The sequence below is a fragment of the Haloterrigena sp. KLK7 genome, assembly GCF_037914945.1.
GTDB classification, from domain to species: domain Archaea; phylum Halobacteriota; class Halobacteria; order Halobacteriales; family Natrialbaceae; genus Haloterrigena; species Haloterrigena salinisoli.
Window position 1 is genome coordinate 57,672 of sequence record NZ_CP149789.1, and the last position, 57,671, is coordinate 115,342.

General features: G+C 54.9%; 44 protein-coding genes and 9 pseudogenes (1 of these 53 only partly in view). 27 read left to right on the forward strand and 26 right to left on the reverse strand.

All coding sequences use genetic code 11. The features are described 5' to 3' along the window. Nucleotides 1–149: 149 nt before the first annotated feature. A complete protein-coding gene (locus WD430_RS20975; protein ID WP_339106301.1) occupies nt 150–1,007 on the reverse strand; it encodes an MBL fold metallo-hydrolase in 858 nt (285 codons plus the stop codon). Between the two features lie 1,347 nt (nt 1,008–2,354). On the opposite strand from WD430_RS20975, the gene WD430_RS20980 reads away from it, so the two are divergent. Continuing rightward, nucleotides 2,355–3,602, forward strand: coding sequence for an ATP-binding protein (locus tag WD430_RS20980; protein WP_339106302.1), 1,248 nt, complete (start codon nt 2,355–2,357; stop codon nt 3,600–3,602). Between the two features lie 398 nt (nt 3,603–4,000). Here WD430_RS20980 and WD430_RS20985 read toward each other — a convergent pair whose 3' ends face one another. Beyond that, a complete protein-coding gene (locus WD430_RS20985) occupies nt 4,001–4,357 on the reverse strand; it encodes a hypothetical protein (protein ID WP_339106303.1) in 357 nt (118 codons plus the stop codon). Between the two features lie 154 nt (nt 4,358–4,511). Between WD430_RS20985 and WD430_RS20990 the strand changes: the two genes are divergently transcribed. Both WD430_RS20990 and WD430_RS20995 read left to right on the forward strand, forming a co-directional pair. After that, complete coding sequence (locus tag WD430_RS20990) at nt 4,512–5,798, forward strand: hypothetical protein (protein ID WP_339106304.1); 1,287 nt, start codon at nt 4,512–4,514, stop codon at nt 5,796–5,798. A gap of 188 nt (nt 5,799–5,986) precedes the next feature. Then, entirely contained in the window at nt 5,987–6,643 is a 657-nt protein-coding gene (locus WD430_RS20995) for an RNA polymerase subunit sigma-70 (RefSeq protein ID WP_339106305.1), read from the forward strand. A 68-nt stretch (nt 6,644–6,711) separates the two neighbouring features. On the opposite strand, the pseudogene WD430_RS21000 reads toward WD430_RS20995, so the two are convergent. Next, a pseudogene (locus tag WD430_RS21000) lies at nt 6,712–7,029 on the reverse strand (bifunctional metallophosphatase/5'-nucleotidase); the annotation flags it as partial. A gap of 82 nt (nt 7,030–7,111) precedes the next feature. Here WD430_RS21000 and WD430_RS21005 point away from each other — a divergent pair. Then, a complete protein-coding gene (locus tag WD430_RS21005; protein WP_339106306.1) occupies nt 7,112–8,923 on the forward strand; it encodes a multicopper oxidase in 1,812 nt (603 codons plus the stop codon). A 14-nt stretch (nt 8,924–8,937) separates the two neighbouring features. On the opposite strand, the gene WD430_RS21010 is transcribed toward WD430_RS21005, so the two are convergent. The 5 genes and pseudogenes from WD430_RS21010 to WD430_RS21030 form a co-directional block, all read right to left on the reverse strand. Continuing rightward, a complete protein-coding gene (locus tag WD430_RS21010; protein WP_339106307.1) occupies nt 8,938–9,300 on the reverse strand; it encodes a CGCGG family rSAM-modified RiPP protein in 363 nt (120 codons plus the stop codon). A gap of 477 nt (nt 9,301–9,777) precedes the next feature. Then, complete coding sequence (locus WD430_RS21015; RefSeq protein ID WP_339106308.1) at nt 9,778–10,749, reverse strand: deoxyhypusine synthase; 972 nt, start codon at nt 10,747–10,749, stop codon at nt 9,778–9,780. Between the two features lie 91 nt (nt 10,750–10,840). After that, entirely contained in the window at nt 10,841–11,173 is a 333-nt protein-coding gene (locus tag WD430_RS21020; RefSeq protein ID WP_339106327.1) for a multidrug efflux SMR transporter, read from the reverse strand. 180 nt (nt 11,174–11,353) lie between these two features. Next, a pseudogene (locus WD430_RS21025) lies at nt 11,354–11,842 on the reverse strand (transposase); the annotation flags it as partial. Nucleotides 11,843–12,744: 902 nt separating this feature from the next. Continuing rightward, a complete protein-coding gene (locus WD430_RS21030; RefSeq protein WP_339106309.1) occupies nt 12,745–12,882 on the reverse strand; it encodes a hypothetical protein in 138 nt (45 codons plus the stop codon). 332 nt (nt 12,883–13,214) lie between these two features. On the opposite strand from WD430_RS21030, the gene WD430_RS21035 reads away from it, so the two are divergent. Beyond that, nucleotides 13,215–13,442 (forward strand): DNA cytosine methyltransferase, encoded by a 228-nt coding sequence (locus tag WD430_RS21035; RefSeq protein WP_339106310.1) that lies wholly within the window; start codon nt 13,215–13,217, stop codon nt 13,440–13,442. On the opposite strand, the gene WD430_RS21040 is transcribed toward WD430_RS21035, so the two are convergent. From WD430_RS21040 to WD430_RS21050, 4 genes and pseudogenes are all read right to left on the reverse strand, one after another. After that, entirely contained in the window at nt 13,418–14,377 is a 960-nt protein-coding gene (locus tag WD430_RS21040; RefSeq protein ID WP_339106311.1) for a formate/nitrite transporter family protein, read from the reverse strand. The two genes, WD430_RS21035 and WD430_RS21040, sit on opposite strands and share 25 nt — an antisense overlap. A gap of 102 nt (nt 14,378–14,479) precedes the next feature. Beyond that, nucleotides 14,480–14,590: a HalOD1 output domain-containing protein gene (locus tag WD430_RS22655; protein WP_407067161.1), complete on the reverse strand. Its 111-nt coding sequence runs from the start codon at nt 14,588–14,590 to the stop codon at nt 14,480–14,482. Nucleotides 14,591–14,742: 152 nt separating this feature from the next. Beyond that, a pseudogene (locus tag WD430_RS21045) lies at nt 14,743–14,919 on the reverse strand (MATE family efflux transporter); the annotation flags it as partial. After that, nucleotides 14,919–15,518: a TetR/AcrR family transcriptional regulator gene (locus tag WD430_RS21050; RefSeq protein ID WP_339106312.1), complete on the reverse strand. Its 600-nt coding sequence runs from the start codon at nt 15,516–15,518 to the stop codon at nt 14,919–14,921. The pseudogene WD430_RS21045 and the gene WD430_RS21050, both read right to left, overlap by 1 nt. Before the next feature lie 181 nt (nt 15,519–15,699). On the opposite strand from WD430_RS21050, the pseudogene WD430_RS21055 reads away from it, so the two are divergent. Beyond that, nucleotides 15,700–15,972, forward strand: a pseudogene (locus WD430_RS21055) (TetR/AcrR family transcriptional regulator); the annotation flags it as partial. A gap of 105 nt (nt 15,973–16,077) precedes the next feature. After that, nucleotides 16,078–16,398: pseudogene (locus tag WD430_RS21060) on the forward strand (hypothetical protein). A gap of 83 nt (nt 16,399–16,481) precedes the next feature. Here the strand turns inward: WD430_RS21060 and WD430_RS21065 are convergent. Continuing rightward, on the reverse strand, nt 16,482–16,745 hold the full coding sequence (locus WD430_RS21065; RefSeq protein ID WP_339106313.1) for a helix-turn-helix domain-containing protein: 264 nt from the start codon (nt 16,743–16,745) through the stop codon (nt 16,482–16,484). A gap of 554 nt (nt 16,746–17,299) precedes the next feature. On the opposite strand from WD430_RS21065, the gene WD430_RS21070 reads away from it, so the two are divergent. Beyond that, nucleotides 17,300–17,599 carry a hypothetical protein gene (locus WD430_RS21070; RefSeq protein ID WP_339106314.1) on the forward strand — a complete coding sequence of 100 codons (300 nt, stop codon included), beginning with the start codon at nt 17,300–17,302 and terminating at the stop codon, nt 17,597–17,599. A 227-nt stretch (nt 17,600–17,826) separates the two neighbouring features. On the opposite strand, the gene WD430_RS21075 is transcribed toward WD430_RS21070, so the two are convergent. After that, on the reverse strand, nt 17,827–18,495 hold the full coding sequence (locus WD430_RS21075; protein ID WP_339106315.1) for a helix-turn-helix domain-containing protein: 669 nt from the start codon (nt 18,493–18,495) through the stop codon (nt 17,827–17,829). Nucleotides 18,496–18,588: 93 nt separating this feature from the next. Beyond that, nucleotides 18,589–18,891 (reverse strand): hypothetical protein, encoded by a 303-nt coding sequence (locus WD430_RS21080; protein WP_339106316.1) that lies wholly within the window; start codon nt 18,889–18,891, stop codon nt 18,589–18,591. Between the two features lie 103 nt (nt 18,892–18,994). Here WD430_RS21080 and WD430_RS21085 point away from each other — a divergent pair. Beyond that, nucleotides 18,995–19,594 (forward strand): annotated as a pseudogene (locus WD430_RS21085) (IS6 family transposase). A gap of 37 nt (nt 19,595–19,631) precedes the next feature. Here WD430_RS21085 and WD430_RS21090 read toward each other — a convergent pair. Beyond that, nucleotides 19,632–19,833 (reverse strand): annotated as a pseudogene (locus WD430_RS21090) (IS4 family transposase); the annotation flags it as partial. Nucleotides 19,834–20,120: 287 nt separating this feature from the next. Between WD430_RS21090 and WD430_RS21095 the strand changes: the two are divergent. Beyond that, nucleotides 20,121–20,557 (forward strand): annotated as a pseudogene (locus tag WD430_RS21095) (IS6 family transposase); the annotation flags it as partial. A gap of 55 nt (nt 20,558–20,612) precedes the next feature. On the opposite strand, the gene WD430_RS21100 reads toward WD430_RS21095, so the two are convergent. The 4 genes from WD430_RS21100 to uxaC all read right to left on the reverse strand — a co-directional run bounded on the left by WD430_RS21100 (nt 20,613) and on the right by uxaC (nt 26,218). Continuing rightward, nucleotides 20,613–21,569: a mannonate dehydratase gene (locus WD430_RS21100; protein WP_339106317.1), complete on the reverse strand. Its 957-nt coding sequence runs from the start codon at nt 21,567–21,569 to the stop codon at nt 20,613–20,615. 294 nt (nt 21,570–21,863) lie between these two features. Beyond that, on the reverse strand, nt 21,864–23,627 hold the full coding sequence (locus WD430_RS21105) for a glycoside hydrolase family 2 TIM barrel-domain containing protein (protein WP_339106318.1): 1,764 nt from the start codon (nt 23,625–23,627) through the stop codon (nt 21,864–21,866). A 268-nt stretch (nt 23,628–23,895) separates the two neighbouring features. After that, a complete protein-coding gene (locus WD430_RS21110; protein WP_339106319.1) occupies nt 23,896–24,720 on the reverse strand; it encodes an SDR family oxidoreductase in 825 nt (274 codons plus the stop codon). 139 nt (nt 24,721–24,859) lie between these two features. After that, nucleotides 24,860–26,218: a glucuronate isomerase gene (gene uxaC / locus WD430_RS21115; protein WP_339106320.1), complete on the reverse strand. Its 1,359-nt coding sequence runs from the start codon at nt 26,216–26,218 to the stop codon at nt 24,860–24,862. 854 nt (nt 26,219–27,072) lie between these two features. On the opposite strand from uxaC, the gene WD430_RS21120 reads away from it, so the two are divergent. The 8 genes from WD430_RS21120 (at nt 27,073) to WD430_RS21155 (ending at nt 37,252) form a co-directional block, all read left to right on the forward strand. Beyond that, the gene (locus WD430_RS21120; RefSeq protein ID WP_339106321.1) at nt 27,073–27,837 is read left to right on the forward strand and encodes an IclR family transcriptional regulator; all 765 of its coding nucleotides are present in this window, start codon (nt 27,073–27,075) and stop codon (nt 27,835–27,837) included. A 1,233-nt stretch (nt 27,838–29,070) separates the two neighbouring features. Beyond that, nucleotides 29,071–30,522: an aldehyde dehydrogenase family protein gene (locus WD430_RS21125; RefSeq protein WP_339106322.1), complete on the forward strand. Its 1,452-nt coding sequence runs from the start codon at nt 29,071–29,073 to the stop codon at nt 30,520–30,522. 162 nt (nt 30,523–30,684) lie between these two features. After that, a complete protein-coding gene (locus tag WD430_RS21130; protein WP_339106323.1) occupies nt 30,685–31,644 on the forward strand; it encodes a dihydrodipicolinate synthase family protein in 960 nt (319 codons plus the stop codon). A gap of 27 nt (nt 31,645–31,671) precedes the next feature. Next, nucleotides 31,672–32,754, forward strand: coding sequence for a mannonate dehydratase (locus tag WD430_RS21135; protein WP_339106324.1), 1,083 nt, complete (start codon nt 31,672–31,674; stop codon nt 32,752–32,754). Between the two features lie 180 nt (nt 32,755–32,934). Next, a complete protein-coding gene (locus tag WD430_RS21140; RefSeq protein WP_339106328.1) occupies nt 32,935–33,786 on the forward strand; it encodes an NAD(P)-dependent oxidoreductase in 852 nt (283 codons plus the stop codon). A gap of 66 nt (nt 33,787–33,852) precedes the next feature. Further along, nucleotides 33,853–34,899 (forward strand): lactonase family protein, encoded by a 1,047-nt coding sequence (locus WD430_RS21145; protein WP_339106325.1) that lies wholly within the window; start codon nt 33,853–33,855, stop codon nt 34,897–34,899. Nucleotides 34,900–35,360: 461 nt separating this feature from the next. Next, complete coding sequence (locus tag WD430_RS21150) at nt 35,361–36,605, forward strand: MFS transporter (RefSeq protein ID WP_339106326.1); 1,245 nt, start codon at nt 35,361–35,363, stop codon at nt 36,603–36,605. Between the two features lie 98 nt (nt 36,606–36,703). Further along, nucleotides 36,704–37,252 (forward strand): universal stress protein, encoded by a 549-nt coding sequence (locus WD430_RS21155; RefSeq protein ID WP_339106177.1) that lies wholly within the window; start codon nt 36,704–36,706, stop codon nt 37,250–37,252. A gap of 264 nt (nt 37,253–37,516) precedes the next feature. Here WD430_RS21155 and WD430_RS21160 read toward each other — a convergent pair whose 3' ends face one another. Next, on the reverse strand, nt 37,517–38,356 hold the full coding sequence (locus tag WD430_RS21160; protein ID WP_339106178.1) for a VOC family protein: 840 nt from the start codon (nt 38,354–38,356) through the stop codon (nt 37,517–37,519). A 1,682-nt stretch (nt 38,357–40,038) separates the two neighbouring features. Here WD430_RS21160 and WD430_RS21165 point away from each other — a divergent pair. The 6 genes from WD430_RS21165 to WD430_RS21190 all read left to right on the forward strand — a co-directional run bounded on the left by WD430_RS21165 (nt 40,039) and on the right by WD430_RS21190 (nt 49,577). Next, nucleotides 40,039–40,803 carry an IclR family transcriptional regulator gene (locus tag WD430_RS21165; RefSeq protein ID WP_339106179.1) on the forward strand — a complete coding sequence of 255 codons (765 nt, stop codon included), beginning with the start codon at nt 40,039–40,041 and terminating at the stop codon, nt 40,801–40,803. Between the two features lie 541 nt (nt 40,804–41,344). Continuing rightward, a complete protein-coding gene (locus WD430_RS21170; RefSeq protein ID WP_339106180.1) occupies nt 41,345–41,998 on the forward strand; it encodes a helix-turn-helix domain-containing protein in 654 nt (217 codons plus the stop codon). A 1,135-nt stretch (nt 41,999–43,133) separates the two neighbouring features. Beyond that, nucleotides 43,134–44,351, forward strand: coding sequence for an orc1/cdc6 family replication initiation protein (locus tag WD430_RS21175; RefSeq protein ID WP_339106181.1), 1,218 nt, complete (start codon nt 43,134–43,136; stop codon nt 44,349–44,351). 616 nt (nt 44,352–44,967) lie between these two features. Then, nucleotides 44,968–45,801 (forward strand): bile acid:sodium symporter, encoded by an 834-nt coding sequence (locus WD430_RS21180; RefSeq protein WP_339106182.1) that lies wholly within the window; start codon nt 44,968–44,970, stop codon nt 45,799–45,801. Between the two features lie 251 nt (nt 45,802–46,052). Further along, nucleotides 46,053–47,162 (forward strand): Gfo/Idh/MocA family oxidoreductase, encoded by a 1,110-nt coding sequence (locus WD430_RS21185; protein WP_339106183.1) that lies wholly within the window; start codon nt 46,053–46,055, stop codon nt 47,160–47,162. A gap of 1,764 nt (nt 47,163–48,926) precedes the next feature. Further along, nucleotides 48,927–49,577: a ParA family protein gene (locus WD430_RS21190; protein ID WP_339106184.1), complete on the forward strand. Its 651-nt coding sequence runs from the start codon at nt 48,927–48,929 to the stop codon at nt 49,575–49,577. Between the two features lie 221 nt (nt 49,578–49,798). Here WD430_RS21190 and WD430_RS21195 read toward each other — a convergent pair whose 3' ends face one another. From WD430_RS21195 to WD430_RS21205, 3 genes are all read right to left on the reverse strand, one after another. Beyond that, entirely contained in the window at nt 49,799–50,332 is a 534-nt protein-coding gene (locus WD430_RS21195) for a pantetheine-phosphate adenylyltransferase (protein ID WP_339106185.1), read from the reverse strand. A gap of 229 nt (nt 50,333–50,561) precedes the next feature. Continuing rightward, nucleotides 50,562–51,575, reverse strand: a complete 1,014-nt coding sequence (gene trpD, locus WD430_RS21200) for an anthranilate phosphoribosyltransferase (protein WP_339106186.1) — start codon at nt 51,573–51,575, stop codon at nt 50,562–50,564. 283 nt (nt 51,576–51,858) lie between these two features. Next, complete coding sequence (locus WD430_RS21205; RefSeq protein ID WP_339106187.1) at nt 51,859–52,215, reverse strand: helix-turn-helix domain-containing protein; 357 nt, start codon at nt 52,213–52,215, stop codon at nt 51,859–51,861. 269 nt (nt 52,216–52,484) lie between these two features. On the opposite strand from WD430_RS21205, the gene WD430_RS21210 reads away from it, so the two are divergent. From WD430_RS21210 to WD430_RS21220, 3 genes and pseudogenes are all read left to right on the forward strand, one after another. Then, the gene (locus tag WD430_RS21210; RefSeq protein ID WP_339106188.1) at nt 52,485–53,252 is read left to right on the forward strand and encodes an IclR family transcriptional regulator; all 768 of its coding nucleotides are present in this window, start codon (nt 52,485–52,487) and stop codon (nt 53,250–53,252) included. 703 nt (nt 53,253–53,955) lie between these two features. Then, nucleotides 53,956–54,350 (forward strand): annotated as a pseudogene (rdfA, locus tag WD430_RS21215) (rod-determining factor RdfA). Nucleotides 54,351–54,417: 67 nt separating this feature from the next. Beyond that, nucleotides 54,418–56,379: an archaea-specific SMC-related protein gene (locus WD430_RS21220; RefSeq protein WP_339106189.1), complete on the forward strand. Its 1,962-nt coding sequence runs from the start codon at nt 54,418–54,420 to the stop codon at nt 56,377–56,379. 244 nt (nt 56,380–56,623) lie between these two features. Here WD430_RS21220 and WD430_RS21225 read toward each other — a convergent pair whose 3' ends face one another. Together WD430_RS21225 and WD430_RS21230 are read right to left on the reverse strand one after the other, a co-directional pair. Further along, nucleotides 56,624–57,505, reverse strand: a complete 882-nt coding sequence (locus WD430_RS21225) for an amidohydrolase family protein (RefSeq protein ID WP_339106190.1) — start codon at nt 57,503–57,505, stop codon at nt 56,624–56,626. Nucleotides 57,506–57,653: 148 nt separating this feature from the next. After that, nucleotides 57,654–57,671 carry the final stretch of an acyl-CoA dehydrogenase family protein gene (locus tag WD430_RS21230; protein ID WP_339106191.1) on the reverse strand. The gene runs 1,137 nt beyond the window's last position, so only the last 18 of its 1,155 coding nucleotides appear in the window; the start codon falls outside the window, past its right edge — the gene reads right to left on this strand; it ends in the stop codon at nt 57,654–57,656.

The window sequence follows — 57,671 nt, forward strand, 5'->3', positions numbered from 1 at the left end:
GCCATCATTTGGTTGATAACCGAGCGCCTGGGTCCGTATCAGTGAGAAATATCGATCGTCGTTGCGTGAACTCGCGTGGATGGTCACTGCCAACTTCAGGGAGATACCCGATCCAGATAGAATTATTATCCAACTGGGGACTGACTGAACTATGGAGAAAGGGTGAGTCCATCTTCGGAGACGACTACCTCTCCGTCGAAGACTGATTCAGCGTCTTGTCGGATTGCCTCAAGGTCGCGGTACGGCATGATGTGGGTGAGAACAAGCGTCTGGACACCGGCGTCCTGCGCGATTTTACCAGCATCTGTCGCATCACAGTGGTTTGCAGTCAACGTAGACTTGTCTAGGCCTTTTTCCCCCTCTGCATGCTGTGACCAGACGAACTTGTCGTCCTCGTCTGGCACGCGGTCTTCATCAACTGGTGCAGTGTTACACTCCTGCACGAGGACGTCCGCGTCCGCGGCGAACTCGGAGAGCGATGGGATCTTCCGAGTATCGCCAGAGAAGACGAACGATGAATCCGTCTCATGCTCATCGAACCGATACGCGTACGTCTCGATCGAATGTTCAACCGGGAGTGCATCAACCTCCCAGCCGTCCATCTGGCGACTGAAGCCGTCCGTAACCAGCTTGGTCTCGATATTCGAGATGCCGTCGGTCGGGTAGATGTCTTGGCGGTACTCAATGTCTTCCGCGTAGATGTCGTACAGCGCGCCGACGAGTCGGTCGGTACCGTCGGGTCCGTATATGGTGAGTGATTCACGCCCGCCCTCCGTCCAGCTTGTGAACGCGAAGTGGAAGAACGATGCGTTGTGGTCCATGTGGTGGTGGGTAAAGAATAGCGTCTCGATCTCCCCGAAGCGAATTCCCGCGTCCATAAGGCCGTAGACGGTCTTCGGCCCGCAGTCGATCAACACGCGTTCGTCGGCGACGTCGACAACGATACTCGTGCCACCGCGCTCGGGAATCGGAACTGGGCTTCCAGTCCCGACGAGAGTAACCTCCATAGGAAGTCGTAGGGGACAAAACCGCTTGTACATTTGCACAGATCACCGATTCTAAACTCACATATCTCACGGTACTGTTGGAGCGCATCTCGATCGGACATTAGCCTCTTGTGGTTTTCTGTTGCATCAAGCAAGCTAATATCCAATTCAGACCATAATGGAAAGGTAACAGTGCTCTCCCCTACTTCAGTAAAGGTCACTCGATACAAGTGCCGTGTCTGCGATTCAGCGAGTTGGATAAAATTCGCTACTGTGGGGTCAGTACTGAGGCCGTCCTCGAAAGCTGCGAAATTGCCCCCTTCTGGCCAAAACAGGAATTTGATACCATCGGTGGATCGGTACTGTTGCTTATGAATCACAGTCATTTCAGGAGTGGCAGTGAGGGTTTCCCGAAGAAAGGGTGTATCAATTTGGAACTCAACGACGAACATACGAACGCTATGGCAGGGAGAGATAAAGACCCATCACCCGCCCTAATTGGTAGGATGTATCTTTGTCCTGCATGATAATCCGTCGATGGGAACTACAGGCCTGCCTGCAGACTAGTGAACTGGACGGCAGTCGTCTGCCCGATACCCGACCCGGTACCGGACGCGTTGGGTAATGTTTTGGCCCGAATACGGGACCACTGGCAGCTCGGCGGTGGTCCGACCACAGCGTCAGTGAAGCGCTGTACCTCACTGACCCGGAGGAGAATGGAATCGAGAGCTACCGAGATTTCCCGCGTGAGGAGTGGCCCGCCGCCGCCGATGGGTGCGTTCGTATGGGCACGTATCCCTTGACTTCGAACCACTGGAAGCTGCTGCCGCAGGCAATTCGGGGCCCCTGCTGAAACAGATGTGGGGCATGTGCATCTCGAAGTGTCCTCGCTGGGAGCCTTCAGAGACTTTCACGTGGACGTTATCGGGTTCGAGGTACAAATAGAAGTGCCAGTCACAGCGTTCATATCTGCTGGCAGACACCATCACCACCTCGGGGCGAACACGTGGAACCACCGCTCGGAGCCAGTCAGCGGTAGAGGACTGTCCTGATTCGAGGTAATCCTTCCAGGACCAGAGGCACTCGACGTGATTCAAGACCAGGTTGCAGACAGCCAGTATACAGTCACTGAGGCGGACGATAGCATCGCTGTCATAGGGCCAGATGAGATTGAGGTTCGCCTCCGAGTTGGACCATGATAGAGTCTGGCCCGAATTCCTTTCACACTCGGTAGTTACAGCGGGGGAACGATATTGGAAAATTCCTCTCCCAATGTTTATGACATCAATCTATTCTACCAGACTTCGGTGTTATGTTAGTATATTCTAGAATACACTTTATATACCGGCGATACCGTACCGGGAAACGATGAGGCACTGGAATCGACTTCTTACAGCGCTGGGGCTGTTTCTCCTCACCATTGGCGGCGTGAGAACGGGTAACACGTTGTTGAGCGAGGGAATACCACTGGATGACGCACTGAGGGGGGTGATGATCGAGGCAGTTCTCGTCGGTCTTCCTGGTCTTACGCTAACGTTCGTTGGCTTAATGCTACCCAAGTTGTCAATACTACCTGCATTCTATTCACGGATCATCATGTACACCGGCGGCGGCGTCGTCATAGCGAGTACCGTCGTTGGATTGAGGCAATTACACCCCGCCGTCGAGATAGTCGATTTAACCGGTGGTACGCAGCTCATCCTGTTGTCGGTCGGTTCGGTTGCAGGACTCTTGTTTGGCATTGAAAACGCGCGGACACTGACGAAAGCGGAAACCCTCAAGGAGAAAAACGCCGAACTTGAAGAGAAGTATCGTATAGAGAAACAGAATGAGGAATTGAAGAAAACGGAGCAACGTCTCGAAGAAGCAGTATCGGAACTGGAATCATCGAACGAACGGCTAGAAGAGTTCGCATACGCCGTTTCCCACGACTTACAGGAACCGCTCCGAATGATCACGAGCTACCTGCAACTGCTTGAGCAACGATACGAGGACGACCTTGACGACGAGGGCGAGGAGTTCATCGAGTTCGCAGTCGATGGAGCCGAACGAATGCGCTCGATGATCGACGGGTTGCTCGATTATTCGCGGGTACAAACACAGGGGGATCCGTTCGATGCCGTCGATCTCGATGATGTTCTCGACGACGTTCTCACCGATCTACAGTTCAGGATCGAAGAAAGCAATGCCGAAATCGAGCGTGAGTCATTACCAATGGTCGAAGGCGACAGGAGTCAATTACGGCAGGTATTCCAGAATCTGCTCACAAACGCGATCGACTATAGTGGCGATGGAGCTCCACGAATAGACATCTCGGCGGAACGCGATGGATCGACGTGGATAATATCCGTCAGCGACAACGGTATTGGGATTGATCCGTCCGACGCTGAGCGCATCTTCGGTATCTTCGAGCGATTGCACTCGATCGATGAACAGACTGGTTCAGGTATTGGGCTGGCCGTTTGTAAACGGATCATCGAACGTCACGACGGAACCATCTGGGTCGATTCCAAACCTGGTTCAGGATCGACGTTTTCCTTTACGCTCCCCGATTCCAAAGCACTATCAAACGACCTTAATCGTAACAACGAGACGAAACCCATCTATCATTCCTAGCTTCGAACACGGTTCCGAGGCTATCAGCACCAATTCTCATATTTATGACCGGATCAGCGAGCGGACAGCAGCCGATGTCACTGTCCATGTCCGGTTTGTAGAATATCAAGAGTAGGGTTGATACGGGATCTCGTCAACCATATATGGGCGCTAGAGACTCCGGTTCGACTGTCGAACAAATTGCCTCTTGATCCGTAAGGGGGCCGAATTCGACTGTCCCAAAACTATCGATTCTAACAATTAATGGATAAGTCTACCCTGAACCAGATACGGTGAGTTCCCCAAACCCCTACTCAGTATACCCCAAGCTGGTCCGAGCAGTAGCGTTCCATCCAATCCTCCAATCTCGGAACATCGGTTTGAGTTCGTTCAACGAATTGAGCGGGAACGAAGATTATCTACGTGCCGGGAACACCGACGGCCTCAAAACCGGTGATACCGACCATCGCAAGCACGTATAGCGCAGCAAGCACTACGAGCCACGCAAGGAGAGCGATCATCGCAGCAGCAGTCCATTCGGTCGAGTATCGCCAATTGATCACGCCGATATAAGCAATAAGAGCGAGCAGCGGCCCTAAAAGTGGGATCCAGCCGACAAGATATCCAACGACGGCCCATACGATTGCGCCGAGTAGTGCGGTGACGATAGCATGGTCGAAGTCGTTCGTCCCAACGATGATTCGTGCGCCAACGTAGACACCTGCTGCGCCGAGTAGGAGACTGACGAGAAAGACGACGGCTGAGGCTACAACCATAGGAAGAGTATGTCAGCCAGGACCAATAACTTGATGCTTGCACAAGACTCAATGGATAGACCACCAGTTACTGTTACGAACGTTATCTCAGTTCCAAGAATGCCAGCAGAATTCTTAACTCCTATCTTCGTGTATCAGTAGCGACTTCCACCTTATGAGTGATGACGATAGACTCGCTACGTTATTTAGCGAATCGATCATAAATGTTCTCCGTTCATGGATATGCGTTTTAGTCCTCGCCAGTAGTGCCGTTATCGGAATGATGATCGGCCGCTACGAAGCGGTACTGTTCAGTCTCATTGCGGTAGTGATCATTCTTGTTCCAGTCCTCATGTTTCGAGATCTGACAGTGATGCCCCCGTGGTATTTTCTCGTCTTAGTCTGTCTTCCCGTTCTCTTGGGAACGTTCGTCCCTACTGTCCCTGTGACGACTTTCTTCCCGAGCCTCGCACTCGCCACGCTCGGATTGTTACTCATGGTTAATCTGCACCGATTTACGTCTCTCCGATTAGTTCCGTGGTTCACCATCGTTCTGACGGTATTATTTACGCTGGCAATGGCATGCGCATTGAATCTCCTTCGCTGGGTATCCGATATCCTCTTCGAAACATCGTTCCTGCTCGACGGTCGCACGCAGGATGCGATCAATGCATCGTTGATGATCGAGTTCTTCTACGTCACTACCGCAGGCTTAGTTGCCGGAATGATCTTTTACCGATACTTTCAGCAGGTCTCCCAACAGCCCGTTTCTCGAATGGTGGCCCCATCTCCTCCTGAAAGGAAAACTCCTGCCGAATCAGCGGTTCTCAGTGAACGCCTACACGTTTCGACGGCGCGACAGCGTCAGGTAGCATTAACGATGCAGATTATTCTTAGTCTCGTTCTTGTATACGGAATCTGGACTCAACAATTGTCCCTCTTCATCAACGCCACGGTCGCTCTTGCAATCACGTTCATCCCTGCCGTATTGGGGCGGGATTACGGCATTCCGATAGAGCCGGGACTCGCATTATGGATCACAAGTGCCGTGTTTCTCCATGCACTCGGATCTATTGGATTCTATGGCATAATCCCGTCCTGGGATACACTCACACATACTCTCTCTGCTACGGTTGTTGCTGCGGCAGGGTACACGACGCTTCGGGCCATACATCTCCACGCGACAGCGATTCACCTCCCTTCATGGGCGATGTTTATATTTACGCTTGTATTCGTTCTGGCGATGGGCGTCATCTGGGAACTACTCGAGTTCTTTACTGATCAAGGCGCTCTTCTCTTTGGACTTGATCCCGTTCTTGCCCAGCATGGGATTAATGACACGATCTCGGATCTTCTCTTCAATACCGTTGGAGCACTCCTTGTTGCGACATGGGGCACAGCATATCTTATTCGTGTATCTGAACATCTTGCAACCCAACTTGAAAGTAGATTCAACGTTTGATTCTTAGATTGAATTTGGCTTCCTGCGGCTGTGCTTATCTTTCTTGAGTGCTACGCATCAGATATTATGCGTCACTGGGTGTTTGAACAACTCTTTATCTGCTAACATACTGGCACTCGATCCGTACGGTCGTAACCAGATCGCTTCTACGGCGACCCACTAGGGGCTTCGTCTACGTTCTGTATCGCGTGGCTGCGGTCCTCGTCGGCGAGGAAGTCCTCGAAGACGAACGACCAGCCGTAGCGCTCGGCGTCGGTCGTGTAGCCCGTCTCGCGGACAAACTTGAGAAAGTGCGCGTCGTCGTCGATGTCGAACTGAACTTGCTGGAGCAGTTGAGTGACTTCGTCGACGACCGAGTGAGAGACGCAGCACGCGAGCTCGTCGCTGCCAGCGCCGGCGTCAGACCCTCCATCGAGGAGCCCTACGTCCTCCCCCAGTTCGGTGACTGGCCGTTTGCGTTCACACGGATCGACGCCGTCTATGTGTGGACACAGGGTGGCTACCAAGTCGGTCGTGATCCCGACGACTATCCGCTATTCCTTGCCGTCCGTGAGCAGAACGTCGACGCCTGGGAGGCGTTTTTCGAGTCGTTCGACCTTCCCACCGCGTTCGACCGGCTGCCCCGAGACGAGCTGGCAGGACCGCTGCAGATCGTCCTCGATCCACAACCGGCACTCGAAATTGAGCACGTCGAAGGCTACCCGGTGGTCCCGAGAACGGAGACAATCGAGTATATGCGCGAGCACTACACCCAGTTCCAGTCGGCGCTCGCGATGCTCGACCGAATGTACGACGACCTCGACCTCGGCGTCACTTACCGGGAGACGGAACGGGCACAGACATGAGTTTCCACAACCGGAGTGACGCGCTCATCGAACTGCTCGAGGAACTCACTCAAGATGGGCACGAGTACGTCCCCGCTGTCGGCGGGCGTCCGAACGAGTTCTAGTTCCCCGTACTCGATCGGTGAGTGGTCCTCGAGGTAGTCGACGATGACGTCGACCGGAACGACGCCGTCCTCAACGCGGACGTCTCGGAAGGGGAAGCCGCAGTTCCCGAGATCCCGTTCGGGATCACCGAGACGGGTGAACGTCGCGACCGAGTAGCGCGCTTCGGGATCGACCGAGTCCCCGTCGGCGACGAGATCTACGAGCCTGCGCTCGCGTTTCACGGTTGGATCGACGACCGCCTCTACGTTCGACGAGTAGTTCCGAACCCGGCCGTCCTCCTGCTAGTAGACGTAGTATCTTCCCGGTTCCCACCCGGTAGGAATCGGCTGACCCCCTATTCGACGTGCACTCATACGGACGCCTGTGAACGAGCGTACTGAACTGGCCCGAACGGGTGTCTCGCGGCGAAAGCTCCTCCTAGCAGCCGGCGTTTCGGGCGTCTCGGCCCTCGCGGGCTGTGCGACGGATAACACGCCGTCCGATACCGAGACGGCGAGCGCGACGACCGTCGCGGCCCACTCGTCGCCGGACCTCGAGAAGTGGGTCGACGAGGTACCGCGTCCGGGCGTCGCGGAACCGACCGAGACGAAGGACGGCCAGCCATATTACGAGATCGAGATGAGCGAGGTCGAACAGGAACTCCACAGCGACCTCCCGACGACGACCGTCTGGGGATACGACGGTCAGTTTCCCGGACCGACCATTGAAGCCGAACAGGGGGAGCCGATCTACGTGCAGTGGCAGAACAACCTCCCGGACGAACACCTCCTCCCCGTCGACACGACGGTTCACGAGGAGATGGTCCCGTACGGTATCGACGGCGTCCGAACCGTCACGCACCTCCACGGCGGGAACGTCGAAGCCGCGAGCGACGGCCATGCGCAGGCGTGGTTCACTCGCGACTTTGCGAAGACGGGCCCCAGCTTCGAGAAAAAGGACTACTACTACGTCAACGACCAGCCGCCGGCGACCCTGTGGTATCACGACCACGCGATCGGCATCACGCGGCTGAACGTCTACGCCGGTCTCGCGGGGTTCTATCTCCTCCGGAACGACCACGAGCGGGAACTCGGGCTGCCCGACGGCGAGTACGAGATCCCGCTCGTGTTGCAGGACCGGAGCGTCAACGAGGACGGCTCGTTATTCTATCCGTCGGCCGTTTCGGAGGACCGAGGCGGTGACGATTCCTATCCCGAGCCGAGCATCGTTCCGGAATTCTACGGGGACGTGCCGGTCGTCAACGGAAAGGCCTGGCCCCGGCTCTCCGTCGATCCGAGAACGTATCGGTTCCGAATGCTCAACGGGTCCAACAGCCGCTACTACAACCTCAAGCTGCTCGAGTACGACGAGTCGTCGGCCGAGACTAGCAGCGACGGCCCGTCATTCGTCCAGATCGGGAACGACGGCGGTCTCCTCTCGGAACCGGTTGAACTCGACGACCGCCTCGAAATCGGTCCAGGACAGCGTGCCGACGTCGTCGTCGACTTCTCCGACTACGCGGGGGAGACGGTGCTCCTCCACAACGACGCGCCGTCGCTGTACCGCGGCTCTCTCGAGGACAGCGACGAGACGAAACCGCTTCCGGAAATCATGCTCGTCGACGTCGCGGATTCGGCGACTGGCGAGGATTCCGGGACGGTACCCGATACGTTGACCGATGTACCCGACCTGCCGGTCGAGTCGGTCGATCGACACCGACACCTCACGCTGGCCCCAGGAAGCGACGAGTACGGGCGGATGAAACACCTCCTCGGGAACCAGGACCAGCCGTCGGGGTACGCGCTCGACGACCCCGTCACCGAGGAACCAGAGCTCGGGACGACCGAAATCTGGAGCCTCGCCAACAATACCGGCATGTCTCACCCGATGCACCTCCACCTAGTCCACTTCAACGTGTTGGGACGAGAACCGCTGAGCGACTACGATTCAGAGACGAACGGCATCGATCCGGACTCGCTCGAGTCGCCCCAACCGTATGAACTGGGTTGGAACGACGTGGTCACCGTCGACCCCGCAGAGGTGGTTCACGTACTCGTCCACTTCGGGGAGTACGAAGGACTGTTCAACGACCAGACGGGCGAGTACATGTGGCACTGCCACATGATCGAGCACGAAGATTATGACATGATGCGTCCGTTTCGGGTAGTCCCGAACACTGATGATACCGACGGTTGACAACGAGTATCAGTTCACAAATAGACTTCTGTCCCCGCAAAACCGCGGTCGACTTTCGCTACAGAGATCGACGGTACGCCACGGTATTGGAGGTGGACGCACGTCACGTGGCCGCCACAGCCGCACTGACCGACGCGGTCCCACTCGAGCGCGGCACATTCGAAGGCCGCCTCGAGTTCGTCGTAGCGGTAGTCGACGGGATGGCCGTGTATCTCGTGGATGACGAGATCGACGTGGGACCTGTGTTTGATTGCCTCAGCCGCTTGTTCGACGACGAGGTCGCGGACGACACCATGTTCGGGTCCTTCCAGATCAACGGGCCGGGAATTCTCGTGAACTGCCTCGGGGTCAAGCCCCGAGGCACTCGCCTTGCTCATCTGTATACACGGTCTGTCACCGAATCGGCGTACAGTCGGGGGAACGGGTCACTCTCGTAGTAAAGGCGATATCTGGATTACCGGCGTCGGGGGCGTGAGAATGCAATTTGTTGAACTCGACCTGAGTGATTACCCCTCGCTCGGACAGGCGGGCAGCAACCAAGCTGCTCCCGCACTCGGCCTTCACTGAATGGCTGTTCTTGAGCAACGAAGCCAGTTCGCGCGTGAATTCGTACTCGTTGTCTCATCCCCGTTCGGGAAGTCCGAACACTTTCCTGATCGGTGCTTATTAGGGCGGGAGCGCACAAGAGGTGGCCGACAGAAACAGTTACGCCCTTCTCGTAGTCGGACTCGTGACCTTATCAGGCAGGGGTGCCATGCGTGGTTAAGTGCGTTCAGCGCATCTTGCGTATGCTGAGGAAACGCGCAATTCTAATCTCCCCACCGGGGAATCATCCTATCAGGGGTGGGAGGGGGTCAGTGGAATGCTCCTGCCACGAGTAGTGGGAAGACCAGTGTTGCCTCTGCCTCAACCTGTGTGTAGTTTGCTCGCACCTCCTTGATTTTCCCCCATGAGACCGCCTCGTTTGGTGGTGCACCCGACAGCGATCCATCTCCTTCCATCCCCGTCGAGATGTAGACGACGTAATCAGCCCCACCGCGGAAGAGGTTTGTCATGATAGCATGGTGTTTTGGTACGCCACCACCGACCGCGATGAGCCCCGTCGTGTCCGCGAGCAACCCGTCTTCAATGAGCGAGTCGTAGTCGTCCAGAATCTCGATCCCGACGTCTGAATCGTAGCCTTGGCGATAATAGTAGAGGAAGTTCCCCACCTCAGCGTCGGTCAATGCCGGACAGTATACGGGGACGTCATTGTCTGCCGCTTGCTTCAAGACCGAATCCTCGTCGTCAAGCGTTTCCCCTAATTCACGTGCGAATGCGGTTGGTGTCCGAACTTTCTCCTCCGCGAAGAAATCATCGAAGAAATCGTATAGATATTCCTCCAGCCATACGTATCGATCAGAGGGGACGAAGATGTTTCCAAGTCGGTTGATGCCTTGCTCCCGAAGTGCTGCTTCATCTGCGTCCCAGTCACCCATCTTAAACGGTTTCGCTGTCTTAATGACATCCTCAGTTAGCGACCCAGATGTCGTGATGAGAACGTCCACGTACCCTTCTCGGACGAGATAGGCGACGGTCTCGCGCAACCCCGACGAGATGATATTCGACGTGAATGTGAGATAGACTGTCGCGTCCGCTTCCTGCATGCGTTCTGCAATATCGATGGCTTCTGCAAGTTGTGTTGCTTGGAATCCTGTTGTCGCATAGGAGTCGAGCATTTCGTGGAAGTCGAATTCGCCGCGAAAGTCATAGCCATTAACGTCAGGCGTATCAAGATCTTCCTCACTTCCGGGGACGACATGGTCGTGAGAGTCGTCGTTGTCCATACAGTTGGATAACTTGGCGAAGGATTTGAAGAACTCGGAATCGGTCGCTCAATTCTCGGTACGCCCAAGGTCATCAACAATAGAGTATCCACTATGCCGAAGCCGAACCACCAGAAACGAAGTGGAGGCCGACGATACCAACGAGAATAATGCTGATGAACCCTATTCGGGCAAGGGTTGCAGGTTCATCAAACAGGATAATCCCAAGCGATGCTGTCCCAACAGCACCGATACCAGTCCAGACAGCGTATGCCGTGCCGATGGGGAGGTCTTTGATTGCCTGCGCCAACAGTACCATACTAATGATGAGGGCAACAGCGGTACCGAGCGTCGGTACTGGTTTTGAGAGACCGTCCGAATATTCGAGTCCAATTGCCCATCCGATCTCAAACAGTCCAGCCAGTATCAAGAGCGGCCACGACATCTTAGCGTTCATCTACTTACTCAGTTGGACTATACCTTCCGATAGCTACTGGCTCGGGTGGCAGATCATTTGGCAAAGTTAGTTATATTAACCACTAAATAGTGCACCTATATCTAACGTTCAGAGTACCTTATCGATGTTGTGAGTGAGACAGCCGACAACGAGTTCCCGAAACTGTTTTCACCAGCGTCGTGAACGGACGAATGCACCATATTTTCGCTTGAGACGGGAGTTCACCGTTTCACTCTGGCTCCGTTGGGCATAGAGATCGGCATCCAACCGAGTGTTCCACGCTTTGTGGAGCGATGAAAACTCGCGGTGCTTGATGAGCGGACGAACGACGTGTTCACGGGCTAACACGCGAACCTTCTGGTCATCGTATCCCTTGTCGCCGAGGAGAATCGCTACTTCACCGGTATTTCGCTTGATGAGCGACGGCGCGATCTGTGAGTCATGTTTTCTTGTTGTCACGTGTAAGTCGATGATCGCGTTCACGCTCGTGTCCACGAGAAGTGTAACTTTCAACTGCTGAATCGTCGGCTTCGTTCGTTTCGTGTAGTGCTTTGAGGCGTGACTGCGGTCAAAGCCGGAGGCGTCAATTCCGACGACACCGTTGGTCGGGAGAAGCGTGACTGAGAGATTGAGAAGAACCCGCCATTCGCTTCCATCGGCAGCTCCGAGAGAAGCTTGAGCGCAAGTGTTTCCATATCGGCCGCCGAAATCTGATCGTCTGGGCCGGTAAGTTCCTCGAACAATGGATTCCTCTGCGCCGTTGAATCCACGGAGGGTGTAAGGATTGCTTTTGACTACCTGTTCGAGGGCGTAGACAGCGGCGGTCAGCACAAGCTGGCGGAACTCGCGGTACCATGCGTGGGGATGGACAGCGGAGCCGAATTGACGCTCGATGGCTGAGAGACGGTTCAGCCATCCAGCGCTGGCCGTACAACTCGCTGTCCAACCGGACGTTGTGTGCAGATCGTAGTGAGCGAACAGCCGGTGACGCAGCAGTAGCCGGACGACCTCCGACCGGAGGGCGTCTCGAAGTGACTGGTCGTCATAGCCCTTGTCACCGGCGAGACTCTCGGGTTTCTCGGTGTTTCGCGGGACGACCCGACGGCCAGTCTGGGTGTCGTGAGGCCAGTGTGCCGAGCAGTAAACATCACGAACGGCAGACGAACCCGTATCGACGAGTACCGTCGTTCTGAGCATGCGTATGTGGATCATGGACCTATTAATTCTCCATGTCGATATTTCACCATTTGTTCGGTGGCTTCGAACGTCACTTCTATCCCCTTACATTCATACTGTTGTAAATAGAGTGTTGGTTTTGGACATCGCATCTATTTTTCTATAGGAAAACTATTAATATAGATTTTTATATTCGGTAACTACGAATGTGCATTCCAGATATTCTCATGAGATAGATACAATTCAAATATAGATTGGGGAGAAGCCAATGGTTATTAGTATACATACAGGAAAGTATGAGAACATTAGTTAAGAGGATGACAGTTACACAGAGGTTCTGGATTAGGCGTTTAGGGATTATAGTGTTAACCAGGACTCCCACGTTACTCTAGAAGAAGAGGAGTGCTTTCTGTCTCTGGCGCCTCGAGAAATGGGTTCTCAAGACAGACGAACATGAGGCGTCCGGACAGCGTATCGGCACGTTTGATTGCATAGTCGACGATGACGATATCCTCATCCATATTTGAAATGCGGGTCGTCCGAGGATACATCTCATGTGACGGCAAGTAAACGGATCGAGAGTCGAACATCATCATTAATTTCGTCCTCTCAGAGGGCGGCGTCTGTCACATACTTATCACTACATGCGACATATGATCGATGTTTTTATGTGTCATGACACTGGTCCTCAACCAATGTTTGATAGTCAGAGCTGGGAGAATGAGGACCACATATCGGAGAGCCGTACCCGACGGTCACCGCTACCGGTTTCGAACCGTACCTCGCCCGTCCGTTCCTGGTCGAATACTACGGCAACTCTGACGTGCAGTCCATCGATAAACCACTCCCGACGGTGACAACCAAGGATCGGCACGCGCTGTGCATCCCAGACTTCTATCCGTGGGGGCTCGATCTCCGCTACCGGATGCTCCAGCCGCGGGAGCTCGCCGCAGCTCAAGGCATCCCGGAGGGCTACGACTTTACTGGGAACAAGACCCAGACCACAAAACAGATCAGGAACGCTGTCCCGGTCAACCTCGGGAAGTCGCTCGTCGGTCAGTCTTTCTTCTCGAAGTATTGATAGGCCGGCTCACTGGAATCAGATCGTTGCTTGGTGCCCCCGTGCCAACCGAACAACAGTTCACGTGTATCGAGTTCTCGGATGGAGGGAAAGCGACGCTGCTCAGTCTGTGCATAGTTTACTAAGGTGAACAGGAACACACCGCCGATCGTGTTTCCGAGAAGGATCGGTAGCCAAAACTCGAACACAACAGTAACCGGCGCTGATCCAGTGACAAACAGAAAGAAGAGCACTTCACACGCGGCGGTAACGACGTGATAGAGTTCGGCTGCGGCGATCAGATAAAAGATGAAATATATGATAATGAATCGAGAGATCGTATCGCGCGCTGCATGGTTGAGCCAGACGACGCCAGCGACCAGCCATCCCGCAAAAATCGATCGATTAAAAACCGTCCACCAGCCCTTCTCAACCCCTTCACCGGTAAATGCAATACCAGCTTGGACTGCCTCAGGCGAGAGGACCTGCCCGTGTGCGAGGACGTATGCTCCGAGCGCGGCACCGATCACGTTGCCAAGCAGCGCGATACTCCAGACGCGGAGCAACATCGGGAAACTGGCAATACGGGACAGGACAAGCGCGACCGGTGGCAGCGTGTTTTCGGTGTACAGCTGATAGCCGCCGATAATAATGTAGATGAATCCGACCGGATACAGAAGCGCGCTCAGAAAGGGATTCTCCGGGAAGGTGGCCGCGCCGACCGCATGGCCGAGGAACGTGAGGACGATGGCAAAGCCGGCCGTCAGCCCGCTGAAAAACAGCTGTTGTTTGCGGGTGTCAATCTCGTCCTCAGCACTTGCGAGCACGCGGACGAAGACTTCCTCTGTCGAGAAACGATCGCCGATCGCCCAACCAACCGCAGGCGCTCCCGACGGGGCGTGATCAATTGACTCACGGAACTCGGTTTCCGAATCTTCCTCTTCACGGTCACTCACTATTACTCACTCTCATTGGCCAGAAGGCTTTCCAGGGCTATTGATAAATAAGAGTGCGAAGACCTCAGCTGATTCGCCCCGTTTCGAGTGAATAGATACTGGTCAAACAGTGACCCGACAGCCATTATAGTGAAATACGACTGAACTCTCAGCTGAGATATTCTCCTCGAATAGTCTATCAAGATACTCTGGATCAATGATCTCGCCGCTGATCCTCGACCGTCGCGAGCGTCACACCGATCACAGCGGCGCCGCGACCGAGAGCCCCCACCGTGCCGTCGACGAACGAATAGTACGCCGTCGGTGACGGCTGGACGTCGTCGCTGCCGAACGTCTCGAGAATCGTCTCCGAAACGGATGCGAGTATCGGTGCTGTGTCGACCGAGCCAGAACGTATCCGCGAGATTGTACGCGGTCTGGAAGAGGTTCATGATGACGATTGGCAGGGAGAGACAGAACAGCGGCTTGCCGATCCCGCCCGACGTGAGATCGAACTCGTCGGGACCCTTGAAGGGGGAGTCGACGAATCGACGAACCCCCATCAGTGCACCTCCTCGGACGCGCCGGTGACGACGAGCCGTGTTTCGACGTATCGCTCCACCGCCTCGGCGACCTGATCCATCGACGCGCTGGCCGCGACGTGACGCGTATGCGCGCCGTTGATCGCTGCCGTAAGAAACTCGGCGATCAGGTCGGGATCGATGCGTTCGTCGAACGCTCCCTCGTCGATTCCGTTCGCGATGATCGTCCGGAGCTCCTCGTACAGGAGCTCGTCGAACGTGGCGAGTCGCGTCCGTATCCCGTCGTCGTAGGGGGCCTGCGCGCTCACTTCCAGCATTGCCGTTCGAAATTCCTCACCCTCATCGGTATCGGCGGTCGTGAGGAGGACGTCGAGTAACGAGCGGAGATGCTCCGCCGGACTATCGCCGGAGACCGACTCGATCCGATCGGTATACTGCTCGTAGAGGAACTCGAGGAAGTCCGTAAAGAGATCCGCTTTGCTGTCGTAGTAGTAGTGAATCATGGCTTTGCTCGTGTCCGTTTCGGCAGCGATGTCTTGGAGCGTGAGATTCGCGTATCCGTGCTTGCAGAGCGCGCGTCGTGTCGCATGCAAAATATCGGTTGCTACATCGTCGTTCATATCAGTTAGTATCATACTTACTAACTAGTTAGCCAAAAGGGTTTGGAAAGAGAATCGTCTCGATACGGTCGTTCTATTCCACGCATCCATCCAGTGAGTGCCAGCCCAGCCGATGCGAGAACTTCGGTATCTGACGAGAAGGTCAAAACTGTTATCTGCCGTCCACATAACTGTCTATCTAATGGGCAATTCGCCGAAAGAGACGGTCTCCGACCAAAACGAGGAGATCATGCGCGCAACATACCGTGCACTCCGAACCCACGGGTACGCCGATCTCACGATCAAACGCATCGCCGACGAGTACGGAAAGTCGACTGCGGCGATTCACTACCATTACGATACGAAGGAGGACCTGCTCGCGGCGTTTCTGGACTACATTCTCGATCAGTTCAAGGACGCGGTTCACGAGGTCGAAACGACCGATCCCGAACAGCGCCTAGAGCTGCTGCTCGAGGATACTGACGAGAGCAAGACATGCTGGATTGTGCCGGCAGATGTCCATTTCTGAGTAACCATGCCATGAATCACCAACTGGACACGAGAGAGTCGAATACCCACGATGGCATATCGAAACACAGAGACTGGAGCGCGAGCCGTTCTGCACCCTACGCCGGACACCTACGCGTACAAGTGGCGGACAGCGGTCCTCGTCGACGGCTATCCAGTGTGGTCGCGAGACTTCAAAACAAAAGAAGCGACCAGCTTTCGGGATGCACTACGGGACCGTCCAGCCCCCGAACTCTCTTGTCCAGAGTGTCCAAATGCCGATGTCATCGTCGGCCAGAAATCTGCTGATGGTGCGAAGCTCCAGCGATGATTCGACTGTCCTGACTGTGACTATGAGGCACCCTTGCAGATCGTCTACGGCGCAGAGCGCTAACAGCAGGTGAGAGTGCAAGCTAGTCGCTCAGAACCGAGTTCGGAACTGAACCGTCTGATCGATTTCGTGTAAGACCACATGGATTATGGGTTACTCCGCAAGCGAATACGCTTCTGACGGGCGTCTTGCAAGGACACTTGTTGCTCGATTAACTCCTCTTGCTCAAGCCGAGAGATCGCATATCGAACAGTCCGTGCTGAGAGTCTGGTTTCCTTGGCAAGTTCTTTCTGTGTGCACTCTCCCTCGAATTCCAGCGTCTTGTAGACCAACTTCGCACTTGGTGGCAACTCTTCGAGCCGTTGTTTTGCGCTGCTCACTGTCTGTAGTACTACCTTCTCAGTAGACACTATAGATCGTTTCGCTTTGGCAGCCGGAGCGCTTAATCGATCTCCACGATATGGCCGAATAAGATGGGGAGCGAAGACGAACTCGGCACTTCATTGGCTGGGTATTCCTTATCGCCCCAGCAATACTGCTCATCGATAAACTCTAAAAGCATGCTCAACCAGACGGAGAGAACCTCTACTCGGATATACTCAGCAGGTCGTCGCCGTGGAACATTTCATGTAGGTTCGATTTCGTCTGCGAGCCGTCGTCTCACGGGTCGCTGTCGGGCGTGTTGTGGCCGGTGTCTCGAATTACATCGTACAGCAACGGCGGGTGCCAAGAGGGAAAGACCGACCACGATTCCGACGTGGGTCCAACAGTACTCGAGACAACGGAACAGTTCGACCGCTTGCCCGGGCTGGGCGGTTTCCTCCTACCCTGGAGTCTCTGCCAGCACCAGAATCACGCTGTTGTCGAGATCGACGTCGCCCCAGCGCAGGGCCTTCTTCGATATACCCGCTGTGAACGGGCGGACGCCGGACATTCTTATACGAGCATCGCGAGTCTCTCCCTAATGAGTGATGCACCGACCACGGTATATCAGCTGATGCCACCCGTTGATCTCCCTGCTGCGCTTGACCGGCAAGAGATCGACTATCTCACTGTGCAAGCGGATCGACTGTTCGTCATCTTTCGAAAGGCGATTATCAATATCGAAATCCGGGAGGGAACTCTGGAGACCACCAGACGGATAATGATTGATGTGCTTGACACAGCACCCCGATCAGCGGGGACGGAAGATCAACTCATAGACAAGTTTTTGGAACAGCTGGAAACGGCAACGGGAACAGAGTGGCGTGACCTCTCTTCGTAGACCCGAACGTGTTGATCGGTATCAATGGTCTCTAGCTGAATTCGTACTCTTCAACTGCGCCGAAGTCAGCATCTTACGCCATACACGGCCCAAGATGACGCAATCCGAGAGGGCATCCACTGACGAGACAGTCGTCGGGTCTAGCACGCTGTCAGTCAGCTGATGTACCCAGTGCCAGATTGGAACGGGAGTCCGCGCTGAATCCCACCGCTTTAGCGGTGGGTAGCTCAAATAGTCTCACCATGGGCTAACGTATTGAGAAGCAGTGCTCGCTGTCCGCGCCGGAAACGAGTCGACAGAGCAGATGTAGAGATGCCGAGTTCCTTGGCGGTTTCTTCCATCGTTGTTTCCCGCGGTACATTGAAATATCCGTTCTCAAGAGCAGTAAGAAGGGCCTCCTTTTGCCTGGTCGTAACACCGTATCGGGTTTCAAAGCCCCCATCATTCTTTACCGATTTTTCTTCATAGAGACTGATTAATTCAAACCGCCGATCTCGTTCGAGACAGGCCTCCCGCAAATTAACAACTGCATCGCGTGACGGAAATCGAGCTAAGAGTTCTTCCTTTTCAGCCGTCGCAGTAAGACGGATGATTGTGACATCATGTTCTACGGAAACCGAATGGATTGTCCGTCGCTGGCCGTCATCTGACAGTCTTAGTCGGTACAAACGTTTCTCTGGCAATTTCGTTAGAGAATCATAGGAATCAATTGTCGGATCTGCAGTAAGTGCGCTTTCATATTTTTCAAAGTTGTCGCCCATTGCCCATACGATCATTTTCCACGGTTCATCCCCTATTGAGCGGATATCTTCAAAAAGAAGTTCCATATCAGGAACGCTTTCCAGAGCACTTTGCCCCGGTGGTGGGCCTACTTCTGCTCTCCCTATAAGGGCCATTAACATCCGACTATGCTCTCTTCACAGATATATGTTTTTCAATATTTTCTGCCCTATTATGTATTGATACACTATTGTTGACTGCTACAGTAACTAGATGGAACCATTGTTCATTGATAGCTGATTTTTGAAATGACCGATCAATTCGAGTGCAGTCTCTGTTTCATTTTTAGCGTCACTGTTCAAAGGCAAATCGCAGACGGTAATCTCCGCACGCTCGAGGTGAGTTAACTCACCATCTAAACACTCGAGATCGAGAATCACACCGTCAAAGATGATGAGCGCACGCGACTTATGGACATCCAGATACTGGATTTCCAGTCGATCTAGCACTGAGGCAATATTGATCGGAGGCGAAAACGAATACTCCCGAGAGATATCAATTGTCTCACTCATCGTCTATACGTTCAAGACCTACCTTAATAGATTTCCGCCCTCGTTGGTGGACGCTGTTCAGATTAGAATTTAACGGAACGAGGCGGTGGAATTCTAGGTAGCCATGTCCGAATTCGACCGCCTTAACGGATCTAGCGGTCGGGTTCGGTTACCGTTTGTGGAGTGGGAGGCAACACCGCGCGAACTGATACGGTTGCGTATCCAACTCCATTTGGGCGTATCATCACTTTCGAATACTGTTTCTTCCTTAGAGGGATTCGGTGTCAATCAGGCGAGGCCGACAATTCATAATTGGTGCAGAGATCGATTTACAGCCGATAACTGGGAAATAGCCGTATCACATCGCACTCGATGAAACCGTGATCCACCTCAACGATCAACGCTACTGACTGTACGCCGCTATCAATCCAGCGACGAGCGAATACCTTCACGTTAGGCTCTTTCCAACGCGAAATAAAGGCATCACCTCGATCTTTCTCTCCGAGCTTACCGAGAAGCACGACATCAACGACGCTGTGTTTCTCGTCGATTCTGGCGCATGGCTCAAAGCTGCACTCAATCGATATGGCCCCGATTTCGACACGAGATATATGGTAATTGGAACGCAGTCGAATATCTCTTTTAAGATATAGAACAACTTACCTACCAGTTTAGAAACTACTTTCGAAATGCCGAGCCAGAAACCGCCGAAACATGGCTGTAGATCTATGCATACTACTGGAATCAGCTAATCTGAATAATGCCAAGACATCAACGATATCCTGGATCTACTTCCCTCTAAGAGAATGGCGCAGCCGCGCCATTACCGTAACTCGGCCATGATCGTTGGGTTCGCATTTGGCTTGAGTCGACTGACGAAGAAGCAGTCGTTCCCGTCGATCAGTGCGAACCGACGATACTGAAAAAGACCTGATCCAGCAGAAATAGGCGATCCCGCAACCACAATGTTGCGTCTCGAGACCGTCAAACTGCTCTTGCTGATCTTCGATCAAATCGTTTTGCTTGGTGACCGTTTCTCGAAGCGCTTCGTTCTTATCCTCGAGTTCGGGAGTTGCTACAATCCCAGCTACCAACGCCCTCAAGTGGCAGATTGCCAGTATAACTGGGTTTTAGCTAAGACGGATTTTATACACCAGATCATGATAATTATGCTCACACCCGCGGCACGCTGGTAGGAATGAGTTCCTGGGGTACAACGCGCCATCCCCAACGTTGCACCTTAATGTGCGGCGACGCCGTCGCAGGTCGCTGTTAGTGCAACTGTCAAAATAGATGGTTTCCGGTCTTGGGATCATAATACAATATATCGATTCATAGTTGATTCTCGATATCGCAGTCTTCAGATGACGAGGCACCGATCAAACTGCTGCGTTCCTGCATCGATCGTGAAACACGATCTTTCCGACACTGTGTTTCTCGTCGATGGTTACGGCTATCTAACTTCCGTCTCTCGATTAGAATTGAGCGGTCAACTCGACTATATAGAGCGAACCATATCGAAAAACGGTTTTACACGCTCAAAATGCGCGTTGGGCGCTTCCATAACTCCTGAGTCGACAGTCGATCAAGCGTGAGAGAATGTATTAGACATTTCTAACACTACTATGATGATCAGGATCTACACCAGTCACTCAATGGATACACGGTAGCGGAGGTGGTAAACTAGACGATGACATAATAGGGAATCATCCGTACGACTGTTGATCGTTCGAGTCGAACTGTTACAGCGAATCCGAGAGACCACGCATGTATCCGATAGCGAAGAGACGCCCCTTCATGTGGTAACCGGGATTGGAATTGTCTTCTCCGGCCATCGTTGGGACGTGATCCGGTCGCATCGGTACGTTGTCGTCAACTGCTTCGTCGTATGCCGTCATCGCTGCGTGCATATCCGTCGGCCCGTTGTCGTGCCACGTTTCGACGAAACGGTCGGCATCTCCTTCGACGTCTCGGAAATGAACGAAGTTAATCTTTTCACCGAATCGACGGATCGTCGACGGGATGTTGACCCCCATCGCCGCAAAGTTTCCTTGGCAGAACGTGACACCGTTATATTCGCTATCGACAACGTTCAGTATCCGTTCGTAATTCTCGATGCTGTTCGCTATTCGAGGAACATCACGAACCGATTCGCGAGGCGGGTCGTCGGGATGAAGTCCTAGTCGGACGTCTGCCTCTTCGGCAACTGGAACGACTTCCTCAAGGAAGTACGCTAGGGCCCCGAAAATCTCCTCGTGGCTTTTCTCGGAAGCTGGTACGGTCGGCCCGCCCTGCATTTTCGCGTTATCGTAGCCGGTGGCGAGCGAGTCTCCGCGAGTTTCGACGTGCGCTTCGGTACGCGCCCAGCGAACGCCGGCCATCCAATCGTAACAGACGACGGGGATCCCGAGATCACCACAGTTTCGAAGGAATTGTTTGAACTCCTCGATATCCTCGTCACGCCCGTCGAGACCGAGTCGAATACGGTCGGTCAACGGAACGCTTCCTTCGAGAACGGAGAACTCGAGCCCAGCATTCTCGAGCCAGTTTTGTAGTTGTCGGAGTTCGTCATACGCCCATGTCGTTTTGTCGTTACCAATCTCTAACGGGTGAATCACAGCGTCCGTAACACCCATTTGCTTTGCTAGTTCCCATCGTTCGTCAGGTTGCGGTGGTAGTACTAAGGCTGGCTGTACCATAGTTATCGCTAGGACACATCTCATATATACATTTGGTTCTACAGAGAAAGCAGACCGAGTGCCTCGGAGTCGTTCGGAAATCAGGGATTTTCGTGATCACACGGTTTGTGTGAAATTCAGTTGAAAGAGCGACGCCGGGAATTACCGGCTGAATACTCGTCATCACGAGCCAACTGACAAGCGGCACTCGAGAGCGCTAATGCGTTAGAACCTTCGAACGCACAACTGCAAAAATGACGGCGGGGTTTGTTCTTCGTCAGCGCGTGAGCTGCTTATCGTGTCTGCTTCACCTCGTCAGGACCGTTTTTTCTGATAGAACTCCCGGAGTACGTGGAACGCCTGCTTCTTGCGGCCGTGCTGATCAACGAGGCCCTTGCGATTGTAGCCGCGCTGGTGGTCATTCTGCCGCATCGGTGCCCGGAAGTCAAAGAGGATCCACGGAGCCATCCCGGCGATCTGATCGTTCCCGTCGATCGCATCCGTCTGTCCGCGATAGATCGCGGCCTGGAACTCCTCGGTCCAGCGCTCGTCCTCGTCACCGTGGTGGCCCCACTTCGCACCTCCACCGGTCTCCGAGATCAGGACCGGCGTCCCGTCAGGATTCTCCTGGAACTGCTCCATGTCGTCGGCGTCGCCGTAGTACCAGCCGTAGTACTGGTTGATCCCGACCACGTCGAGGTGCTCTTGCAACGGATCCTTGAGAAGGATTCCATCATCGGTTTCGTCGACGAAGCACGCGGCGGTGACGAGCCGAGTGTCGTCTAGTTCGCGGACGTAGTCGGCCATCTCCGGGAGTACTTCGTTCCGGGTATCGTCCTTGTGGTCAGTTTCGTTGGCGATCGACCAGAGGGCGACTGACGCCCGGTTCCAGTCACGCTGGATCAGCTCTCGGAGCTGCTGGCGGTACAGCTCCTGGATTTCCTCGTCACCGAAGTTGATGTCCCAGTAGGCCGGGACCTCTTCCCAGAGGAGGATCCCCTCCTCGTCGGCTTTCCGCGCCATCGCTTCGGTGTGTGGGTAGTGCGCGAGCCGGGCGTAGTTACAGCCGAGCTCGGTGATCCACTCGAACCGCTCTTCGACGTCCTCGAGGTTGAGCGCACGCCCCTTTCCAGCGGACTCCTCGTGCAGCGCGATTCCCCTGAGCCAGATCTCCTCGCCATTGAGCAGCAGATTGCCGTTGACGACGTCAATCTCGCGAAGCCCGACCTCGTCCTCGATCATATCGTCGTCGGCTGCGACTCGAACGGTGTACAGCTGCGGATCCGAGGGACTCCATAGGGTGACGTCATCCCGAGAGAGCGTTGCTTCCCCGGTGAAAACCCCGTCATCGTCAGCGGTTAGCTCTATCGATACATCCAGTTTGGGGAACGAGGCCGTCACTTCAGTATCGTCGACGGCGTTTTCGACCCACGCGTCGATATGGAGGTCAACGCTGTCTTCGGACAGTTCCGTCTCAAGCTTGTAGTTGCGAACGTACGTCTCCGGCACCGAGACGACCTCGACCGACCGGTTGATCCCACCGAAGTTGAACCAGTCGGTGCTGGCGTTGGGGATCCCGTCGTCGTAGCGCTTGTTGTCGACTTTGACGACTAGCAGGTTCTCTCCGTCAACCAACTCGTCAGTGACGTCGAAACTGAACGGCGTGAACCCGCCTTCGTGTTCGCCCAGTCGTTCGCCGTTGAGCCAGACTTCCGCTTTGTAATTGATTGCACCAAATTTGAGGTGTGAGCTATCGCCGGCCGTATCGGCGTCCCAGTCGAACGTCTTCGCGAACCAGACCCAGCCCTCGTAATGGCGGAACTCGGTGATCTCTTCCCCCAAGCTCGCTGGGATATCGACGGAATAGCCGTCGTGGACGTTGAAATCGACCGGCATCCCCTCTTGCTCGGAGGCGCCGAGTTCGTAGATCGATTTGGGTGAAAACCCGGCGGGATTATCCTCGTCGTCGTCATCGACGAAATCCTCGAAGTAGCCGTCGTACATCTCATACTGGTCGGGAATCGCTTGCCACGTTCCGTCGAGCGAGACGGACTCCCGTGGGTACGATAACAAGTGCATCAACCGATTATCCACAACAACACAATAAAAAAGTACCGGTACTAACGATTCTACGGTTCCGGTTTCAGAGGGGCTGGCTCCGTCAGCATCACTTGTAGTCGGCCTTTTAGGTTTGTCGTGAACCCTTATTTCGGGATCCGTTCGGCTCATTGTTCGATCCCGTGGGCGATGGCTTCGCTAGGCGACGTAACGAACAAGTGGGTGTATTCCGCCGTTTTGTGGCTGTACGACTAATCCAGATTCCGTCTTAAAAACGGAAACGAACCAATTAGACGCCGCTAAATGCCGAGAACCCGCCGTCGATCGGGATCACCGTCCCGGTGACGAACTCGGACCCGGGGGCGATCAGCCAGAGCACGGTCGTCGAGAGATCCTCGGGATCGCCGAACCGTCCCTGCGGGGTATGATCGATGATCGTCTGCCCGCGGTCAGTGTACTCTCCTGTCTCCTCGTCTATCAACAGGTAGCGGTTCTGCTCAGTGAGGAAGAACCCGGGTGCAATCGCGTTGACGCGAATGTCGGGAGAGTACTCCTGGGCCATGTGGACGGCCAACCATTCAGTGAAGTTCGAGACGGCGGCCTTCGCGCCCGAGTAGCCCGGAATCTTAGTTAGTGGCGTAAACGCGTTCATCGACGAGACGTTCAGAATAACACCGTCCTCCTGTTCAACCATGTACTCGCCGAAGGCCTGCGATGCAAGGACCGTCCCGACGAAGTTGACGTTCACCACTTGTTCGAGTCCCTCCTTCGGCAGGTCGAAGAAAGACGTATCTGGATCGGTCGTCGCATCAGGGTGGTTCCCGCCAGCGGCGTTAATGAGGACATCGATGCGTCCGTACTCGTCGACGACCGTTTCGGCGGCCGCGTCCAGTTCCGCGCGATCGAGGACTGACGCTGGGATCGTGCTGTGCTCGATGTCCCGCTCCGCGAGTTCATCGCTGGTCTCCTGCAGTTTCTCCTCGCCACGGGCGAGGAGTACGACCGTTCCACCGTTCTCGCCGATGGCTTTTGCCATCGCCGAGCCGAGAACACCCGAACCGCCCGTGATCACGCACACTTTGCCGTCGATCTCGAAGTCATTTGGGACCGTCATCGTTTCCGTACGAAACTTGCCGAGGCACAGATGTATGTATGTTCTGTGTTCTCGTCGGCTGCTAATTCGAATGGAAGCGAATCGGACCGAGCTCAGTCGCTCAAGGAGTCCGTCCCCGTCCCACTGCCTGCACTCCGCATTATTCGAATCCGTAGAGGGACTTCGGCCGTTCGTAAGCCAAGTACTCTACGAGGTGTTCCGCGTGGGCCATCGGCAGCCGTTCTCGCTCGACCATCTCGCCGACCACGTTCGCGAGAGTCCGACGAAACATCTCGAATCGGGAGCCGTACGACAGTAGTTTCCGCGAGTCGCTGACCATGCCGGCGTGATTGGCCAGGAGATCGACAGAGCCCGCGTACTTCAACTGTTTCTCGATACCGTACGGACTGTCGTTGAACCACCACGCCGGACCGACGCTCACGTTCGGGAACGCTCGAGCGATGGTCGTGATCGTCGGATAGTGAGTTGGATCGACGGTGTAGAGCACGATCTCCGTCTCGCCGTCGAACTCGTTCAGGAAGTACGCCAGATTGTCGGCCAGTTCGATCGACTGCGTCGAGACGTCACCCCCGGCGTCGGCGCCGACGGTATCGTACAGCCGATCACGGTAGTCCCGAACCGCACCGAGGTGGAGCTGGGTGACCCAGTCTTTCTCTGCGTTGAGTCGGCCGACCGTTTCAATCAGGAACGCCTGAAAGTCGTTGACGTCTCTTTCCGCGAGATTCCGTCCCTCGAGTGTCTTACGATAGATATCCCGTGCACGTCGCCGGCCCACCGGGCGCGTCACGATCTGCTCAAGGCTGAGATCGCTCGCCCGACAGCCGTGGGCGTCGAAGTAGTCGTGGGTCTCCTCGAGCGCCTCGAGGAACCCAGAGAAGGAGCCGGTATCAGTGCCGGTCGCTCGCTCAAGTTGGTCGACGAACTCGTACCAGGAGTCCCGGCCGATGTGTAGCGCGCGGTCGAGTCGCCACGTCGGCCGGACGTCGACGGATCGCTCGGCTCGCTCGTGGAGTTCGAGGTTCGAGGTCGGATCGTCGGTCGTACAGAACACCTCGACGTTCATCTCCGAGAGCAGTTGCTGTGGACGCATCGAGTCCGTCGCCAGTTGTGCTTTCGTCTCGGCCCAGATCTCCTCGGCCGTCGATTCGGAGATCGGCTTCTCGATACCGAAGCGGCGTTGCAGATCGAGGTGGATCCACTCGTAGCTCGGATTGCCGGCGAAGTTAGGAAACTCCGACGCGAGGGCGAGCCACTTCTCCTTGTTCGAGGCATCACCCGTGATCTTCCGTTCGGGGATGCCCTGCTTTCGCATCATCGTCCAGACGTAGTGATCGGTGGCGCCTTCGACCTCCCAGATATCATCCCAGCCATCGTTCGCGACGATTTCGGCCAAATCCGCGTGGGTGTGCGGATCGACAATCGGCAGTGATTCGATATCGGCGTACAGTGCTTCGGCGGCCTCCGAGTCGAGCAGGTAGCCGTCACCAAGGAATCCCATACGCTATCTACGGGTTCGATCACAAAAGCACATCGACTGTCCGACGAGGGCTGCGAGACGAGACCGCAACGAATGCTGTCCCATCTCGTACGTTACCGGAACATGCATCTCAACTTTGTTCGAGAGGGAAGAACGCGACTCCCACCGGTTGTTTTGCCGAAGTCGGCGCGTTCACTCACCGAAATGCTTCGATTTGACGCCTTTCGATCTCTAGTCGTACTTCTCGAGATCTCTCAAGCGCTCGGAAGCACCGCGATAGGACCTTCAAACGATCGATTCGAGCGCGTCGAACTATTTTATCGAACGACAGCGGCGGTAGAGTACCTGGGTCGTCGGACTGTCGATCAGTATCTAATTACAAGTGTACTGTTGTAATAGATAAATCGCGTTTATACGCTCATAACGAGAGGATACCGAGTCGGTAGAGCAGCTATCATCCCTCCGTAGCGAAGTGGCAGTGGACATGCTAATCGCCGATCACGCCGTTCGGAATTGTTTGGCCGCATTCGGGAGGGTTGTATTGAGACACGGTAGTTGACAATCGAGAGGCTCTGTACCGAACGATTCGATTGAGAAGAACAGCTGTCTCCCGGTCGCTCCCATCGGCATGATTCAGATTGGACATCGATGACCGACTTGAGGAGCATCCAAAGGATACGCGCCGACTGAGCACGGTCGGTTGACCGAGAGTCGAAGGGTGTGTCCAGCCGTCTCGTCGAATCTGCTGGCCGATGGACGACTCGGGTCGGATCGAGTCTCACGATAGCGCGAGAACCACGCCGTAGAAGACTCGAGATATACAATTTGATGGATCAGAACAAATATTATATGCGACGGTCGCTATGGGCGTACACATGCCGACAGATACGCCGAGAAAGATCGCTACAGTGAAGAAAACCGGCAGAATCATCGAGGCCTTACAGAAGCGGGGCAGCGCCGGCATCACGGAGATCGCGGACGACGTGGGGTTCTCGAAAAGTACCGTCCACGGACACCTCGCGACGCTTCACGAAGACGGGATGGTCGTCAAGGAAGGCCATAAGTACCGATTGAGTCTGCGATTTCTGGACATCGCCGAGTCCGTAAAGCGGACGGTCGCGAAACACGATATCGTTCGCGAGCAGGTGCGCGAACTCGCGGACGCCACCGGAGAGGTCGTCCACTTTGGTGCGAAAGAGGAGGGGCGTGTCGTCTATATCGAGAAGTCGAGGGGAGACTCAGCGGTCCAGACTAAGTCGAGAATCGGTGGCCGAATGCCGATGCACTCGACGGGGCTTGGAAAGGCGATGCTGGCAGAGTTACCGGCCGCGGACGTCGAACGGATCGTCGCCGAACACGGGCTCGAGCAGCGAACCGAACATACGATCACGGACGTCGAGGAGTTGTATGCGGAACTCGAGGAGACGGCCGAACGCGGATACTCGATCGACGACGAGGAGAACATTCCGGGCATCCGCTGTATCGGCATGGCCGTCAGCGTCCCAGAAACGGAGGTGATCGGCGCGTTGAGTATCTCGGGTCCGTCACAGCGGATGACCGATGAGCGGATCGAGGACGAACTCCAGCCGAAACTTGCGCAGGCGGCAAACGTCATCGAAGTGAATTCGCTGTACTCGTAGGCCATGGACGCGTTGAAGACGCCTGATTGGCCGTACTGGGGATCTAGTCGCCGAAATATACGTATCTGGAGCGAAAGAACGAACGGGGAGAGAGCGGTACGTGAACATCAAGACCCGCTGAGAGCAAACTTACGAGCTGGGCAAGCGTTTCGGAGTTCGGCACATCTGATGTTGAGTGAGTCGACACTGCTCGACCGCATAATTGAGAAAGTACGCCAGGAAGAAGTGCTTAGCATGATATCCGATAGAACGATGGATATTCGGAACGCTTCTGCCGGGCTGATCGCTCGTATTGGTCGATCGAACCGGACGTTCAGCGAATCTTCGAAACTTAGACCGGAACACTGACTGTGTAGAAAGCTGTGCCAGAAGCGTCTGAGTCGGTGTTTAAATAGACTAAACCGGGCTCCGGTGAGTGATCGATTTTCGGATCAGTACTGCCGGTTCAGCTAGATCGTGGCTACAAGCCGTCGCCACGCGCCACACTGCTACGCTCTCGAGTTGACACTCCTTGCCGAGAGGGTTTGTCCTTTGAGTGCCTTATGAGAGAATTCGGACTCATCCCACGAGCGGTTTGATGCGTCAGGATACGACCGACGAAACGCTCGATTCGACAGGTGCGAACAATTGTACCGGGCGACGCCAGAGTTGAAGTACTGCGATTGCCGAACTGACGATCAGGATATATTTACATCAGTACTCCTGTAATAGCACAGAGGTGCATCTGTAATGGGATCGCTGTTGGGCCAGTAGAGAGGAGATAGCCATTCGAGGGAAGTGTGACAGACCAACGACTGATAGTAAACTCTACAGCTTGGAACGGTCTGATCGGATTTGAGGTTCGATCTGGAAACACGCTATTCACCGCCTCAGAGCCGACATACTGGTATATTCGATAGGATAGAACAATGGTCACGTAGTTGCCCCGCCGAAGAGATTCTGATCGAACGCCGATGATCGTTTAGACGATTGCCTTGAATAGCACACGTTGCTGGAGTAACGCTGGTCAAACGGGAGCACCGAGAAAATCCTGTCACGTACCTGCGTGCGTCCCAAAGACGGATTGGTTCTCGAGGTCGTACAAGGAACACGCACAGAACCGCTATCAACTCCGATTCGAGGGTGGGAAACGGCGGATATCGAGAAATCGAAGGAGGACTCAGCAGTCCGACTCGAGTCGAGAAAACGAGTATCAAAACCTTTCTAACGGAGTAGGATAAGTTCCACATGCGAATGGCAAGCAGCTACAAGAACTTTGTAAACGGACAGTGGGTCGAATCCGAGACGAATTCAACCTTCGAGGTTAGAAATCCGGCACAGACCGACGAATTGGTCGGCGAATACCAAGACTCGGGTCTGGCAGATGTCGAGGCCGCCGTCGAGGCAGCCGCCGACGCACAAGACGACTGGGCCGGCACGCCGGGCCCGGAACGAGGCGACCTCCTCAAGCGAGTGGGAACGCTTCTCGAGCAGCGCAAAGACGAGACGACCGAGGCGCTCGTCCGTGAAGAGGGGAAAACGCGCGCCGAGGCAGCCGGCGAGGTTCAGCGTGCGATCGACATTTTCGCGTACTACGGACAGAAGACACGCGATCTCGGGGGTACCGTCAAATCCGCGAGCGGTCGCAACACGGAACTCGCGACCAGACAGGAGCCGCTCGGAACGGTCGCATTGGTGACCCCGTGGAACTACCCAATCGCGATTCCGGCATGGAAGCTCGCGCCGGCGCTGGCCGCCGGAAACACGGCGGTCGTCAAGCCCGCTTCGGCGGCCCCTGGCATGGCACGGGTTCTCTTCGAGTGTCTCGAGGAGGCAGGGCTCCCCGATGGCGTGGCGAATTTAGTCACGGGATCGGGGAGCAACGTCGGCACGCCGCTCGTCGAAAACCAGGCGATCGACGGCGTCTCGTTCACGGGGAGTACGGCCGTCGGGACGCAGGTCGCACAGACGGCGACCGACGACCTCAAACGCGTCCAGTGTGAAATGGGCGGGAAGAACCCGACGGTCGTGATGCCGAGTGCCGACGTCAACGAGGCGGTGGAGATCGTCGGCCAGGGTGCGTTCGGAACGACAGGCCAGTCCTGCACCGCCGCCTCTCGAGCGATCGTCCACGACCAGATTTACGACGAGTTCGTCGACGCAATGGTCGAGTACGCCGAGTCTGTGGAAATCGGTCCCGGACTCGACGACCCTGATATGGGACCCCATGTCACTGAGTCGGAACTCCAGTCGACGCTCGAGTATGTCGAGATCGGCCAAGACGAGGGCGCGACACTCGAAACCGGCGGGGAACGTCTCACGGACGGGGAATACGCGGATGGCTACTACGTGGAACCGGCCGTCTTCTCGGACGTCGACAACGAGATGCGGATTGCACAGGAGGAGGTCTTCGGACCGGTGCTGGCGGTCATTCGCGCCAACGACTTCGAGGACGCGCTGTCGCTTGCGAACGACGTCGACTACGGGCTTTCGGCGAGCATCGTGACGCAGGATACGACCGAAGCCAACGAGTTCCTTGATCGCATCGAAGCGGGCGTCGCCAAAGTCAACGAAAAGACGACCGGGCTAGAATTGCACGTCCCCTTCGGCGGCTACAAGAATTCCTCCACGAACACTTACCGAGAACAAGGTGACGCCGGATTGGACTTCTTCACGACGACAAAGACGATCTACCGCAACTACTAAGCCAGACTAGTATCACGCTGACACAACTGAGTTGAACGCTCCGGACGCCTGCTGTAGCCACTGAAGCAGGAAACACGGTCTCGAGACATCTGTCCCTGCCGCTCGGAGACGAGCGGACCACAACGACAATACTTTATAATAATAAGCATTACCAACTACTCGATGGCATTAGCGACTGCAGAAGTCAAGGAGCGGCTACGAGGAGTCGCCGTCGGTATCCTCACGCCGTTCGATCAGGACGGAGAAATAGAGCACTGGAAGATCGAAGAGAACGCACAGTCACTCTACGAAGAGGGTATCAGAACATTCCTCGCAGCTGCAAATATCAGCGAATACCACTCGTTGGTCGATCAAGAACGGATCGACGTCACCGAGGCGACCGTAACTTCGCTTCCGTCGGATGCGTGCGTCCTCGCCGGCGTCGGCGGGAGCACGAACCAGGCACAGGACTTGATTCAGGCGTACGATCAAATCGGCGTCGACGCGATGATGGTGATGCCACCCGATCACACGTATCTCCACGAGCAGGGATTACTGGAGTACTACCGGTCGCTGGCTGACGCAACGGAGACCCCGCTCGTCCCGTACGTTCGCGGCTTCGATCCGTCCGTCGAGTACCTCGCGCAATTGACGAAACTGGACGGCGTCGTCGGAATCAAATACGCGCTGCCGGATTCGGTGAAACTCGGGGCCGGAATCAGCGCCGGTGCGGACGACGTCGTCTGGGTGAACGGCCTAGCAGAGCCGTACGCAGTTTCATACTGGGCCGAAGGCGTCGAGGGCTTCTCGGCGGGCGTTAGCAACTTCCGCCCGGAGATCGGTCTCGAACTGTACGACGCGCTGGCGAACGAAAACTGGAGTCGTGCCCGCGAACTGCGCGAGGCCTGTCTCCCGTATCAGAACTTCCGAGAGAAAACTGGACAGAACAGTACGATCGCCGGTGGGATAAGCGTCCCAGCCGTCAAGAAGGGACTCGAACTTGCCGGCCTATACGGCGGTGATGTCCGGGAACCGATCCGCTCGTTGACGCCGCAAGAGGAGAAGCGCGCCGAAGAGCTGTACGATCAACTGAACGACGAACTCGAACAGCTACTCTCCGATGGCTCCGTTGGAAAAGCCTAAATACGAGAAAATAAGAAGCTACTCCAGATGAGTCAACGTAAGACGCTTGAGACTGACGAAGAGCAACTCCCACTCCGGACCGGACTACGAACGAGAACGCTCTCCGACGAGCGGCTCCAGTTCTGTCGACAGGTCGGCATATCCGATATCTTCTTGGATCACCGGGATCCGCGGGGAGACGTCTTTGCCGACGAGGGAAGCCACGACGACGAAACGATCACGATTGATGAAGGCGTCGTCCCCTCGGTTTCCGAACTGGTGCAAGCTCGTCGACGCGCCGAGGACGCCGGACTCCGTCTCATGGGGGTTCAGTCGCTGAGCTACAACGTCTACGGAAAGATCATGCTCGGGAAAGAGGGCAAGGAGACTCAACTCGAGACGATCAAGGAGCTGATCCGCAACATCGGCCAGGCGAACATTCCGATCCTGGGCTACCAGTGGAATCCCCGTGGCGTCGTCCCGATGCGGACCTCCCAGTCGGCTCGAGTTCGCGGTGGCGCTCGCGGCCGCGAGTTCGATATCGACGATATCGATCAGCCGTACGAACGCGCACCCGGTGTGGAGCGAGAATACACCGAGGAGGAACTCTGGGACAACTACGAGCAGTTCCTCGAGGAGGTGCTCCCAGTCGCCGAAGAAGCCGGCGTGCAGTTGGCTCTTCACCCGGCGGATCCGCCGACGGTCGAACAACTCGGTGGCATTCCCCGGCTGTTCCGCAACAGGGAAGCGTTCGAACGGGCGATGGAACTCGTTCCGAGCGACAACCACGGCCTTAAACTGTGTCTCGGCTGCTTTTCGGAAATGCCCGAGACGGACGTCACGGACGTGATCGAACACTTCGGCCGAAACGACGACATCGTCTTCGTCCACTTCCGTGACGTGCTCGGCACGTGGCCGAGGTTCACCGAGACCTTCCTCGACGATGAGGAAAGCAATTACAATGCGTTAACCGCGATCGAGGCGCTTCGCGACGTCGGTTTCGACGGTGTGATGGTTCCAGACCACGTTCCCGAGATCGTCGGCGATACCGAATGGGGGCACCGATCGCGAGCACACGCCGTGGCGTACCTCAACGGTTTGCTCTCCTGTTCGGACGCCGACTCGACGTAGCGCGTTCCGTTAATCGAACTCGCCAGTCACTCTGGTCACCACTTCTCACCGCTCGGTCCACTGGTGATCGGATTCCCGACTTCGCTCACTTGCACAAACAGTCTCTGTGGACGCTTCCGGCAAGTGACGGGGAATCATCGGATCGGAAGTTTATTTTTGTTGTCGCAGCATCGGTCCAGTATGAACGTACTTGTTACCGGTGCGTACGGCCGGTGTGGAACCGCAATAATCGATCACTTGGACGAGGAGTACAACATCACTTACCTGAACCGGTCGGATCGTCCGGCCGATCATCCATACGGCGACTACGACACCTACGTCGCCGACGTGAGCGACTACGATTCGATCCGTCCCGCGTTCGATGGACAAGACGCGGTCATCCACCTCGCTGCGTATCCGTACGTTGACGGAAGCTGGAACGACGTGTTCAAACCGAATATACTCGGCATGTACAACGCTCTCGAGGCGGCGCGCGACGCTGGCGTTGAGACGTTCGTATTCGGTTCAACGAACCACGTGATGGGCCAGTACGAGGCAAAGCACGCGCCTGAAATCTACCAGCCGGAGCACGGAATTACGATCTATCCCACTGACCCGGTTCGACCCGATTCCTACTATGGTACGACCAAGGCCTTCGGTGAAACCCTCGGCCGCCAGTACGTGGAAACTGAGGAGTTCGAGTATCCGACCCGATTCTACGCGCTTCGTATCTGTACCGTCAATTCAAAGCAGTACGATCATCCGTACGGCGATGCGGAGCTCGGCGTTCACAACGGCGATTGGGAGCGCGGGAGCGAGGCGTACGAGCGAGCCGTCGGCCGGATGAAAGCGATGTGGCAGTCCCGACGTGACTTCGCGCATCAAGTGAAGTGCTGTCTTCTGGATAACTCCGTCGAGTTCGGCGTCTTCTACGGTGTTAGCAATAACGACCGGCGGTGGTTTTCGATCCGTAATGCTCACGAACGGATCGGCTACGACCCAGTGGACAACGCGGAAGAGTGGGACAAACCGCCGGAACTGAAGCCAGCGTGACCGCGCCTTGTATCCACCTGTCCGAACATCAAAACAGTGAATACGGAACGTTTCGTTCGAAACAGTGTGACGTCCGAGACGCATTTAGCAGCCGTCGGTACGTACAGTTCTGCAGATAGTGCTGGAGTCTATACTGTTGCAGTTGATTCGGAAACTGGTTCTATCGAACCGCTCGATAGTGCTATTGCTGGACCCGACCCGACGTTCGTCGCTCCTCATCCGAATGGAGAGTACTTGTACGCTGCCGTTCGCGAGGACGAGGAAGGGATCATCAAAGTGTTCGATATCGATCTCGAAACGGGCGAATTGATCGAAATCAACGCGGCGCCGAGCGGTTCATTCAGTCCGTGCCACTGCAGCGTTGACACAACGGGACGATTCCTATTTGTGGCCCACTACTTCGGCGGTGCCGTTTCGATGCTTCCCATCGACGACGACGGTACCATCGAGAGTCCGACCGCAGTCGTCGATCATCACGGCTCGAGCGTCCACGACGAGCGCCAGAACGCACCACATCCGCATTCGATCACGCCTGGACCGGACGACCGATTCGTCTACGTTCCTGATCTCGGGACCGATCGGATCGTCACTTACGAGATCGATCGGGACGAACAAACGTTCGAGCGATGCGCCGAGACCGACGTCGGGCCGAGGTCCGGTCCGCGACATATCGCATTTAGTCCGGGCGGTGACCAGTTGTACGTGATCAACGAACTCGACTCAACGGTGACCCGTTTCGATCGGCGCTCGGATGGCACTCTCGTCGACCAAGAGACGATTTCGACGCTCCCCAATGAGTTCCACGGACAGAACAAGACAGCCGAAATCGCCGTTCATCCGTCGGGGCGATACGTCTTCGGTTCGAACCGGGGTCAGGACGCGATCGTGACGTTCGCCGTCGACGACGGGAGCCTCGAGCGCGTCGCGACGTCCTCGAGTGGCGGAGAATGGCCACGTCACTTTGCAGTCGACCCGAACGGTGACTTCCTTTTCGCGGCGAATCGCCACAGCGATGATGTCACTGCGTTCAGGATTAACAACGAAACTGGGTCATTGGTACCGACAGGCGAACGCGTGTCGATTTCGGAACCGGTCTGCATTCAATGGCTCTGAGGTACAGGTGGATCGCGGCGAACCGCCGGACGGCCGTGGTCTGCACGGCGCGGCGTCTGTGAGACTCCAGTCATCGTCGCCTCACTCGAGAGTCCGTCGGCCAGCATCGTCTTTGACCAGTCACTGCGCCTCGTGAGTCTTCCTGCTTCCTCGTCGCCGAAGGCGGTGATTCTGATCACGACCGTTCGACATCCGCTGACACGGCCTGCTCACGATTTACCAGTGCAACCGTGACCCGTCTGCGGTTGCGCTGAAAATGACTTCCAACGGTTCGTACGACGACGGTCGGATCGAGCAGGCCGAAACAATCGGTTACTGTGTACATAGCCTGCCCCCATCACGCATGGAAAAATATTTATAATGGTTGTATCATTGTATATTCGTATGCCACAGGTTACCCCACGGACTAGGCTGACGAACGAATGCGGTCCAGAGAACGGCATAGACGCCGGTGAGTGAGTATGTCGACAGATTACTCGGAGTCTATCCGCTGGCCGATGTTGATAACGCTGGTGCTGATCGGCTTTATCCCGGCTTTCTCAGGGGCACTGATCAACCCGACCATCCCGGCGATCCAGGAGACGTTCTCGCACGAGCCGTACTCAGAGACGTTAGCACAGCTCGTCAGTTCGATGTCGGCCTGGATCGTGATCGTCGTCGCACCCCTCACGGGATACGTGCTGGACAAGTACGCGCGCAAGCCGATCCTGATCGGGGCGGTCATCGTCTATGGGGCCGGGACGAGCATCGCGTTCTTCCTCGACTCGATCTACCTGATCCTGGCAACCCGCGTGCTCGACGGTATCGCCGTCGGCGCGCTCATGGTGACGGTGCCGACGCTCATCGCGGACTACTACTCGGGCGGCCGCCGCGAGTCCATCATGGGCTACTACAGCGCCGTGACGGCCGCCGGCGGCGCCATCGCTGCGGTCATGGGCGGCTACATTGCAGGGACCCTCGGTTGGCGGTACATCTTCCTCGTCTTCGCGGGGGCGCTCCTGTTCGTCCCGCCGATCCTCCGGTTCCTGCCGGAACCCGACGTGAAGGAGTCGGTCAGGGACGACGGAGTCGGCCGCCTCGAGGCGATCAAGAAACTCCTGCATGAGTCGCCTGTAAAGCTGGTCGCCGGCATCTACGCCATCGTGTTGGTAGGAATGCTGGTGAACAACCTTGTCATGATCGAGGTGCCGTACTATCTCCAGAGCTCCCTCACCGTGACCGATTCGCAGACGGGTCTCGTGATCTCGGGTGTGATGATCGGCAGCTTCATCTTCGCCTCAATGTACGGTCGGATCAAACAGCGTATGCGTCACGTCACGGTGATGGCGCTCGGTTTCGTCATCGCAGCGATGGGATTCCTCCTGTTTACCGCCACTGATATCCTCCCGGTTGTGATCGCCGGCGTCATCGTCAGCGGGGCGACGGGATTCGGCCTCATCCAGCCCACGGCGAACGACTGGGTCGCGTCAGTCGTCCCGGGAGAGGTTCGCGGTCGCGCCCTCAGCGGCGTGACGATGATGATGTACGGTGGGTTCGCGCTCTCGCCGTTCGCTCCGATACCGCTGGTCGACGCGTTCGGTCGTAGGGGGATGCTGCAGACCGCTGGCTACGTTATGCTCATCGTCGGGGGCGCCCTCCTAACGGTCTGGTTCGTCAGTCGATCCACCGTCGACTCGACGGCGGAGGTGTCATCCTCTGACGACTGATCGCGAGTGGATTGCAGACACGACCGACGGTCGATCGCAGTAGCACGACCTTCTTTCTCCAGACGGCGTCGTACCGGGCTAATAGCTTTCGCACTTTTATGAAGTGTAGAAATGTAATATTTATATGCCTGGTGACTGTAGACAGTCTCATGCCAGTTGAGACAGTTTTGCTTCCCGTCAGCGACTCGGACGAGGACCGGATACACCACCTCGTCGATGCCGTCTTGGAAACCGCCGCTCCAGTCGATGCCACCGTCGTAGTTGGCCACGCCATTCCGAAGAACACCGACGACATTACGCCAGCAGTCACTCCGATAACGGGCAGTGGCTATCCCCAACTCCTTTCGAAGTCTGAATACGATGACCTGCTCGAGGAGCACTCTCCCGACGAAATCGCCGCTGAACACGATACGGTCCAGTCAGTGATCGATCGTCTCGAGGCCGCCGGCGTCGACTACGACGTTCGTGGCGCGGTCGGCGACCCCGGCGAGGCGTTCCTCGACCTCGCGGACGCGGTCGACGCCGACCGGATCGTGGTCGGCGGACGCCACAGGTCCCCCGCTGACAAGGTGATCTTCGGAAGCGTCGCGCAGACGCTGATACTGGATGCGTCCTGTCCCGTCACGTTCGTCCAGAACGACGACTGATACGGTCCGTTGTACCGACGTCCCGGTGCAACCGCAGAACGGTTCGCAGTCGCACCGAAAATGACGTACAACGGTCCGTATGAACGACGAAGATATCGATCTTGATCGGGAGTTGAGGAAGGTTACAGAAACGCTTCTCATCCGGAGGTGTGTCGTCCCCGGATGACGGTGATCAGCGCCGAACCGACGGCTCCGATGAACGAAAACGCGAGGACGGTCATGAGCACATCTGGATCGGAAAACTGGTCGTGGTGAGGAACGGATCTAGACCGTCCGAATCCGAACCGAAATCTCGTCCGGGTCGGTGACCTCGAGGGAGTCGCCACGGTCGGTGGCCGCGATATCGGCATCCTCGAGTCGCCGCCGAACCGTCGCGAGCGTCTCGTCGTCCGGGACGACGAACTCGAACCACGCCAATCCGCGGCCGCCCGCCGGCTGGGACCGCCCGTTCCACGTATTCACGCCGAGGTGATGGTGGTAGTCTCCGGCTGCCAGGAACAGCGCCGAACGCACTTCCGTCTGCACGCGGAGCCCGAGCATTTCGGCGTAGAACTCGCGTGCCGTTCGGATCGAGGACGCTTCTAGGTGAACGTGTCCGACCGTCGTTCCGGAGGGAGCGGATGTCTTCCCGTTCGATTTCGCGGCAATGTCGTCAAGATCCAGTGGAACCGTTCCGATCTGAATTGTGCCGCCAGACGCACGCGGCCACTGCTCTCGCGGTCGGTCTGTGTATATCTCGACTCCGTTGTCCTCTGGATCAGTGAGATACAGTGCTTCGCTGACGTAATGATCGGACGCACCGTCTAACTTCCAGTGCTCGCGTATTCGGTCGAGCGCTGCACCTAACGCAGTGCGCGACGGGACCTTGAACGCGTTGTGGAACAGTCCCGCTTGCTCTCGACGCCGGGACGCTGCAGTCTCGTCCTCTGTCAACACGAGTAACGGTGTCTCGCTAATTCCGAGCGTCGCCTCCGTTTTCGTTCGCCTGCGAACCGAGAGCCCAACGACGTCTCGATAAAAATCGACCATCGCGTCGAGATCGGCCACGACCAGCGCAGTCCGCCCGATCCGTGCTGTCTTCGGAATGATCGGCTCGGTGGTCATCAGCAGCTCTCCTCTGCATCCGATTTCCGGTCGGTAGTATCTACCGCCATTCTTCTCCGTTGACATCCCCTCTCGATCGTTTCGGAGTCGACGAATCGATCCGAATTGGACGAGTTCACATCCCTGATCAAACCGGTCACGAGCATTAGTTGGATATTTACATCCACCACATTATCTAATTTGGTTCTGAATCCGTATATAGTTCTGGGAACGATCGTGTAACTAGGTTACGTCGACTTAACCGGTGAGGAAACTAAAAAGGGAAGACCAGGCAACTCGACGAAAACGTGCGCGTATCGTCGATTCGGTAAGAGAGAGCGAACCGGAGGCTCGTCCTCGACGAGTTGCTGAATGAAAAATTATTCAATGAACTCAACTGATTGACCCGTGCGAGTTCGGTACCTTCTCTCATTTTCTTCGAACGAGTACTCGTTGAGTAGCTCATCGGATTCGTTCTGCGAGAGAATGTACGAATGATGAGATCTGACGATCGAAACCGTAGCGTGCGGGATTCCACCTCAGCTTCGGGGATCGGGTGCCCGACGACGGTTGTATCGAGAGGACGGGCGAACTCAAGAGCGGTGTCGGTTACCTGCTCAATATGAACATCATTCTGAGTACCGACGGCAAACAGAATTGTCTCAATTGGCATGGGAGACAATAATCAATCTGCTATAAAAAATAGTCATCTCTGCAAGAGAGACCCAGTTCTATCGTAATTCTCTGGTTCGTGGTCTGCTCCGTCAGCATTAAATTCTATCCAGAGACGGAGCGATTAATGTAAGGTGTTTAATTACTCTTCCTCTGGACAAATGATTGCAGTAAGAAGGGGCCGACAGTATCAAACAAAGAATTCGATAGCATAGAACAAATTTGGATATGCATCCAGATAAGATAATCGCAGCAGTATGGGGGGATTCGACCCCGCTATAGTCGATCAACAGAGATTGATCAGCGAAATCGGAATCGCAAGCTAATTTTCCTACTTTCGTATTATTCGGTTCACAAGGCCTGTAGCGCTCCATTCGACAAGTGCAAACGAAATAGAGTGGGGAATGGATTCGGGCTAAATGGTTTGTACCGAATACTATAATGGTCGTAGTCTTTGGTGTTTTACAACGGTACAACCGTAAATAGATTACAAAAATACTCCTGTAAACGATTGAAATTGGCGATTCGAGTACCGTCAGCCATCATAGGGTCTAGGAATCGACGTATAAAGAATAGATCCCCCGCAGATTCAGGATACAAACTCTGTAGTGGATGATTCGACAGAGCCAAATGATTGAACGGCGCCTAAATCAAAATAGTCGGTATGAATTCAGTGTACAGGGGCTCTCTGGGCCATTGAGCGACAAGGAATACGAGCAAACAGAAGACCATATATTCGTGGAACGGTGCCTCGAGTATTTACGCACTGTTTCATCGAAACAGGGGTAGTTGCAGAGGTCTCACGGCTGAGTTGTATGTCAAACTTCATCTAATTGGTTCAGTGGCCCTTATAAATGGTTTAGACAGTGAGGTAGAACGAATATCTGCTGTGGTCCCCATGGCAGGCGATGTCGACTATCCTAATAAAAGAGAGATGAATTATATTCTTCACAAGGTCGGTGTCGAACGTCCTATAAATGGTTCGGACGCTGAACTAGAACGAATATGTGGTGTACTCCCTTAATCTACGTATGGCCAGGAACATTCCTCGACAGGTCGATTCGGCCCGAAAGACTTGTCGTATTATAAATATGTTGCAAGAACAAGGTTGTGTGGGGGTTACAGAACTCGCAAATGAACTGAATATCTCGAAAAGCACTGTCCACGGACACCTTGCAACGCTAACCGATGAGGGGCTAGTGGTCAAAGAAAATCATACATACCGGCTTAGTTTACAGTTCTTACGTATTGCTGAGTCCGTAAAGAGTGGGGTGGCGGATCCAGATACTGTCAGAGAGCAGGTTCGTGAACTCGCAGATGAGACTGGTGAAGTCGTCCACTTTGGCGCAAAGGAAGGGGGACACGTCGTGTACTGCGAGAAAGACAGGGGCGATTCCGCGGTGCAAACTGTCTCCAAAATCGGTGAGAGAATGCCGCTGCATTCAACATCTCTCGGAAAGGGGATTCTGGCCGAATTACCTCGTAATGAGGTCGACCAAATCATACAAGAGCACGGATTGCCTGAGCGAACGCCGAACACGATTACCGATGTCGAAGATTTGAACCATGAGCTCGACAAAACTTCGTCGCGAGGGTATTCAATCGATGACGAAGAGAATATTCCGGGCGTTCGTTGTATTGGGGTAGCAGTGAACGTGCCCGGAACGGAAACTATGGGTGCGCTGAGTATCTCTGGTCCGTCTCGACGAATGACTGACGAGCGAATAACGAACGATCTGCAAGAGCAAATAGCTCAAACAGCGAATGTCATCGAAGTCAACTCGCTGTACTCGTAGGTGTGTGACAAAAATACAGTAACATAAGGGTAGATCTAATCTGGATAACAACAACCTCCGCCAGCCGGCCATTGCCTATCTTAACGGCCACGCCCTCGACGACGGCTGCGAACTCGCTACGAGCGGTGATGTCATAGTTGAGGGTATCTTCTTCGACGTACTCAACGACGGATACTGTGACAATTGCTCTCAGACGACTATCGACAATATATTGATCTTTCCAATCCGACCATTTTATTTATATAATATTCTATATATAGGGAACTAGCCGACATATTAATTATAAATCATTGAGGATTAGTCTTAGATCGGGTTGAAATCTCGCGACTTGGCCATTAATAGAAAGAAAATGCGCAAAGCTATTCTTCCAGGTGTATTTTCTGTATGCAGTGTTTTACTATAATGATGAGTTTATTCTGACTAACATCTCCACTATGGTTTCTAGTTAAAATTATAAATATTTGGATAGAATATCGTGTTCTTATTAGGAAAAGCTATATTGTCTAAAGTCTATACAATATATGTGTCTCTAATTGGTAAAATGGAAATAGGGCGTCCAGTGGGGCAAAAAGCATTGGGGGCCGTTCCAGATATGATTCTCGAGATCGAGGATATTCGTTCATTGGGCGATGAACGATTGAAATTCATTTTTTGGGCATCCGGCGATGACTTTCAGAGATACGAATCCGCACTAATCGATGACCCTACTATTTCTGACTACGAATGTCTTACTGAGTTATCTAATCGGCATCTCTATCGAATACAACTCTCAGAAGAAGGACAACAGAACACACTTCAGTTTGTTGTCATAGAAGAAGATATCGTTTCTATTAGTCTGACAATGACGTCTGAAAGCGTAGAGTTTGTAGGTCGTTTCCCGTCCCGAAATACAATAATAGCTTTAAAAGAACAGTGTGAAAACCAAAACAGGCATTTTAAATTGATTAATTTGTACGAAGAGAAATCCGTTGAGAAGGATGGTATCAGTACTAACAAATACGGCGTTACAAGCAGTCAACGTGAAGCCTTGATCACGGCTTTAGAAAAAGGGTACTTCAATGTGCCGCGGGAAACGCGCATGGAAGACATCGCCGATGAACTTGGCATCTCATCGTCCGCTCTATCAGCCCAACTTCGACGTGGACAGCAAGCACTGCTTCGCCATACCTTAGCTAACAGGTCGTCAGTACGATGATGCTCGCAAACGCGAAGAAAATGGTAGATGGCAGATCGTTCACGGCATCGTCGATACGATCTAGGCAAATCCCGTTCCCGATGTCGATGAAAGCGAGCAGATTGATCTTGAGACGCTCACAACAGAGATTACGGAAACCGACGATATCCGACTGGAATATGAAGCCCACTACGACTGGATCGCATTCGTCCCTCAATGTGAGAGTGACGCTGGCGCGTTGGCGAAGTACTTCGGAAAGTCGCTGGCGAGGACGAGTTCAAGATCAGAGGCATTAAAGCCCGACAGCGACCAACGCCACCGTTTATCGAGGGTGTTCAGTAGGAGTGTCTCAAGCGACTCGGCATAATTCGATCACCAGATGCAGTTCTCAGCTGTCTCGAAAAAGCAATCGAGAAACTTCATTCGGTGAGGTAACGATAGGTCCATTCACCAATCAGAAGGAGTTCTCAGATTGTCTGAAGGATACACGCAAATACCCAGAATGAGGAGGCACTCAAACATGCTTGTGATGAGAACCTCACTGTCTATCTATGACAAAACATAAAGTATATTATTGTTAGCGGCAGGAAAGACTCGAGAGCGGGTTGCATTGGCTCACAATGAGGCATGTGATCTATCGGACTATGAAATAGAATCATCCAAGCCGTCGAGAGTGTACTATCGGTACTTAGCTGGGATGTGACGGATATTCAGCGGGGAATTCCGTGAGATTGAGAACTAGACTTAACGGTCTTTCCGGGAGCCAGAAGGGTTAACCAACAGACTCTAAGACATCCTGTTATGTTGGTTAAAAGGAATCGCACAGGGATCGAATAAGATACTAACACACACCCCCCAGTGTGTCCAGTGTCTTTGACCATAGTCAAAGTGAGAAGCTACTAACGAGCTGCTCCACCTTTTAGCTTCCTATACAGCACGTATTCTAGATATCGTTCGGACTAGTATAGCGCCAACCGACTTAAACTTTTCCCAGGTTCAGAGTTCTTCGTGAGATGGGATCCATCGTACTTCCCATGAGACACTGGACATACTGGGGAGGGGGAGGACAAGTGTTTTTCAGGACACTAGACACACTGGACACACTCGACACGATGGTTTTATGTAGGTTCCCAAATAGTCCCAAACAACGAGCACTATGGGGCTGTTTCAACCTGACACAGACATCTTTCGTAATCGGGATGCCCTCCGGGAAGATTATCAACCTGAGGAGATTGTTGGTCGAGATGACGAGCTCCAGCAGTATATCTCTGCACTTCAGCCGGTCATCAACGGCGATCAACCGCCAAACGTATTCTTATACGGAAAAGCTGGTGTCGGCAAGACTGCTTGTACCCGCTATCTTCTCAGCGAACTTAAAACAGATGCTACTGAGTACGATATTGATCTCACTACGATTCGGACTAACTGCGAGGACCTAAGTACGAGCTATCAGGTTGCGATACAACTAATCAACGAACTTCGTGATCCTGACGATCAACTGAAGCCGACTGGGTATCCCCGACGACAAGTGAACGAATGGCTATGGGATGAACTTGATTCGATCGGCGGAACAATCATCATTGTCTTTGACGAGGTCGACCATATCGAAGATGATTCGATTCTCTATCAAATTCCCCGAGCTCGAGCGAACGGCAACCTAACGGAGTCTAAGGTCGGAATTATTGGAATCTCAAATGACTTCAAATTCCGCGAAAGCCTGAGCTCGAAGGTGCAATCGAGTCTGTGTGAAAAGGAGCTCCAGTTCCCGGCCTACAACGCGAACGAACTCCGCGATATCCTCCGCCAACGTGCTGATATCGCCTTTTACGATAATGTTGTACCGGAGGGAGTGATCGCGAAGTGTGCAGCGTTTGGTGCAAAAGATGCTGGTGACGCCCGCCAGAGCCTTGATTTGCTCATGGAAGCTGGTGATATTGCTGTTGAGCAAGGTGCTGAGGAAGTTACCGAGACACACGTCGACGAAGCGCGGGCATCGCTTGAGCGCAGTCGGATCGTTGACGGCGTTGCAGGGCTCACTCAGCAGGGACATCTTGTTCTCTACGCATTAGTGATGCTACACGAAGAAGGTGAAACGCCGACTCGAGCACGAACGATTCAGGACCGGTACGAGATCGTCTGTGAACGAGCGGCGACTGATCCGCTTGTCCCCCGACGGATGCGGGATCACTTGAACGAACTCGCTATGTTAGGGATCGCGAGTCGAGTAGAGCGAAACAAAGGCGAGGTTGGTGGCCGGTACTATGAATATTCGCTCGATACGAGTCCTGATCTGTTGCTTGAGGCGCTTGATGAGACAGTGGACATGGTGGGGGTCACTGAGGCGATTCAGAAGCGGCTTAATCAGAGTTACTGAGCTAAAGACACTGGACATAATGGGGTGTATCCAAGGTTAGTTGCGATCCGAAAGCAGACACTGGACGTACTGGGGTGTGACGAAATCGCTTTTGTAGACACTGGACACGGTGGGGTGTATTTGATGTCATTAGTTGATTGATATTGGACTTATTGGGGTGCGTCAACAATCGTATAACCAACTGGGAGGCGAAGACACTGGACATACTGGGGTGTGGTACAACCATCGCCGGCGCCGTCGACGACGTCCTTGAACTGTTCGTCTTCTTCTTTGTCCAGCTGGATTCCGTTGAGAGGATCGTTTTCCATAGGGGAAGGTGCGTATGCTTCTTCTGAGATGTAAAATCTCGACATCTGCCCCATTCATACCTCAAAAGTGTGTGGATTTTGACCTTCTTTCCAGGCTACTCATCCGGGTTGACAGGACCTTTATACTGAGAACGGATGCTGGTGACGGCTCTCTCAGACGACATCAATAACGCTGGACTCGTTGACTCCAACACAGCTGCCTTTGTGTTGACGAAATGGAATCCACCGACAGTATCCACGGTCTCGACCTTCCGATATGAAAGCAGCCAAATGGTCTCCGTTCGAACTTCTGAATGGATATAGCCAAAATGGAGACGATATCTGGAGACGCGTTTGTCGAGGCCGTGACAACTGTCTTCGTCCTCTCGACGATGTTCTCGATGGGGCTGAAACTCTCCGTCACTCAGCTATTCGGCGCCCTCCGAGACCAGCGACTGTTGACCAAATCCTTGGTGGTGAACCTCGTGGCGGTGCCCGCCGTCGCCTACCTTCTCGTCCGAACGATTCCGGTTGGCCCGGCGTACGCGACTGGGTTCCTGTTGCTTGCCGTCTCGCCCGGGGCGCCGTTCGGCCCGAAGTTTGCCGAGATCTCGGACAGCGATATCGCGTTTGCGAGCGGCCTGATGGCGATCCTCTCTCTTTTGTCGGTCGTGACGATCCCGATCTCACTGGTAGTACTCGCTCCGGGCGACGTCGTCGTCGACCCCGTCGCAATCGGGCGGATGGTACTGCGTATTCAGCTCGTTCCACTACTGGCGGGGCTGGCATTATCTTACATGCATGCGTCGCTCGGTAACCGGCTGTACCCGCCGATCCAGCGACTGTCGGACTTCTCGTTCGTCGGACTGATCGTGCTGCTGGTGGTCATCTACAGCGACAGCATAATATCTCTTGTCGGGACGGGAACGCTCGGCCTCTCGGCGGCCGCTGTCGGGGTATCGTTAGCGCTGGGATACGCGTTCGGCGGGCCGATCCAAGAGCGGCGGGAGGTGTTGGCGACAACGACGACCGCTCGAAACGCTGCAATCGCACTGTTCATTGCGACGGCCGGGTTCTCGAGCCCAGACGTTCTTTCGGTCGTTCTCGCGTTCTCATTCATCAGTGTCATCGGCGCCGGAGTTCTCGCTAGCGTATGCCGATAACTTGCCCAACCGACTTTGACTCCGAATAGTCAACGACTGCGGATAGGTGCCAGAATAGACCACGATCTCCTACGTTACTGCGTTGTTGCTCTATGCGAGCCAACTCTCCCCCCATTCGTCTAGTGCATTAAACACGGGACAGAGGTGTCATTTAAACCCCGAAGAGAGTGACCGGGGGAACTCACAGGCGCGTAGTGCTTAGTAGTGAGTATGATTAACCAACCACAACCTGCGAAATCGAGGGTCTGGCCATGATCGGCGATGGGATTGGGATTGGAATCGTTGGCCTCGGCGGCATGGGCAATCTCCATGCACGAAGCGTACAAGAGCTCGGCGCTACTGTTGTCGCTGGCGCGGACCTCGTTCTGGAACAACGTAATCAATTCGCTGACGATTTCGGTGCACGGACGTATGAGACTCATGAAGAACTCGTCGTTGACGAGGCGGTCGACGCCGTCATTGTGACGACGCCCAACCGATTCCACGAACCGATCGCCGTTGCAGCCCTCAAGGCGGGATGTGACGTTCTCGTCGAGAAACCGCTCGCACACACGCTGGAAAGTGCCGAGCGGATCGCTGAGGCAGCGGCCCAGGCAGACGGCATCTGTATGGTCGGCTTTCACAACCGCCATGCCGCGTCGATGGCTATGTTCGACGAACAGCACGCGCGCGGCCGCTTTGGCGATCTCACCCACGTTGAGGCCAACTACGTCCGCCGGCGTGGCGTCCCCGGGCCAGGGTCATGGTTCACCAATCCCGAACTCGCCGGCGGCGGGGCCCTGCTCGACATCGGCGTTCACGCGCTCGATCTGGCGCTCTACGCGCTGGACTTCCCTGAGATCGTCGAAGTAAGCGGCGTCACACGAACTGCGTTCGGCACCAGCGAGGAGTACGCCGATCCTGAGGGCTTCGGCGACAACTGGGACGCTGAGGCCGAAACCTACGAGGTCGACGACTCTGTCAGTGCCTTTATCCGCTGTACCGACGGTCAGACGATCTCGCTTGAGGCCGCGTGGGCGACCAACCGCGAGGAGAGTATGGACTTCCGCATCCGCGGCACGCAGTCGGGAGCCCAGTTCACTATCGGCGATACGAATCTGCAGATTCTCGACGCCGGAACGGCCGGTTGTGATCATTACGCTGATGTCAATATGAGTGGTGACTCCACTGTGACTGGCTATGCCGACCAAGACGAACGGTTTCTTGAGGCGATCACGACGGCGGGTACCCCGGAGACGAACACGGTTGAGGAGGCCTTGACCGTCCAGCGTGTGATCGATGCGATCTACCGCTCGAGCGAGTCGGGTCGAGCGACCCAGCTTGCGGAGCCCCCGATCGGGCAGGTAGCGCAACTCGACTGATCATAGTTGATTTTCTCATGCCCGTTCCCGAGAGTGTGCGTCAAGTTCAGATATAATTAGTGGAAATTAATACAAGCCGTGATGAATACATCCTATCGATTCAGCATGGTAGTGTTCACAGTTGCCATGTGGGTTTTACTGTGAATGTGTCGACCTCCTCAATGGGTGTAGCATGATTTTGTTTTGTTGTCACCGAGATTGACAGTGGAAGGCTATTAACTAGTTCGTCACGGACATCCTGACGCGAAAGCGTCTGCTCGTGCCAGCCAAGCCGTTCGTAGTAGTGCTGTTTCGTAAACGTCTGGCCGACCGCATCGGCTGTGATGTACTGCGACTTTTCACAACACAGACGTGCGAGGAACGATACTCACCACCAGCATCCGCGTACGTCAGTTCGATGAGGACACACTCGACGAACGTGATAATCGACGCTCTACTCCGATCATTTGGAACTAGTAGTTGGAGAGCAGACCAAGGTGGATCTGTCTGTTGATGGGTAGGTGTGTAATCGATACTACTGTTTCGTTGCCGTTGTTACTCAGAATTCATCTGTTGTCGCAGGACAGTTCGAACGCCCTGTACCCCCTGTCGGGGGTGACAAACCACTACATCGTCTCAGCGCTCTTCTTGGGTACTCCTAAACAACCGTTTCGTCCGACTCCACATGGACGCTGTCTCGGACCCATCGTCACTCTCGCTAACATTGACAGCTCGTTCTTCGCGAGTCTGTTCTATCTCTGGGTCACGGTCTGCTGGTACTCGAGTTGCGGATTCTCCAGCTGGTAGGCCGTGAGCGGTATCCATTCCTCATAGGCGTCACCGATCGCACCGGTATGTAGGATCGGCGGTTTCAGCGGCGTCATCTCGCCGGTGTCGATCGCCTCCCACTCGTTGGATCGGATCCTCGCGAATGGCCGTTTGGAAGCAACTCGTGTTTCAGAAGCGTGATGGCAGTGAGTGAGACCGATATGCTGCCCATTCGCGGGTGGCTGGATGGATCGGGGCCGTCCTGGCGGTCCTTGTATTCGTAGTCACTGTCATAGCCGGTTTCGTCGGCGCGTACCGGCCACTGGATCGCACTCGCGCTCATTCTGGTTGGCTGGGTGTTCGCCGCGCTCGGTCCGCTCGGAAGATAGAACTGATGGTCAATCTTGAATCCATCCCCGACGGCTGCTATCGCAACCTGTTTTGCCCGGAGTGCCAAGCCCGGCCGAACGACCTCGAGACCCACACCGACCGCGAGGGCTGGCGGGTGCTCCGGTGTGCGTACTGTCTCTCGAGTCTGAACGCCATGATCGACGCGCTGGTGATAACCCGTTGGGCCAACCGTTCGATGATCACCTGTTCGCGACCGACGCGTAGCCCAATTTTCACTCGACACGCGGTGTGTCTTGAGTCGCCGAGACCACTATACAGCAGTGAGCGAAAGCCATGTTCGCCATCGGATAACCGGACATCGGGAGGTCTACACTGTGTGTTTCATCAGTTCGTCTACCTGCCCGGCGGGCCGTAGTGGCTGGGGGCGATCTCATGCGTCAGAGGCACGGATTGGGGGCTATTGCCGCTTTACTCAAGGATAGAGTATCTTACTCAGAAGTAAAACGGCTGTTCCAACTGTTCTGTACAGACGCCCGTCCCGCACAACCCATTGGATTAAATTACTGCAACAGTCATCTATCACAGGTAGCTGTAACAGAAGACTGTAACAGATAACTGGACCGGTAGTCTGGGGCAGATCCGAGGGATAGATGACTGTAACAGAATATGGTGATAGCGACAGTCATCTACTCTGAGTCGGGTGGGACGTTCAAAACGACCACGACGGCGAATCTCGCGGTCAGCCTCGAGCGGATGGGGCTGGACGTCTGCCTAATCGATCTGGACCCACAGGAGGGCAATCTTACGAACCTGTTCGACGTCGGCGCACATCGGAGCGATCTCGACGCCGACAACCTCGTGAAACACATCCTAGACGGCGACTTCGAGGACCTGATCGAAATCTCTGACAAGGGCGTTGACGTGCTCCCGAATCACGATATGCTCGGAGATTTCACGTCGAACCTCGAGCAAAAGATCGCCTATGAGACGGGCATGAAAAACATCGACCGGGAGATTACGGCCGGTACGAACTCCTGTACGACCTCCTGTGGGACGAACAGCAACTCCAAAACCAGTAGGAAGCCATCCTCATCGACCCAAACGCTCGGGTCGAGGACTTGCTGTACAACGCCATCCACGGCCATGCGGACACTCGTCGCGCCAGTCAAACCTGCCGAGAAGGGCAACCTCAGTCTCGATGGACTCGAGGAGATGGTCGAAAACATGGAGTCCAAACTCGGCATCGAGGTTGGTCTCTCCTGTGTCGTCCCAACGGCGATCGGCCAGACAAACGCCCGCTCTCAGTATACCAAGTAGTTCAAGAACAAACTCTGACAGCAAGTGATAACACTCTGAGCGATACTGAACGTTACAGTCTGGAATTCCAATACAAAGAAAGAACCGGGAAATCGGTTGCAGCCGGAACGATTCACCTGAGTGGGCAGAAGTCTTCAGCTCCACATTCACAGGATTGGACTCCAATCGGGCGGATTTGTCCATCTGCGAGCACTCTCGCTGCATATGCTGAGTCACAGCGTCTACAGGCGGTCACAATCCGATTGTGGTTGGCCGTGGACGTCGATTTCACCGTTTCGGATGCGGGTACTACTAATCCGAACACCATCATCAGCGATAACGAATGGGGTAGTATGGATTTCGAGCGGTGTGAGCCCGTCACGTATCCGCTGTTTGTTGACCTCGTGGGCACGATGCTGGGCTTTCCCCTCAGGAGAGACGACAAGCACATCAATTTCCTCGTGGGTTGCCGCAGGGCCGTGTGTATCCTCAAGTTTGATGACCTCATAGGCGGCAGTGTAGGCGCTGCTCAGCTGGGCAAGCTCGGTCTCAAGCGTCTCTCGGCGCTGGTCGAAGGAACCGAGAAGCTCGGCATGAGCGGGATCACTCCGCGTGCGTTTGGCCAGTACAGTTGACGTGAGTGCAACGATCACCTGCCCGTCGCCATCTCCATCGTGACTGGCAGTCTGAAAGGCGGTATGCAGAAGGGCGCGGTGACCATCGTGGAGTGGTGTGAACGTTCCACCGAGAATCGCAATACGGTTGTTGGCGGTCATAGCATGCTGTTTGTATCCCATCCCTGTATATTATCTGGATATCACACTGGTCATCTAGCTTTCTTCTCTTACGCTACCTTAGGGACTATACGTCACGCATTGAGGACATGTAAACTGTTCTCTGATGCCCCCACGAAGAAAGAGACTAGATGCCACGCAACATGCTAATCACAGCCCTCTCACGTTGTTCGACAAACTAACTACTAATCTTCGTCACATATTTTCCTCATTATTCGCATAGATAGTCAAGCATGGTGGCAGCAGCACCCGAATCAATTGCTTCACGAGCAATGTCAACTCCTTCTTCTAGTGTCCCTGCGAGATCAGCGACATACACCGTAGCGCCTGCGTTTGCGAGAACAATGTCACGCTTTGCACCTGTGATCGAGCCGGTGAGAATCCCGCGGAGATAGGCCGCGTTCTCCTTTGGTGTGCCACCTTCGACCGACTTGATATCATGGGTTTTCAACCCGAGTTTTTCGGGCCTGATCGTGTATTCCTCGATAGAGTCATCGGTGACTTCAGCGGCAGTCGTTTCACCGTGGATTGCGATTTCATCAAGCCCCGATCCGTGCACGACGAGTGCACGATCAACCTCCAGCCTGGCTAGTGCTTTGGCCATAATCGGCACCAGTTCCGAATCATAAACACCGAGTACCTGCGCATCGGCGCCTGCAGGGTTAGTCAGTGGACCAAGTATATTGAAGATCGTTCGTATTCCGAGTTCCTTTCGCGGACCAATAACGGTCTTCATCCCTGGGTTGAAAACTGGCGCAAGCATGAACCCAATTCCGTCACGCTCGATCGCCGCTTCGACATCCTGCGGTTCCGCCTTGACGTTGACGCCCACAGCGTCCAGTACGTCAGCGCTTCCCGACGAAGAGGAGACCGAATAGTTGCCGTGCTTGGCGACTGCCGCGCCCGCTCCCGCCGCGACTATTGCGCTGGTCGTGGAGACGTTTATGGTGTTGTAGTCGTCACCACCGGTACCGCAGGTGTCGACTAGCGGAGAGCGATCGGGGTCGATTGTCCGCATCGTATCACGCATCCCTTGTGCGAACCCAGCGATCTCAGATTCTGTTTCTCCTTTTGTACGGAGTGCAGCGAGTAACGCACCGATCTGGGCCTCTGTAGCTTCTTCAAAGATCAGCCGTGCAACTTTGCGTGTTTCTTTGATGTCGAGGTTATCTCCACTGCTGACGCGTTCTATATAGCGTTCTACTTTATCCGATGATGTACACATTAGTACTAGAGTGATGGAATTGGAACATCAATGTGGCGATATTGGTTGGACTTCACCATTGGACAGACGCAAGTAGAGGCAGACGTTCGCATAAAGGAGGCGAGCCACCGCAGATCCAGATCTCTGCCAAGCGATGCGGGCCGGAATACGTTGTCTCAGTTCACGACGAGGGGATTGGGATCGACTTTGAGGATCAGTCCCTCAATCAGTGTCGGTTCCGCTGCATCGAGGTCTGTTGATCGGGGGTGAGTGACTACTCATCGTTTCTGAATGTGTCAGGAGTCTATGCAAGCCAGTCTTCGCCCCACTCGTCCAATGCGTCGAATACGGGACAGAGCGCATTGCCTTTCTTAGTCAAGGTGTAGTAGCTTGCGACCGGCGACTCGAGTTCCTTTCGGTTTTCAATGAATCCCTCCTCTTCTAAGTCGCTGAGAACACGTGAGAGCGTATAGGAACTCGCACCCCTCGATCGTTTGAGCTCGCTGAACCGCTTTTCGCCATCTCGCAGATCGTTGAGAATGATGAGCTTCCACTTCGAACCGATCTCTTCAACTGACCCTACGACGTTGCAGACATCCGAATTTTGTCGTTCAACCTCAGTAGCTTCGTCAGTATTGGATATTGGTGGTTGGGTCGTCATTACCTGGTCACACTATTATCTCATCTAACCTTCTCTATCCACAGATAATGTACAATCTCTGGGATGAAGTGGGATTATAGCGAGGATTGCGCGAAAGCCTGAACCTCAGTCGTGGGAGAAGGCAGCTTCATCGCGTACAGTCATATCTAATCCGGTGTGGTTACGCTGCAGGTAGTGTACAGTATTCAATCCTCGTATCGACCAGTTTGACTCGGATGCTGCCCCTCCGAAAGTGTTTTGTCAGTTGTATACGTTTATATAGCACAACAATGGGTGACAGTCCCAATCGACGGGTCAAAACAACCGATACGCTGTTCGAGATAATCGCTACGCTACAGTCGATGGACGGGGCCTCATTGGCGGAGTTAGCCAATGAACTCGAGTTCGCGAAGAGTACGATACACAGTCATCTCGCTACACTAGAGAGTAACGAGTACGTGGTCCGAAACGACAATGTCTACGAACTCAGTCTCAAGTTTCTCGAGCATGGAATGTTTGTCAAGAACAACCGCCCTATCGCCCGAGTGGGGAATCCCATTCTCGAGGACCTGGCCGATGAAACAGGTGAGGTAGCGTGGCTCATTGTCGAAGAACACGGGAAGGCAGTGTACCTCGATAAGGCAATGGGCGAAAAGGCCGTCCAGACACACGCGAGAGTCGGTGGTCGGGCGCAGCTACATCATCTTGCGACTGGAAAGCTCATTCTGGCGTATCTCCCCGACGAGCGGGTCGAAGAAATCATTGCTCGGCATGGGTTGCCCGAGTTAACACCCAACACGATCACTGATCCCGACGAATTGAAGGCTGAACTCGAACAGATCCGTGCTGACGGGATCGCAATCAACGACAAGGAAACGGTAAACGGGCTGCGAGCTATCGCTGCGCCAGTCTTGGGTGACGATACGATCTACGGTGGAATCTCTATTTCTGGACCTGCGAACCGACTCACTATCGATCGTTGTCATAACGAGATCGAACCACTGTTACTCGAGGCCACCAACGAGCTCGAGTTGAAGCTCCAGTATCCACCGAATTGAGGGCCGTCGTTTTATACGGACTATTGGCAGACAGACTGTTAGACAAGCCGGTTCACATATCGATCGAACCCAGACGCCGTCGCAGGCGGCGAGATTGGGCTCTCACGGACTGTTGTCTGACGGTATCAGTGCCGCACCTGACCCGTCGTACGGTGTCTTAGAGAACTCGTTACCGCAGACCATCTCGCCGTCTCAGATTCGCGTTCGAGTTCTGCTTTTGACAGCGATGTCGTCTTTCTATTCACCTGTCCATTCGGAGTGGCCGAACGATGATCTCAGTATTTACAGTAGTACTCTCGTAATTAACATAGGTGAGATCGGGAATATGAGGGGGACTGTGGTTAGTCACGGCTTTTTCCGTCCATATCGGTTCGGCAATTCCAAACAGTTGTTATCGAATTTAGGTGGTCATATGTGGTAGTGCGAGACATCGACATCCAAAAGGTTATGTAATGATAGTGTAGGATATACGGTTGTATGGAGTCATCAGTCAGGAGGGTACGGCTGATGCCCGCCGTCGCGCTCACCGTGGTCGTCGCGCTCGGCTCCTCGAGCGTTCGTGTCGTCGAAATCGAGAGCGATCGCCTCGAATGCTAACTCCGGTCTCCGAAGACGGCGAGGTTCTGAACGCTTTTCGTCTCCTGACCGCTACAGGGACGTAGTGACCGATCGATCCAGTTCGCCCGATTTGGAGGCAGTGTGTATGTGCAAGCTCAGCCGAGTCGCGACGCAGTACGAGCCCGCGGGCCTCGACGCCGTCAGCAGCGGGACCCAGGTTCAGACGCGAAACGAACTCCAGCGAGACGGCGTTCTGGTCGACCGAGTCGAATCAGATTTTGTCTCCCATCAGACGGTCTATAACCACCTCACCAACTGTCTCGGAGCGAAACTCGAGGCTCCCAGGATACCGTCGCTCAGTTCGAGCGCAACGACGCCGTCGTTACCGGCAACTTCGACGTGACCGTCTCGGTCGCGGTGACCTGCGAGGACTGTCTCCAGGAGTATACCATCAGGGAACTCCTCGACGAGCGAGTTGTTCGATTACCACGCGCGGGAAGCGGACGATGTGTAATCACACATCGACCGTTCAACACCTGAAACCGGCAAATTCTCACGAGTAGCCAAAGTGGAAATATCTATATGTGTGGGGGCAGTACACCGGTGCATGGAATCTGGACTGGATGCGAAACAACGGGATATTCCGAGGACAGCCACCCTTTCAGTCGACAATATCGGGGGAATCAGCGAGTCGGAAGTTACGTTTCACCGGGGAGTGACAGTGCTTTCTGGTCGCAACGCGACTAACCGGACGTCACTGTTGCAAGCGATTATGGCGGCGCTCGGGAGCGAACAGGCGAGTCTCAAAGCCGACGCCGAGGAGGGCCACGCGGCCCTCGAGTTCGGCGACGAGACGTATCGACGGACGCTCGAGCGGCGAGGCGGAACGATCGTCACCGACGGCGATCCCTATCTCGACGACCCGGAGCTCGCCGATCTGTTCGCGTTCCTGCTCGAAACCAACGAAGCGCGACAGGCCGTCGCCCGCGGCGACGACCTCCGCGAGTTGATCATGCGACCGGTCGACATCGACGCGATACAGGCCGAAATCGAGCAGTACGAACAGCAGAAACGAGACCTCGACGAGCGGTTGTCCGAACTCGATGATCTCGAGAACCGGTTGCCCGATCTCGAGGCGAAACGGACCCGTCTAACCGACGAGATCGAGTCGCTTCAGGCAGACCTTGAGTCGGCCCGCGAGGAACTGGAAGAGACGAACGTCGACGTCGAACAGCGACGGGAGGAGCAGTCTGAACTTGAGGAGAAGCTCGCGGAGCTCCGCGACACTCGCTCGGAGCTCGAAACCGTCCGTGACCGCATCGAGACCGAACGCGAGAGTATCGAGGCCCTCGAGGACGAACGCGACGAGGTCGAGGCGCGCCTCGAATCGCTCTCGTCGGGCGATGAGACGGAAGTCAGCCGCCTCGAAGCCGAAATCGATACCCTCCAGACGGAGAAGGCGGAACTCTCCGACGAGATCTCACAGTTACAGAGTACGATCCAGTTCAACGAGCAACTGCTCGACGAACAGGAATCAGTACTCCCCAACACCGCTGCCGACGAGGACGACGGCCCGGTTACGGACCAGTTGCTCGAGGACTCGGAATCGGTCACCTGCTGGACCTGCGGCTCGTCGGTTCCCCGCGACCAGATCGAGACGACGATCGAACAGCTCCGGTCCGTCCAACAGGAGCGCATCGAAGAGCGCTCTGAGATCAGCTCCGAACTCGACGAGCGGCGGGAGACGCTCTCGGAGATCAACGAGAACAAGACCGAGTACCGGCAGACCCAGCGCCGTCTCGACTCGATCGACGACGAACTCGACCGGCGATCGGATCGACTCGACGACCTGACCGACGACCGCGAGGCACTCACCGACGAGATCGACGATCTCGAGTCGACAATCGACGACCTCGAAACCGACGACTACAGCGGGGTCCTCGATCAGCACAAGGAGGTCAACCAGCTCGAGTTCGAACTCGAACGCAAGGAACGCGAGCGCGAGGAGATCGACGAGGAGATCGACGAGATCGAACAGCGCCTCGATGAACGCGGCGATCTCCAGGAACGTCGCGACGACGTCACCGACGAGCTGACGGATCTGCGGACGCGCATCGACCAGATCGAGGCGGACGCCGTCGAGGAGTTCAACGAACACATGGAGAACCTCCTCGAGGTGCTGGAGTACGACAATCTCGATCGAATCTGGATCGACCGGACGCGCCGCGAGGTCCGCGAGGGACGCCGGAAGGTCGAGCGGTCGTCGTTCGATCTCAAGATCGTCCGCAGCACCGACGACGGCGCGGCCTACGAGGACACGATCGGCCACCTGAGCGAGAGCGAGCGAGAGGTGACCGGCCTCGTGTTCGCGCTCGCGGGCTATCTCGTCCACGACGTCTACAAGACGGTCCCGTTCATGCTGCTCGACTCCCTCGAGGCGATCGACTCCGAGCGGATCGCGAAGGTCATCGAGTACTTCGAGTCCTACGTCCCGTATCTCACTGTAGCGCTGCTGGACGAGGACGCACAGGCCGTCGACATCGAGCACGATATCGTAACATCGATCTAGGAATCGCCTCGATCTGGTATTCACGCGAGTTTTGATTCTCGTTCACACGACCAGCTCACAGAATTACACATGTACGCGTGTAAATAATCGCTGATTTGTATACGGGAGCCGTATATGCCGCTCGCGGAAAGCTAGCCGTTCTACCGGAGCGTGAACGCAAGAGAAGATACTGATTAGGGCGGTTCTTCGCGGCAGTCTTCTCGCCAGCGACTCGTCATCGTATACTGAAGTCGTATACGGTGGTTCACAACTCGAAGAGCGACTGTGCGTTCTCTCGAAGAATGCGGTCGATCGTTCTATCGGCCAACGGAAGATCGCGGACGGCATCGACATTGTCACTGATATCCGGTACCATCGGACCGGGCCAATCGCTCCCGAACAGGACTCGTTCATCGATACGCTCTATTTCTGGGAAGTAATCCAGCAGATTTGACGGCGGAAACGAGGAAATATCGAGATATACGTTGTCGTGACGGCGTAAGAGGAACCACGCTTCTTCGGTATACATCGGCCGACCGCCGTGGGCCATAATGATATCGAGGTCTGGGAAGTCGATAGCCAGATCGTCGATCGGCATTGGATCTGCGTATCGTGAGCGAGCACCTGGGAAGATACTCGTCCCCGTGTGAATGGTTACCGGGACGTTCGATTCTGCGCACCGTTCGTACAGTAATTCGAGTCCGTCGAGGCCTCGAGTGTCCGGATCATCTCGATAGTCGTTCGCGGCGATTCCCTGATGAGGCGGATGAATTTTGATACCATCGAGTTCGAGTTCCGCGAGTGCTCTGTCGATCTCTGCGGCGGGATTATCGACGATCCGTGGATCGAATCCGCCAAACGCGAGCACCCGGTCAGAACACGCTTCGCGAAACGTTGCTGCCCACTCGTTCGTTTCGTGGGTATATCCGAGAATCGGGCTGACGTAGTTGATGATAGCTGCGGTAGAGACATTTTGACTGTCGAGATACTCGATGAATCGATCGGGGTTCCGCGCTAATTCTGCCTTCTGTTCGAAGTTTGCGGAATGTTCTTGGAAAGTACGATATCCCTTGTCATTCATTTTCCAGAATGGGTTCATGTGTACGTGAACGTCGATAACTCCTTCATGAGACTGTGTCTCGACCATACGAGGTGTATCGAACGTACAATACAAAAACCCTGGGCTGCTCTCGAAATATACTGCAGTCAGAACCAAACAGGATAGGACGCTCTCGGGAGCACTAAACCAGATTCGCAAGTGGAAAGCAGTCTGAACGGCTCGGGTCAGATCAACGCTACAAATCCAAGACTTC

Coding starts and splice junctions, on each gene's coding strand:
- WD430_RS20975 (WP_339106301.1), bottom strand. CDS start 1,007: ATGGAGGTTACTCTCGTCGGGACTGGAAGCCCAGTTCCGATTCCCGAG.
- WD430_RS20980 (WP_339106302.1), top strand. CDS start 2,355: ATGAGGCACTGGAATCGACTTCTTACAGCGCTGGGGCTGTTTCTCCTC.
- WD430_RS20985 (WP_339106303.1), bottom strand. CDS start 4,357: ATGGTTGTAGCCTCAGCCGTCGTCTTTCTCGTCAGTCTCCTACTCGGC.
- WD430_RS20990 (WP_339106304.1), top strand. CDS start 4,512: ATGAGTGATGACGATAGACTCGCTACGTTATTTAGCGAATCGATCATA.
- WD430_RS21010 (WP_339106307.1), bottom strand. CDS start 9,300: ATGAGCAAGGCGAGTGCCTCGGGGCTTGACCCCGAGGCAGTTCACGAG.
- WD430_RS21015 (WP_339106308.1), bottom strand. CDS start 10,749: ATGGACAACGACGACTCTCACGACCATGTCGTCCCCGGAAGTGAGGAA.
- WD430_RS21020 (WP_339106327.1), bottom strand. CDS start 11,173: ATGTCGTGGCCGCTCTTGATACTGGCTGGACTGTTTGAGATCGGATGG.
- WD430_RS21030 (WP_339106309.1), bottom strand. CDS start 12,882: ATGGATGAGGATATCGTCATCGTCGACTATGCAATCAAACGTGCCGAT.
- WD430_RS21050 (WP_339106312.1), bottom strand. CDS start 15,518: ATGAACGACGATGTAGCAACCGATATTTTGCATGCGACACGACGCGCG.
- WD430_RS21070 (WP_339106314.1), top strand. CDS start 17,300: ATGAGTGATGCACCGACCACGGTATATCAGCTGATGCCACCCGTTGAT.
- WD430_RS21075 (WP_339106315.1), bottom strand. CDS start 18,495: ATGGCCCTTATAGGGAGAGCAGAAGTAGGCCCACCACCGGGGCAAAGT.
- WD430_RS21080 (WP_339106316.1), bottom strand. CDS start 18,891: ATGAGTGAGACAATTGATATCTCTCGGGAGTATTCGTTTTCGCCTCCG.
- WD430_RS21100 (WP_339106317.1), bottom strand. CDS start 21,569: ATGGTACAGCCAGCCTTAGTACTACCACCGCAACCTGACGAACGATGG.
- WD430_RS21105 (WP_339106318.1), bottom strand. CDS start 23,627: ATGCACTTGTTATCGTACCCACGGGAGTCCGTCTCGCTCGACGGAACG.
- WD430_RS21110 (WP_339106319.1), bottom strand. CDS start 24,720: ATGACGGTCCCAAATGACTTCGAGATCGACGGCAAAGTGTGCGTGATC.
- uxaC (WP_339106320.1), bottom strand. CDS start 26,218: ATGGGATTCCTTGGTGACGGCTACCTGCTCGACTCGGAGGCCGCCGAA.
- WD430_RS21120 (WP_339106321.1), top strand. CDS start 27,073: ATGCCGACAGATACGCCGAGAAAGATCGCTACAGTGAAGAAAACCGGC.
- WD430_RS21125 (WP_339106322.1), top strand. CDS start 29,071: ATGGCAAGCAGCTACAAGAACTTTGTAAACGGACAGTGGGTCGAATCC.
- WD430_RS21130 (WP_339106323.1), top strand. CDS start 30,685: ATGGCATTAGCGACTGCAGAAGTCAAGGAGCGGCTACGAGGAGTCGCC.
- WD430_RS21135 (WP_339106324.1), top strand. CDS start 31,672: ATGAGTCAACGTAAGACGCTTGAGACTGACGAAGAGCAACTCCCACTC.
- WD430_RS21140 (WP_339106328.1), top strand. CDS start 32,935: ATGAACGTACTTGTTACCGGTGCGTACGGCCGGTGTGGAACCGCAATA.
- WD430_RS21150 (WP_339106326.1), top strand. CDS start 35,361: ATGTCGACAGATTACTCGGAGTCTATCCGCTGGCCGATGTTGATAACG.
- WD430_RS21155 (WP_339106177.1), top strand. CDS start 36,704: ATGAAGTGTAGAAATGTAATATTTATATGCCTGGTGACTGTAGACAGT.
- WD430_RS21160 (WP_339106178.1), bottom strand. CDS start 38,356: ATGACCACCGAGCCGATCATTCCGAAGACAGCACGGATCGGGCGGACT.
- WD430_RS21165 (WP_339106179.1), top strand. CDS start 40,039: ATGGCCAGGAACATTCCTCGACAGGTCGATTCGGCCCGAAAGACTTGT.
- WD430_RS21170 (WP_339106180.1), top strand. CDS start 41,345: ATGGAAATAGGGCGTCCAGTGGGGCAAAAAGCATTGGGGGCCGTTCCA.
- WD430_RS21175 (WP_339106181.1), top strand. CDS start 43,134: ATGGGGCTGTTTCAACCTGACACAGACATCTTTCGTAATCGGGATGCC.
- WD430_RS21180 (WP_339106182.1), top strand. CDS start 44,968: ATGGAGACGATATCTGGAGACGCGTTTGTCGAGGCCGTGACAACTGTC.
- WD430_RS21185 (WP_339106183.1), top strand. CDS start 46,053: ATGATCGGCGATGGGATTGGGATTGGAATCGTTGGCCTCGGCGGCATG.
- WD430_RS21190 (WP_339106184.1), top strand. CDS start 48,927: ATGGTGATAGCGACAGTCATCTACTCTGAGTCGGGTGGGACGTTCAAA.
- WD430_RS21195 (WP_339106185.1), bottom strand. CDS start 50,332: ATGACCGCCAACAACCGTATTGCGATTCTCGGTGGAACGTTCACACCA.
- trpD (WP_339106186.1), bottom strand. CDS start 51,575: ATGTGTACATCATCGGATAAAGTAGAACGCTATATAGAACGCGTCAGC.
- WD430_RS21205 (WP_339106187.1), bottom strand. CDS start 52,215: ATGACGACCCAACCACCAATATCCAATACTGACGAAGCTACTGAGGTT.
- WD430_RS21210 (WP_339106188.1), top strand. CDS start 52,485: ATGGGTGACAGTCCCAATCGACGGGTCAAAACAACCGATACGCTGTTC.
- WD430_RS21220 (WP_339106189.1), top strand. CDS start 54,418: ATGGAATCTGGACTGGATGCGAAACAACGGGATATTCCGAGGACAGCC.
- WD430_RS21225 (WP_339106190.1), bottom strand. CDS start 57,505: ATGGTCGAGACACAGTCTCATGAAGGAGTTATCGACGTTCACGTACAC.